Genomic DNA, 57671 nt, shown 5'->3' with positions numbered 1-57671 from the left:
CGCTCGTCGCGCACGCTCCCTATACCTACAACCCGTGCTCCGCGAAGGAGGGCGCGCGCACCTTCGCGCTGGGTGCCATGCGCGAGGACCTCGAACGGCTGGAGCTGCTGCCGGGCAACTACTACAACTTCCACCCCGGTGCGCATACCGGTCAAGGTGCGCAACATGGGATGGAGCTCATCGCCGAGACGCTCTGCCAGGTGATGTTTGCCGGCCAGCGCACCTGCGTGCTGCTCGAGACCATGGCGGGCAAGGGCACCGAGGTGGGTCGAACGTTCGAGGAGATCGCTGCCGTGATCGACGCCGTGGAGGCGCGTCGCGGGGAGCTTGCGGGTCGCCTTGGCGTGTGCCTCGACACCTGTCATGTGAGCGATGCGGGCTACGACATCGTCCACGACCTCGACGGCGTGCTCGCCGACCTCGACCGCACGGTGGGGTTGGAGCGCCTGCGCGCCGTGCACCTCAACGACTCCAAGAATCCCTGCGGGGCGCATAAGGACCGCCATGCGCGGATCGGCGAGGGATATCTGGGAGATCCTGCGCTCGGCGGCGGACCGGAGGTCTTCGCTGCGATCGTGCGGCACCCCGCCTTGCGCGGCCTGCCGTTCATCCTGGAAACGCCCAACGAGCTCGATGGCTACGCCCGCGAGATCAGCCTCATGCGCGAGCTCTCGGCGGATTCATAAGGCGCCCCTCGTCGGCGGGCCTGCGCATGCCCGCCGGTCGGCAGGCCAGCGAATGCCACCCCGCTCGGTCCCGCTACGCGATGATCCCGGCGCTCTCCTTGAGCTCGAGCGCGCGCTTGACGCTCTCGTCGATGCGCTCCTCGCTCAGGCGCCCGTCGTTCACGGCGGCGACGACGCCTGCAACGGCAGAGCGAAGATCGGGCGTCATGAGCAGGATGTCGCCGCCCGCCTCGAAGTAGCGCACGGCGGCGTCTGCAGCTGAGAAATTCTGCGTGATGGCGCCCATGCCAAACGAGTCGGAAATGATGACGCCCTCGAAGCCGAGCTCGCCGCGCAGGATGTCTCCCATCATGAAGGGGGAGAGCGACGCCGGCAATCCGTCCGCTGCGAAATTAGGCGTTTCGATATGGCCCACCATCACCATCGGGCAGCCCGCCTCGATGGCGGAGATGAAGGGCTTGAACTCGCAGGATTCGATTTCCTCGCGCGTGCGCTCGGCATAGACGGCGCCCGTGTGCGAATCGCCCGCGGTGTCGCCGTGGCCGGGGAAGTGCTTCACGCACGGCAGCGTACCCGTCTCGAGCATCGCTGCGACCTCGGCGGCGACCATCTGCGCCGCGAGGTCGGCATCGGAGCTGAACGAACGCGCGCCGATGGCGGTGTTGTCGGGGTTGGTGAGCACGTCGGCGATCGGCGCGAAGTCCAGGTTGAAACCGATCTCGCGCAGGTATGTACCGATGGTCTCGCCGACGTGCGCCGCTTGGGCGGGATCGCCGGTCGCGCCGATCTCGGCCATGTTGGGAAAGCGCTCCACATCGAAGAGGCCGCAGTTCGCGACGCGCGCAACGAGCGGGCCGCCTTCCTCGTCGATCGAGAGGAACGGCGCCACGCCCGCGCCCGCGCCGAGGCCGAGCTCGCGCGTGCCCGAGAGGAGGTTGCGCACCTGCTCGGCGCGGACGAGGTTCTTGCGGAAGTAGCAGAGCCCGCCCACGGGGATCTCGGCGAGGGAACGCTTGGTCATGTCGCCGGCGATCGTGGCGGTGGACGCCCCGGTGAGCTGCTCGGGTGTGACGATGAAGAGCTGGGCGACCTTCTGCTCGAGCGTCATGGCGGCGAGCAGGCGCTCGGCTGCCGTGGGCTCCGGTTCTGCCTGCTCGGCCTGCTCGGCGGAGCCATGCTGCGCCGCAGGTCGGTCCCATACGGTGGCGTCGCCGTCATCGGGCAGCAGGCCGCTATCCGCGAGCGCGCTGCAGCCTGCCGTCCCCGCTGCCAGGCCGGCGAGCGTGCCGGCAGCGATGAGGCTGCGTCGTGTGATGGCGGGTCCGTTCGAGTTCAGCATGGATCTCCCAACCGGTTGATGGCGTGCGCCTGATGGCTTGCGCCGTTCGATGGCGGTCAAAGGCATGAGCATGCCATACGGCTGGTCGTCGCACAAGGTTCGCCCGCCCTCATCAGACGGGCCTCAACGGCAGGCTGTAGGAGGCGCCGCCGTGTCCTACAGCGCGCTCGCGTAGATGGCGCGGGCGTCGTCGAGCGTGAGCTGCTTGAAGCTCCCGAAGACCTCGCCGCGGTTGATCTTGAGGCCGGGGAGCATCTTGTCGATGTCCTCCTCATGCACGCCGAGCTCGCCCAGGGTGCGCGGCATGCCCAGCGACACGAAGAATTCCTGCAGCTCGTCGATGGTGGCGGTCACAGCGTCCTCGATCGCCTCGTCGCTCTCGTCGACAGGCTCGATCTCGAAGACCTCGTAGGCGAAGGAGAGGAAGCGCTCGGGGTGCTCGCGCCAGACGTAGCGCATCCACGCCGGGAAGACCACCGCGAGGCCGGCGCCGTGCGTGATGCCCGTGTCGAGGGCCGAAAGCTCGTGCTCCAGGCCATGGCAGGTCCAGTCGCCGTCGCGCTTGCCGGGGATGTTGGTGCCGCAGCCCGCCAGGCCGTTGTGCGCGAGCGTGCCCGCCCACATGAGGTTGGCGCGTGCGTCGTAGTCGCTCGGATCCTCGAGCGCGCGCGGCGCGGTCTCGATGACGCTCCTGATGATGCCGCAGGCGATGTGGTCGGTCACCGGAACCCCCGGCTCGCCGGAGAAGAAGCGCTCCATGACGTGGGACATGATGTCCGTAGCGCCCGCTGCGGTCTGGTAGGGCGGCAAGGTGAAGGTGAGCTCGGGATCGAGGAAGGAGATGACGGGGCGGTTGAGATCGGTGTTGATGCCGCTCTTGAGGTGCTCGGCGTCGTTGCTGATCACCGAGGAGTTGGATGCCTCGGAGCCCGAGGCGGGGATGGTCACCACGGCCGCGACCGGCACGTGCGCGGCGGGCTTGACGCCCCGGACGAAGAAGTCCCATACGTCGCCGTCGTAGGGTACGCCGAGGGCGATCGCCTTGGCGCAGTCCATGGCCGAGCCGCCGCCCACGGGCAGCACGACATCCACCTGCTCGCTGCGTGCGAGCTCGATGCCCTGGCGAACGAGGCCGATCTCGGGGTTGGGGCGCACGCCGCCGAGCTCGACGTGGGAGATGCCCGCTTGGTCGAGCGATGCCTTCACACGGTCGAGCGTGCCGGTGCGCACGACGGAGCCCTGGCCAAAGACGACGAGCGCCTTGGTGTACCCGGCCTCGGCGAGGTGCGCGCCCACCTTATCGGTCACGCCGCGGCCGAACACAATGCGCGTTGGAGAGTAGAAGCTGAAGTCGTTCATGGAGTGCCCCTTACGTTTACGGTCGTATGCGATGCCGCGTTGCCGTTCAGCCGCGAGGCGTGCGGTCGCGGCGCCAGGCGGGTGCTGCCCGTCTTCTGCTAGCGTCATGGTAGCTCAAGAACATTTATACTGCGAAGGGGAAACCTGCAAGACCGCGAAGGGAACCTATAAGGCTCCGAAGGGCGCCTACGAGAGGGGAATGCAATGTCAGAGGCCGCGCCTCAGGTGAAGCTCATCTTGTCCGATATCGACGGGACCATCATGCCCGCCGGCACGCACTGCGTGTCCGAGCGCACGCGGGCGGCGTTTCATGCCGCGATGGAGGCCGGGCTTGCGATCGGGCCGGCGAGCGGGCGCGGCGTGGGTCAGATTCCCGCGTTTTTCTCGGGTGACGCGGCGTGCTGCGCGACCTGCATCGCGACGAACGGCCTCGAGGGGTATCTAGAGGGCGAGCGGATCTTCGAGAAGCTGCTCCCGCACCGCGCCCTCGAGAGGCTCGTGGAGGTGCTCGCCGAGATTCCCGGCTCGGGGCTTGTGGTTTTCGAGGGGACGACGCCGCAGCTGTGCTCGGGCTCCCTCGATGATCTGTACAAGATCGTTCCCGCCTATGGGAAGACCTGCGAGGTCATAGATGGCCTGCCTGACCGAGCGGTTCTCAAGGCGAACGCGTTCCTGCCCACCGACCTCGATGGGTCGCGGGCGTTCTCCGACCGGCTGAACGCCGCGGTGGAGGGCCTCGACTTCGACGTTCCCATGGCGGGCTTCTTGAACATCATGCCCGCCGGGTGGAACAAGGGCGAGGGCGTGCGGGAGCTCGCGCGGCACTTGGGCGTCTCGCTCAACGAGGTCGTGGTTTTCGGCGATGCCGGCAACGACCTCACGATGTTCGCCGTCGCGGGTCATCCGGTCGCCGTGGCGGGGGCGATGCCCGAGGCCGCGGCAGCTGCGCGGTGGCATATCGGCCGCTGCGAGGACGACGCGGTCGCCGCTGCCATCGAGGTGCTCGCCGCGGGTGGTTGGCCGTTTACCGCGTAGCGCCCAACGCGCGCCGGCATGCTGCGTTCAGCCGCCGCTGTGCCGGGTCGCTGCGGTAGAATAAAGTATCTGTGACGAGGCCGCCCTCACCGCGCCGCGCTCGCCAACATCGATAAGGAGGAAGCCATGCCAACTGTTCCCGAACCCATTGACGCCGTCCAGACCGCTGCCTGGAAAGCTTTGCAGGAGCACCACGACGCCCTCGTCAAGGAGGGGATCGACCTCAAGGGTTGGTTCGCCGCCGATCCCGACCGCGTCGAGAAGCTCTCCTTCACGGCAGGCGACCTCTTCTTCGACCTCTCCAAGAACCTCATCACCGATGAGACGGTGAGGCTGTTGGCCGACCTTGGCCGTGCCGTCAAGCTCGAGGAGCGCCGCGACGCTATGTATGCGGGCGCCCATATCAACACCACCGAGGATCGTGCCGTGCTGCACACGGCGCTGCGCCGCCCCAAGGAGCAGGCGGGCTCGCTCATCGTGGACGGCCAGGATGTCGTAGCCGATGTGCACGAGGTGCTCGACCGCATGTACGCCTTCGCCGAGCGCGTGCGCTCCGGCGAGTGGAAGGGTGTTTCGGGCAAGCGCATCGAGCATCTGGTTTCCGTGGGCATCGGCGGCTCCGACCTGGGTCCCGTCATGGCCTACGAGGCGCTCAAGCCCTATGCGGACGCCGGCATCGACTGCCGCTACATCTCCAACATCGACCCCAACGACGCGGCGGAGAAGCTCCGCGGCCTCGACCCCGAGACCACGCTCGTGATCATCGTCTCCAAGACGTTCACCACGCTCGAGACGCTCACCAACGCGCGCGAGGTGCGCACGTGGATGCTCGACGCCCTCAAGGCCGCTGGTGCCATCGACGGTTCCGAGGCCTCCCAGGCTGACGCCGTGAAGAAGCATTTCGTCGCCGTGTCCACCGCGCTGGACCTCGTGGCCGACTTCGGCATCGACCCCGAGAACGCCTTTGGCTTCTGGAGCTGGGTGGGCGGCCGCTACTCCGTCGACTCCGCCGTGGGCCTCTCGCTCATCGTGGTGCTCGGTCCCGAGCGTTTCCAGCAGTTCCTCGCCGGTTTCCGCGCGATCGATGAGTATTTCGAAGAGACCCCGCTCGAGGAGAACGTCGTCGCCCTCATGGGCCTCATGAACGTGTGGTACGTGAACTTCTTCGACTCCAAGACCCATGCGGTCCTGCCCTACACGCAGTACCTGCACCGCTTCCCTGCCTACCTGCAGCAGCTCACCATGGAATCCAACGGTAAGCATGTGCGCTGGGACGGCACGCCGGTCACCTCCGCCACGGGCGAGGTGTTCTGGGGCGAGCCGGGTACGAACGGCCAGCACGCCTTCTACCAGCTCATCCATCAGGGCACGCAGATGATCCCCGCGGACTTCATCGCGTTCGCCAACACGGCGCACCCGGTCGAGGACGGCGGACAGGACGTGCACGAGCTGTTCCTGGGCAACTTCCTCGCGCAGACCAAGGCCCTCGCCTTCGGGAAGACGGCTGACGAGGTTCGTGCCGAGGGCACGGCCGAGTGGATGGTGCCCGCGCGCGTGTTCGCCGGCAACCGGCCCACGACTTCGATCATGGGCGACGAGCTCACGCCGTTCGCGCTGGGCGAGCTCATCGCGCTCTACGAGCACATCACGTTCGTGCAGGGCACGGTCTGGGGCATCGATTCCTACGACCAGTGGGGCGTCGAGCTTGGCAAGCAGCTCGCCAAGCAGATCACCCCTGCCTTCCATGACGACGCCGCGCTCGCCGAGCAGGACGCGAGCACGCGCTCGCTCATCGCGTTCTACCGGGCGCATCGTCGCTAGATGACGCTGCCGGCGCCTCCGTCACCCGGGGGCGCCGCATTCTTCTTGGAGGAGTGACCATGAGAAACGTCCTGTGCTTCGGCGACAGCAACACCTTCGGGTTCGACCCCGCGGCGGCCGCCGCGGGCACGGGCATGCGCTACCCCTTCGAGCAGCGCTGGCCCGGCGTGCTCCAGGGCCTGCTCGGCGAGGGGTGGCACGTGATCGAGGAGGGGCTGTGCGGGCGCACGACCGTTCACACCGACCCCTACGAGCCCTACCGGTGCGGCGCGGCGGCGCTGCCCTACGCGCTCGAGAGCCACCAGCCGCTCGACGCCGTGGTGATCGCGCTCGGAACGAACGACTTCAAGACGCGCTACGGCCTGCCCGCCGCGGACATCGCGCGCGGCTTCGAGTCGCTCGCGGGCATCGTGAAGACGTACCCGTGGGGGCAGGGAAGCCGCGTGCCGCACATCGTGATCGTGGCGCCGCCCCATCTGGGGGAGGGCGTCGAGCAGGTCGTGCTCTCATCGTTCGACGAGCGCTCGGTCGCCGTGTCGCACGAGGCGGGGCGCTGGTGCCGGGTCATCGCCGAGGAGCAGGGGTGCGGCTTCGTCGATGCCGCGCTCGTCTGCGAGCCGAGCGAGATTGACCACATCCACCTCACCCCCGAGGGGCACGCGTCGCTTGCCGCCGCCATCGCCCGCGAGCTGACCGTGGCGTTCCCCGGGTGCTGACACCCGGGGCGTGATGGTTCCGCCGACTCGGCGAAATAGGCTATGATACTCACAGGTTCCGCGCGGCCGCATGCCGTGCGGTTGCCGTGCGCGCCCGCGCAGTCCGTCCGACCGTGAGTTGCCGAGGAGTTGCCATGCCGACCGCCTTCCCGTTTCGCGCCGTGATCTTCGATATGGACGGCGTGATCGTCGATACGGAAGCTGCGTACATCGTCGAGCAGCGCGTCTTCCTCGACGAGCATGGCATCGACGTCCCCACCGAGGAGCTCAACGCCATGGTCGGGACCTCGCACCAGACGTTCGTGAACGCGCTCGTGGACTGGTGGGAGCGCGGCGGCTACGGCACCTTCACCCCCGACGAGGCCTACGCCCGCTTCGAGGAGTGGAGCAGCCGCTACGTCTACCACTACCGCGACCTGCTCAACCCCGGCGTCGTCGAGACCCTCGACGAGCTGGCCCGCCGCGGCGTGCGCCTCGCGCTCGCCTCGTCGTCACGCATGGACAACATCCTCGACGTGCTCGGCCAGTGCGGCATCACCGACCGCTTCGAGGTGATCGTGAGCGGCGAGCAGTTCCGCGAGAGCAAGCCCGACCCCGAGATCTACCTGCACGCCATGGAGCGCCTGGGCCTCACGGCAGACGAGTGCTGCTGCATCGAGGACTCCGAGGTGGGCATCACGGCGGGCAAGCGCGCCGGGCTCACGGTCTTCGCCAAGCGCGAGGAGCGCTTCGGGTTCTCCCAGGCGGCGGCAGACCAGATCATAGATTCCGTTCCCGACCTTCTGAATGTGACCCGAAACCATGAATGAGAAGATGACCAAGGGGGCTGCGGTCCCGCTGTACCAGCAGGTGATGGACAACATCCGCGGCGAGATCGAGGCGGGCACCTACGCGCCCGGCTCGCAGATTCCCACCGAGCTCGAGCTCGCCGAGGCCTACCAGGTCGGCCGCGTCACCGTGCGCCGCGCCATCGAGGAGCTCGTCTACGAGGGCTACCTCACCAAGCAGCAGGGTAGGGGAACCTTCGTGAACGCGCCCAAGCTCGTGCGCAAGGTGCGCCAGGAGGCCGATGTCCAGAGCTTCAGCGAGGCGTGCCGCGTGAACGGGATGAGGCCCACGTCGCGCCTCGTCTCGCGCCACGTGGTCCCCGCGAGCAAGGAGATGGCTGCGTTCCTCGGCCTCGAGGAGGGCGCCGATCTGCTCGCCGTCGTGCGCCTGCGCATGGCGGACGGCGTGCCCGTCATGTTCGAGAACAACTACTTCCCCTATGAGGAGTTCAAGTTCCTCGAGCAGGAGAACCTGGGCGGTTCGTCGTCGATCTTCGAGGTCGTCCGGGCGCATACCGGCCGCTACCCCGAGAACTCCGGCGACTGCACGGTCGAGATCGCGCGCGCCGACCAGGAGACCGCGTCCTACCTCGCGGTTCCCGCTGGCGAGCCGCTCTTCTTCATGAAGGTCGACTTCCTCGACGGCGCGGGCCAGCCGTTCTTCATCGGCCGTCAGTACATCGTGGGGTCGCGGTTTATCTTCAGCATCTGATCGACGCCGAATCCTTGATCAGCTGCAACTCGATCCGTGGGGGTCGCCTACGCCGTATGCACACGGCTGTTTGGTCCATCGTTCGATAAAGAATACTGTGTCCTTTTTCGCATTTCCGGTCCCCACGGTCACATCTAGCATTGTTTATCAGGCATTTTGATTTAGATAATGCTGGTCTTTCGGACATCGTTGATTTGACCCACAGTATTCCTACCTGAAATGGGGAGCTCGCTTGACGGAATAGCTCCCGAGAGTCCACCAATCGATGAGCACGGAGGCGCGTAGCTCGAGTTCTTTCTTTTTAAGCGATGCGCTCTTCGCCTTCTGGGGCTTGTTGAGCAGTTTCGCAAGGAACGCCGCAACATATTCCAAACGTTTCGCGTCGTAAATCTGGTCGCCGCGCAACCTGATCAATGTGATGCCCATGCTTTGAAGCGCCAGCGCCCTGTTGTCGTCATGCGCTGCTCGATCGTTTCCATCATGAAACGGTCCGCCCTGGCACTCTATGGCAATAGGCCCATGATATTCACTGCCCTCGAGGTACAGGTCTATAGTGCAGACATTTTGCCGGGCAATGGTGCGGGCCCGCCTGCTCAACACGATGCGCTTGTTGTGCTCGAACGGGCCCATGCCCCAGCCGCCTTTGCGTCGCGACATACCGAGCAGCATGCTGCTTTGCACCTCCAACGGTGACGACGCGATGCCATGGACGTCTTTCAGCGCCTGATTCAATTTGTGCACGCCCGTGCAGTTTTGCATCTCAAGCGCGAGATCGCGAAGTTCATCGATGGTTAGCAGCGGTGGGCGCTGCCAAAGATCGGTGAGCTTCCCCTCGGTGTCCAACGATGGCCGCCATCCGTCCACGATAGGGAGACGGCTCGCATCGACCAGCCTTTGGAGCTCCTCGCGTATCTCCCTAGGAGGACGATAGACGCTGAACGTACCGACGAGTTCATGGATGAGCATCGTAAGCTCTACGGTGGGTATGACTGAGGCTAAGCAGATCGTCGTGAACAGGGGAGACGTGACGGAAAGCGAGTAATCGGTCTCTTCGATCGCGCCGGGTGGGAGGCGCTGCGTCCAGGAATGGTATACGCATAGGCTGCTTGCATGGACCAGCCTTTTCTCGGGGACCAACAGATGCAGCGGTTTCTCGATGGCCCCGAACGGATGCTCCATGCGAACCAGCCTTCTCTTGTCGTTGCCGGTAAGAAGGCTGGGATAGTTCTCAACGAGCTCGTGCACTATCGGCGGAGTCCGGTGGAATTGCAGCGCGGACGTATGTGAAAGAATCGGTTCCATGAGGTTAGCGTATCCGATGCCGCCATCTGAACGCATCGGCTTCGGCCCAAAGGGCAAACAGAATACGCGCAGGTTCTCGCACAAAGCTACCCGAAATCCAACACAGTTGTTTCCTCAATCTTGCCTGTGCTGTTCCCGGCTTCGCTGCGATTCCGACGGTGAACACGTGCGCCTCGGTGCATCACCGATTTCCGCAGAATGTGCACAGACGAATCAAGGACAAATCGTGAACGACTGCGCGCCGTAAGGGGCCGATGATCGTTCGAACAAGAATACTGTGGCTTTTGGGCTACAGCGCGTCGACACGCGACGGTTCCCTGGAAAAAGGCCAGGAAACGGAGGCGTCAAAGTCCGCTGCAGCGCCTCGGAACGAAATGACCCACAGTATTCTTGTCCGAACGACACCTTTGCGCGGTCTGAGTGCCGTTCCGAGTGCGATGACGGAAATCAATGCGTTGTCCGAGCGCGTCACGATGCCTCGAGACCGTTCGGCGGCGATTCGATACCGTTCGTGCAATTGGCGGAAGCGCCGGAGCCAAGCGCCTTGACGCATAAGAAAACTGCTGGTAAAAAATAGAACATCTTAGAACGTTTGTCCTAAGCCGGACGGGGGTGCGGGGCATGCGTGATAGGGGCAAGCCATACGGCATCGAGGAAATAGGAGGGAACTATGTCCGAGACAACGTCCGTAGAGCCCAAGAAGAAGTTCCAGTTCAGACTACCGCATGTGTACACGATCGCGTTTCTGCTGATCGTGCTTTTTGCTATTCTGACGTGGATCGTCCCTTCGGGCCAGTTCGACCGTGAGGTCATCGAGGTCGCCGGTTCCGAGCGCGAGGTCGCCGTCGCCGGTACCTACCAGGAAGTGCCCAAGGTCTACACCGACGAGGTGACCGGCGAGACGGTCGACCTGCGCCAGGGTGTCCCGCAGGTGCTGCAGGCCTTCACGCTCGGCATCCAGGGCGCTGCCGACGTCGTGGCCTTCGTGCTGCTCATCGGTGGTGCATTCGCCATCATCAACAAGACCGACGCCATCAACGCCGGCCTCTCCCGTGTCGCTCGTAAGCTCAAGGACAAGGACGTGCTCATCATCCCCGTCACGATGACGCTCCTGTCCATCTGCGGCACCACGTTCGGCATGTCCGAGGAGGCGCTGCCGTTCTATGCCATCTTCATCCCCGTCATGATGGGCATCGGCTACGACTCCATGACCGCGTTCCTCATCTGCTTCATGGGTCCGCAGATCGGCTACATCGCCTCGACCCTGAACCCGTTCAACGTCCTGATCTCCCAAGGCATCATCGGCATCGAGGGCAACCCGCAGCTCGGCCTGCGCTTCGTCGTGTGGATCGTCTTCACCGCGGCCGCCATCTTCTGGGTCATGCGCTACGCCCGCCGCGTGAAGAAGAACCCCGAGTCCTCCATCACCTATGAGGACGACAAGCAGAAGCGCGTCGAGTTCGCCGTCGACGACAATGACGACGACGCGCCGTTCACCCTGCGCCAGAAGCTCGTGCTCGTGATCTTCGCCGCTGGCATGGGCCTCATCGTCTGGGGCCTCGTGACCCAGGGCTGGTACATGAACGAGATTTCCATGGTCTTCATGGGCATGGGCATCCTTTCCGGTATCGTCGGCGGTCTTGACGAGAAGACCATGGCCGAGGAGTTCGTCGCGGGTCTCGCCGACTTCTCCTATGCCGCCTGCATCATCGGTATCGCCCGCGGCATCCTGGTCATCGCCGAGGCCGGCATGATCATCGACACCATCCTGAACGGTCTCGCCACCGCGCTGGCCGGCGCCCCCGCGCCCGTCTACACGACGCTCATGTACCTGGTGCTCGGCTTCCTGTCGATCCTGGTGCCCTCGAGCTCCGGCCTCGCCGCGCTCACCATGCCCATCATCGGCCCCCTGACCGAGCTCATGGGCGTCAACCCCGAGGCTGCCGTAACCGCGCTCGTGATGGCCAACCAGACCATCAACACCATCAGCCCGACCGCCGGCATGACCGTCGCAGGCCTCTCCGTGTCGAAGATCTCCTTCGGTCAGTGGTGGAAGACCTGCTGGAAGTTCATGATCTTCCTGGTCGTCGGCGGCCTCGTGGTCACCGCTATCTCCGGCATGCTGGCCTAAGGAGCATCTGATGTCCGATTCCAAGATCGTTCTCACCTCGCGGTGCGTGTTCACCGCGACCGATGGCGAGCCCTTCGACGGCTTCGTGGCCATCGAGGGCGAGCGGATCGCCGCCGTGGGCAAGGCCGCTGACGCCGCGCCCTACATCGAGGCGGCCGACGAGGTCTTCGACCTCGGCGAGGGCACGATCATGCCCGGTCTGGTGGATGTGCACACGTTCTTCACCGGTTGGGCCCTGCGCACGCTCGGCGCCGATCTCTCGGGTGCCGCCGACGGCGCCGCCGTGGCCGCCGCGATGCGCGCCTGGAAGGACGCGCACGAGGCCTGTCCGGGCGCCTTCGGGCACGACCTGCCCGAGAACCTGCTCGACGCCGCGACCGAGGCCCTCGAGGCCGAGTTCGGCGCCGTGCCCGCCGTGGCCTTCACGGAGGGCGCCGGGACCTGCGCGCTCAACGCGGCTGCCCGCGAGCACTACGGGTTCACGCCCGAGGCGTGCTACTCCGAGATGGTCTGGCGCATGATGCCCGAGTTCCTGGCGCTGCCCGAGGTGCGCGCCCAGTACACGGATTACATGGCCATGCTCAACGCCCGCGGCGTCACCGCCATCAAGGAGATGGCCTTCGACGACTACTACGGCTTCGCCGACGAGATGGAGCGCCGCGAGCAGGCAGGCGAGCTCACCGTCCGCGTCTCGATGATGAGCCAGCCGGTGGGCGAGGGCGCGAACCTCGACTACGCCCGCGCCGCCCGCGATCGCTTCACCGGACCGTTCGTCCGCTTCTCGGGCTTCAACCGCATGACCGACCGCGGCGTGTGGGCGGGCCTGGCCGAGATGATCGAGCCGTACGAGGATACCGCGGAGGAGGGCGCCGCCGGCAAGACCGTCGTGGAGCCCCCCGAGTGGGACCTCATCGAGGGCGAGCTCAAGGCCATCGACGCCGAGGGCTTCCGCTACTCCCTGCACTGCCAGGGCGACGGCGCCGTGCGCCACACGGTCGCGCTCTACGACGCGCTGCCCAAGGGCGCCGACGGCAAGCTGGCCCATCGCCACGCCATCACCGACCTCGAGAACTCCGACCCCGCCGACCTCGAGCGCTTCGGCGCCATGGGCGGCATCTGCGAGGTCTACCCGCAGATCCTCACGCTCGACAAGCGCGAGGACTGCCTGTCGATGATGCGCACCCAGATCGGCGAGAAGCGCCTCGAGCACAGCTGGAACCGTCGCGGCATGGAGGATGCCGGCTGCACGGTGTGCTGCGGCACGGACCTGCCCCTGCTCATCCCGAGCATCGGTGAGTCCATCTACAGCGCCTGCGGCGGCTACTTCGACGACGGCCTGCCCGTGAACCAGGGCAACACCCTCACGGTGGCCGAGCTCCTGCGCGCCTGGACCTACGGCGGCGCCTATGACTGCCTGCGCGAGGACGACTTCGGCACGCTCGAGGCCGGCAAGTACGCCGACATCTGCGTGCTCGACCGCAACGCCTTTACGGTCGATCCGAAGGACGCCCGCGACATCCAGGTGGCGCTCACCGTCTCCAACGGCAAGGTGGTCTATCGCGCCTAGCCGCACGCGCTCGGATCGAAACGACGTGCCCGGCGCCCCGGCGCCGGGCACCCAGGGAAGGGAGTATCAATGGCAGACACCGAGAAGAAGCCCTATCTGCGCCGTGAGCAGGTAGCGGGCATGAACATCCACTACATCATGTGGTCGCTCGATTACTTCCTCGACACCCAGCAGCGCCTGGGCTTCAAGTCCCTCGAGCTGTGGTGCGCAGAGCCCCACGTCACGCTCGACCACACGGGCTACTTCGAGGCCGAGGTCATCGCCAAGAAGGCGGCCGACCGCGGGCTCAAGATCCGCACCCTCTGCCCGGAGAACGTCGTCTATCCCTACCAGTACGCCGCGCGCAAGCCGCTCCATGCCGAGCGCAGCGTGAGCTATTTCAAGCACGGCATCGAGCTCGCCGAGGTCCTCGGCGCCGAGCGCATGTCCATCAACTCCGGCTGGGGCGATTGGGACGAGGACCGCGAGGAGGCGTGGAAGCGCAGCCGCGAGCACCTCTCCATCCTGGCCGAGTACGCCGGCGAGCACAACATCATGCTCACCATGGAGAGCCTGCGTCCCGAGGAGAGCAACCTCGTGACCACCGTCGCGGACGCCAAGCGCATGATCGACGAGGTGGGAAGCCCCTACCTCGAGCCGATGATCGACACCACGGCCATGGGTGTCGCGGGCGAGACGCTCGAGGACTGGTTCGAGGCCTTCGGCGACGACGCCTTCCATGAGATGCACTTCATCGACGGCGACCCCTACGGCCACCTGGTCTGGGGCGACGGCAAGCACGACCTGGAGGCGTGGATCCGCACGCTCAACGAGCACCACTTCGAGGGCGTGCTCGGCCAGGAGATCACCGACGGCAAGTACTACGACGACCCCGCCGCCGCCGACGAGCGCAACATGAAGGCATTCGAGCCCTTCTTCATCGACTAGCGCACGCGCCCGCGCGAGCGCGCCATAGTTTTACGTGAACAGGGGGGGCGCACCCCGCCCCCTTGGAGAAAGCTGTACAGAAAGGCGGTATCCCTATGAACGCACATGACCTTATCAAGGAGACCATCGAGAAGCACGGCGGCATCGACACCGTGTACTTCCTCGCCTGCGGCGGCTCGCTCATCGACCTCATCCCGGCCAACGCGCTGCTCCAGCGCGAGGCCAAGAACATCGTGAGCTGCGCCTACACCGCCCGCGAGTTCGACATCATGCGCCCGGCGCGCCTCGGCGACAAGACCCTCGTCATCGCCTGCAGCCACAGCGGCAACACCCCCGAGGTCGTCGACGCCTGCAACATCGCGCTCGAGGCCGGCGCCTCCATCATCGCGCTGACCGACAACGCCGGCTCCAAGATCGACACCGGCAAGTGGACCACCTGGGTCTACCCGTGGGGCGAGGGCGTGCCGCAGGCCGAGGTGCCCGCGGGCATCTCCCTCTCGCTTGCGGCCGAGCTGCTCGACCAGCAGGAGGGCTTCGCCGACCTGGCCGACCTCTACGCCGGCATCGCCAAGATGGACGAGATCCTGCCGCCCGCGCGCGAGAAGGTCAACGCCGAGCTCGGCGAGCGCTTCGCGGCGCTCTGCCAGGACCACAAGTTCCTCTACATCCTGGGCTCGGGCCCCAACTACAGCCAGACCTACGGCTTCGCGATCTGCTCGCTCATGGAGATGCAGTGGCAGAGCTGCGCCTACATCAACTCCGCCGAGTACTTCCACGGCCCCTTCGAGGTGACCGAGCCGGGCGTGTTCTACTTCCTGCAGATGGGCTCCTCCGAGTGCCGTCCCATGGACGAGCGCGCGCTGGCGTTCCTTGAGACCCACACCGACACCCTCATGGTGCTCGACGCCAAGGAGTACGGCATGGAGCAGGTGCCCGCGAGCGTGCGCGCCTATCTCGACCCGATCCTGTTCTACGCCATGAACTGCGAGCTCCGCGCCGCCCGCGGCAAGGTCTTCGACCATGACCCGGATGTCCGCCGCTACATGGGTATCGAGAAGTACTAACCCCTCCTCCTCACGGCGCGGCCGCCAAGGTGGCCTCGTGCGGCCGCGCCCCCTCATTCGCCGCGGCAGGGTCCTGTTCCAGCCAGGGTTCCCGCCGTCGACGGACCTACTGATTGGAGCAAACCATGGCAACCTATCCCATCAGCGTGCTCGGCTTCGGCGATAACGTCGTCGACAAGTACGAGCACATCAAGACCATGTACCCCGGCGGCAACGCGGTGAACTTCGCCGTGTTCGCCAAGAAGCTCGGGGTCGAGCGCAGCGCCTACATGGGCATCTTCGGCTCTGATGCCGAGGCCGAGCACGTCATCACCTCCCTTGAGGAGGAGGGCGTCGAGCTCATGCGCTGCCAGCAGGTCGTGGGTGTCAACGGCGCCGCCCGCGTGACCGTCGACGAGACCGGCGACCGCATCTTCCTGGGTTCCAACGAGGGCGGCATTCGCGGCGACATGCGCTACGTGATCGATCGCTTCGCGGCCGAGTACGTGCGCGGGTTCGACCTCGTGCACAGCGGCAACTACTGCTTCACCGAGCGCGAGCTCCCCAAGATCAAGGAAGCCGGCGTGCCGATCAGCTTCGACTTCTCCGATGACTCGACGGACGAGTACTTCGAGCAGATCGCGCCCTTCGTGACCTACTCCTTCATGTCCATGGGCGACGCTCCCATCGAGGACATCAAGGCCAAGCTCGAGTGGATCAAGGGGCTCGGCCCCGAGATCGTGTGCGCCTCGCGCGGCAGCAAGGGCTCCGTCGCCTATGACGGCGAGAACTTCTACGAGCAGGGCATCAAGCCCGTCGCGCCCGAGGAGCTCAAGGACGCCATGGCGGCAGGCGACTCGCTGCTCACGGCGTTCTTGGTGACCTACCTCGCCAAGAAGAAGGCCGGCGAGGCCGGTCCCGACGCGATTCGCGCCTGCCTCGACTTCGCAGCCGGCTTCGCCGCCGACACATGCAAGATCGAGGGCAGCTGGGGCCACGCCAAGGTCTACGCGTAAAGCCATCTGCCATGCGGCGGGGTCCCAAGGGGCCCCGCTGCCCTTATCGGGAGGAACCATCATGACCGTCAAGGTTTGCGCGGCGGGCTTCTGCTGCGCCGACGTCTACAAGAAGCTCGACATCTTCTATCCCACCGGCAACGGCATCGACTGGGGCGTGCACCTCGCGCGCGCGGGCGTGCCCGTGTCGGTCGTCTCGGTCGTGGGTACCGACGAGTACGGCACCGCCATGCGCGAGGCGCTCTCCGCCGAGGGCATCGACATCTCGCACCTGCGCACCGAGGAGGGCCAGACCTGCGTCATGCTCATGGACCTCAAGAACGGCACGGACCGCGTGCACCTCGAGGCCATCGACGGCGTCATGGAGCACTACGCCCTCACCGACGAGGACGAGGCCTTCGTGCTCACGCACGACGTCATCCACACGGACCTCTTCGGTAACTGCCTGAGGCTCTTGCCCGAGTGGCACGAGGCGGGCAAGACCGTCGTCATGGACTTCTCCGTCTTCAGCCAGGACCCGGAGTACGAGTGCGAGAAGCACTTCCCCTATGTGGACTACGCTTTCATGTCCTTCGAGGAGGACACGCCGGAGCTGCGCGCGTGGGTCAAGCACGTGCAGGAGCTGGGACCTAAGGTGGCCGTTGCCACGCTCGGCGACAAGGGCTCTGTCGCCTACGACGGCGAGCGCTTCCACGAGTGCGGCATCGTCGAGTGCCCTGAGCTCGTGAACACCGTGGGCGCCGGCGACTCCTACATCGCGGGCTTCACCAAGGCCATGCTCGACGGCAAGGACGTCGACGCCTGCATGCAGGCGGGCGCCGAGCTTTCATCCAAGGTCATCGGCCTGTTCAAGCCGTACTAGCGGTGAGGCGGCGAGCGGCCCGTGCACGGCGGGCCGCTTGCCCGGGCGCCGCGCGCGCGGCGGGTTCGCCGCCGATCCGGCCCGTGCATCCGTGAGATATCTGTAAGGAGGCCCCATGGTCATCGATATGCTGGTCCACCCGTTGCTCTACGGGGATATCTACAAGCCGGGCGACGGCCCGGAAGGCTTCGCGTTCTGGGAGCGCGAGTACGGTATGGGGCACATGGGCCCCATGGATTGGGAGGAGATCGAGGTCGAGCTCAACGCCGGCGACGTCCAGCTGAGCGCGCTCATGCCCATCGACGCGACGACCGCCTCGGGCGGGTGCTTCGCCACCAACGAGCAGATCGCCCAGATCGTCGCGGCGCACCCCGACCGCTTCATCGGCTTCGCGAGCGTCGACCCGCACTGTCCGGACGCCGCCGAGAAGCTCGAGCGGGCCTTCCGCGACCTGGGTGCCCGCGGCCTGTCGCTGCACCCGGCCAAGCAGGGCTTCGCGCCCGACGACCCGCTCGCCGAGCCGCTCTACGAGCTCTGCGAGACTTACAACCGCCCCGTGGTGTTCCACGCCGGCATGTCCTGGGAGCCCAAGGCGCCGCTCGCCCAGAGCCACCCGCTCGCGTTCGAGCGCACCATCATGGACCATCCGAACGTGCGCTTCAGCCTCACGCACTTCGGCTGGCCCTGGGTGCGCGAGACCGTGGCGATGCTGCTCAAGTACCCCAACTGCTACGCCGACACCTCGATCACCTACCTCGACTCCCCCGAGGAGATGATGAGCCGGCTCTTCACCGTCGACATGGGCGAGCACTGGTTCGAGCGGAGCTTCTCGCACCAGGTGATGTTCGCGAGCAACACGCCGCGCTTCCGCGCGTTCAAGCTCAAGCGCGCACTCGACGCGGTGCCCATGCCCGACGACGTCCGCGAGCTTCTGTACAGCGGCAACGCGCTCAGGTTCCTGAACGGGGAGGAGTAGGCCATGGTTACGCTGAAAGAGCTGAGCTACCTCAGCACCGAGCCCGATCAATTCATCGACATCACCGAGGACGTCCACGCGGCGGTGGAGTCGAGCGGGGTCACCGACGGCCTGGCCGCGGTCATCCTCTCGCACACCACCTGCGGCATCGTGGTGAACGAGGGCCTGCCCTGCGTGGAGAAGGACCTCGGCGCGGCGCTCGACCGCATCGCGCCGCTCGACGCGCCCTACGCGCACGCGCACTTCCTGCCGAGCTACGGCGCCACGGGCAACAACTCGCAGGGGCACATCAAGAGCATGATCACCGGCAACAGCTGCTTCTTCCCCGTGAAGGACGGCAAGCTCGTGTGCGGTGGCGCGCAGAACATCTACCTCGCCGAGTTCGACGGCCCGCAGCGCCGCCGGATCTACGTCGAGGTGCTCGGCGAGTAGCCGGGCGGGTATATATCGCGTAAGGGCCCGGAGTCCCCGTGCCGTGCGAGGGAGCGCGGTTCGCGGCCTGCCGGGACCGGATACGGATTCCCCCGTCGGGTGGTCCCGCCCGACGGGGTCGTCGTGGAAGGAGAAGGGATGTCGTTCCTCACTGGACTCTTCGGTACCGAGAAGCCGATCATCGGCCTTCTGCACCTGAGGCCGCTGCCCGGTGACCCGCTCTACTACCCGGGCGGGAGCGTCGCCAAGGTGGCCGATGCCGCCAAACGCGACCTTGAGGCCCTGCAGGCGGGCGGGGTCGACGGCATCCTCATCACCAACGAGTTCTCGCTGCCCTACGAGCAGCACGTCTCGGCATCCACGCTCGCCGCCATGGGCTACGTCATCGGATCCATCGCCGGCGACATCTCGTGCCCCTGGGGAGCCGAGGCGATCTATGACGGCGACGCCACGATCGAGCTGTGCGCCGCCACGGGCGCGCAGTTCACGCGCTGCATGTTCTGCGGCGCTTGGGCGGGCGACCTCGGCCTCATCAACCGCGACTTCGCCCGGACCATGCGGCTGAAGAGCGCGCTGCGCTTGGATGACCTCAAGCTCTTCCATTTCGTCACGAGCGAGGGCGAGGTCTACCTCAACGACCGCAGCACGGCGCAGATCGCCGACTCGCTGATCTTCAACTGCCGTCCCGATGCGCTCGTGGTGGGCGGCGACGCTGCCGGCCGCGGGCCCGACGCCGAGGTCATCGCCGGGGTCCGCAAGGTTTCGGGCGACGTGCCCGTGGTCTGCGGCACCGGTTGCAAGACCGAGACCGTCGCCGACGTGTTCACGCGCTGCGATGGCGCCTTCGTGGGGACGTGCCTCAAGGAGGGCGGGCAGTTCACAGCGCCCGTCGACGCCGAGCGCGTCGCGACGTTCATGGCGGCGGCCCGCGCCGCCCGCGGGGAATAGGAGCGCGTCATGGCGTACTATCTGGGCATCGACATCGGGACCGATTCGTCCAAGGGCATCCTCATCGACGAGGCCTGCTCGATCGTCGCGCAGGCGACCCGCGCGCACGCGACCGAGAACCCGAAGCCGGGCTGGTACCAGCACGACGCCGAGGCCGTGTGGTGGGGCGACTTCTGCGCGCTCTCGCACGAGCTGATCGATGCCGCCGGCATCTCCGGCGACGAGATCGGCTGCGTGGGGCTCTCCGCGCTCGGATGCGATTGCGTGCCGGTTGATGAGGAGGGCACGGCGCTCGCGCCGGCGATCCTCTACGGCATCGACGCGCGCAGTCAGCCGCAGATCGAGCGGCTCATCGCCGAGTTCGGAGAGGATAGGGCTCGCGAGCTCATCGGCCACGACCCGTGCTCGTCGGACATCGCACCCAAGGTGCTGTGGTTCAAGGACAACATGCCCGAGGTGCACGAGCGCGCAGCCAAGTTCCTCACCGGCTCGTCGTATCTTTCGGCGAAGCTCACCGGCCGCTTCACGATCGACCGTTACCTCGCCGAGGACTTCCTGCCCATGTACGACCGCGATACATGGGAGGTCGACGAGGAGCACTGCGGGTACTTCTGCCGCCCCGACCAGATGGCCGAGGTCCTCGCTGCGACCGACATCGCCGGCGGCGTGTGCGAGCGCGCGGCTGCCGAGACCGGCATCGCCGCGGGCACGCCGGTGCTCGTGGGCACGGGCGACTCCGGGGCCGAGGCCATCTCGACCGGCGTGTTCCGTCCGGGCGACATGATGGTGCAGCTCGGGAGCACCTGCTACTTCATCTGCCTCGCCGACCGCATGATCGACGACGCGCGCCTGTGGCCGGGCACCTTCATCATCCCCGGCACCTACGGCATCTGCGCCGGCACCAACACCGCGGGCACGCTCACGCGCTGGCTACGCGACGAGCTCTACCGCGACGCCCTTGCCGCCGAGCGGGCGGGCGGGCGCAACGCCTACGAGGTCATGGCCGAAGAGGCGGCCGCCGTCGCCCCCGGTGCTGACGGCCTCATCTGCCTGCCGTACTTCGCCGGCGAACGCACCCCGCTCAACGACCCCGCCGCGCGCGGGACGTTCTTCGGCCTCACGATGGGGCACACGCGCGGGCACGTGGTGCGCGCGGCGCTCGAGGGCATCGCCTATACCGTCGCGGCGCACGTGGACATCCTGGAGCGGGAGCACGGCCTGCCCGTGAACCGCATCCTCGCGGTGGGCGGCGGCACCAAGAACCCCGTGTGGATGCAGGCGATCGCCGACGTCTGCGGGCGCGAGATCCTCACCGCCAAGGTCACGGTCGGCGCGAGCTACGGCGACGCCCTCATGGCGGCGCTCGCGGGCGGCGCATGCGCCTCGTGGGACGAGCTCGCCGAGCGCGTGGGCCAGGGCTCCATCATCAAGCCCGATGCCTCTGCGCACGAGCTCTATGCCAGCCGACGCCACATCTTCGACGAGCTCTACCAGCGCAACCGCGACCTCATGCACGAGCTCGGGGAGTAGGCGCCACGACACCGCGTGCTTTGCCGGACAGCTCCGCGGCTTTCATCTGATCGCACCTTGAAGGGGCGGGTCCGATGGACCCGCCCCGCTTCTTTGGGGACAGCGTGGCCTATCGATGGTCGGAGAGCCTCAGGAGGGCCGCCGATCTGCGTGCGATGGACGTCCCCAGCGCCTCGGGATCGCACCCGCGCAGCTCGGCGACGCGTTCCAGGGTCGACTCGAGGGAGCGCTCGATCCTATCGAGCTCGTACGGCGCGCCGAGCTCGGGCGGGGCGTCGGTCTCGATGAGCAGGCGGTCCTCGGGGAGGATGCGCACGTACTCGCGGCCGCGCTTGGTGGCGAGCATGTGCTCGTTCACGGAGAAGAGAAACCCTGCCCGGACCGCGCGCCAGAGCTCATCGCTCGTGCCCGAGAACCAGTGGAGGATGCAGGCGGCGTCTTCGGCGAGGCCGGTCTCCTCGACGAGGCCGATCACGGCGTCGGCGCTCCTGACGGCATGAAACGAAGCCACGCGGCCCGCGAGCGGGTGCGCTGCCGCGGAGCGCAGGATGCGCCTCAGCGCGCCGGCCTGCGCCTCCTGCGTGCCTGCGCCGCGCTTGCCCCCGTCGAGCCCCAGCTCGCCGAGGTACGGGATCTCGGCGGCGAGCTCGCAGGCGCGTTCCACATCTGGCTCCCCGCAGGTGCCGTCGGCGAGCCACCAGGGGTGGAGCCCCGCGCCCACGCGGACGTTGGGGCAGGGTGCGAAGCGGCGGCGCGCCTCCTGCGTGCCGTCCGGTGTCACCGTCGTGCAGAAGAAGCCGACCCCGCGTCCCTCGGCCTCCCGGGCGATCTCAAGCCCGTTGGCCATGAGGTCCAGGTGGCAGTGCATGTCGACCAGGCGCATCGTCGGCCTCCTTTCGCGGGTCGGTTCAGATACCGCGTCTGACGAGCTTGCGGATCACGAACCCGGCGAGCATCTGGCCCATGATGGGTGGGAAGTACGAGGCGGTGCCGAGCGGCGGGCGCGAACCCTCGCGCGGGGCGGGGGAGTCCGGCCGCGCGACCGGCTCCTCGTCTGAGTAGAGCACGTCGAGACGGCCGATGCCGCGCTTCCGGCATTCCTTGCGCATCACGCGCGAGAGCGCGTCGCCGCTCGTCTCGTAGATGTCGGTGATGCGCAGGCGCTCGGGCGCGAGCTTCATCGCGCCGCCCATGCTGCTCACCAGGGGTATCCCTGTGCGCTCGGCGAGGTCGGCGACCGCGAGCTTGGTCGAGACCGTGTCGATGGCGTCGACGAGGTAGTCGATGCGCCCGCCCGCCTCCGCCCGACAGCCCTCGATGAGCGCCTCGACGTCCTCGGCGCGCACGAACGCATCGCGGGCGAGCACGCGGGTGCCGGGGTTGATGCGGCCGATCATCTCGCGCATGACATCGACCTTGCGCCGGCCGACGGTGTCCGTGAAGGCGATGGCCTGGCGGTTGATGTTGCTTGCGGCGACAGCGTCGCCGTCTACGATGATAAGCGTGCCCACGCCGCCGCGCGCGAGCGCCTCGATGCAGTTGGAGCCCACGCCTCCCACGCCGAGCACCATCACCGTCGAGCGCTGGATGCGCTCGAGCCCCTCCGCTCCCCACATGACCTCGAGCCGCGACAGCGCGGTTTCGGGGGGTTCGGTGGCGGTCGTCTCGCGTTCGGCCATGATGGCTCCCGGTTCTCGAATCGGTGGCAGGGAAGGCGGAGCGCCTTCTGGGAACAGTGTAGCCCAGCCGCGCGCGCCGGGGGAGGGCGGGCGCCGCGCTCGCCGGGACCGGCGCACGGGGCAATGCGCCATGGCGGATCCGGAGACGGGCGATGGCCGCCCGGAGGCGTCCTGCCATGGTTTGCCGATGGAAACCTGCGGTCTCGCCGAAATGCGCGCGGCAATCTGAGACGATAGCTCGCGAACACCGCGCAACGGGCGCAGACGGCGCCCGGACGACCTGCAAGCACACCGTTCATAGGGGGAACGCATGGCAGAGTTCATCTACCAGATGTACCAGGCGCGCAAGGCGCATGGCGACAAGGTCATCCTCGACGACGTGACCTTGAGCTTCTACCCGGGCGCGAAGATTGGCGTCGTGGGACCCAACGGCATGGGCAAGTCGACCCTGCTCAAGATCATGGCGGGCATCGAGGAGGTCTCCAACGGCGACGCGCGCCTCACGCCCGGCTACACCGTGGGCATCCTCGAGCAGGAGCCGCCGCTCGATGACGACAAGACCGTCATCGAGAACGTGCGCCAAGCTTTCGGCGACCTCCTCGCCAAGGTGGACCGCTTCAACAAGATCGGCGAGGAGATGGCCGAGCCCGACGCGGACTTCGACGCCCTCATGGCCGAGATGGGCCGCCTCCAGGACGAGATCGACGCTGCCGACGCATGGGACATCGACTCCAAGCTCGGCCAGGCGATGGACGCCCTGCAGCTGCCCGATTCCGACATGCCGGTGAACGTGCTCTCGGGCGGCGAGCGCCGCCGCGTAGCCCTCTGCAAGCTGCTGCTCGAGGCTCCTGACCTGCTGCTTCTGGACGAGCCCACGAACCACCTCGACGCGGAGTCGGTGCTCTGGCTCGAGCACTTCCTCAAGAACTACCCCGGTGCCGTGCTCGCCGTCACGCACGACCGCTACTTCCTCGACAACGTGGCCGAGTGGATCTGCGAGGTCGACCGCGGCCACCTCTACCCCTACAAGGGCAACTATTCCACCTACCTCGAGACCAAGGCGGCGCGCATCGCCGCGCAGGGCCAGCGCGACGCCAAGCTCGCCAAGCGCATGGCCGCCGAGGTCGAGTGGGTGCGCTCCTCGCCAAAGGCCCGCCAGGCCAAGAACAAGGCGCGTCTGGCGCGCTACGAGGAGATGGAGGCCGAGGCCCGCGCAAGCCAGAAGCTCGACTATACCGATATACGCATCCCGGTGGGTCCGCGCCTGGGCGCGAAGGTCCTCGAGGTCGAGCACCTGCATAAGGAGTTCGACGGCCGTGTGCTCATCGACGACCTTTCGTTCACGTTGCCGCGCAACGGCATCGTGGGCGTGATCGGCCCCAATGGCGTGGGCAAGTCGACGCTCTTCAAGATGATCATGGGGATCGAGGAGCCCACCTCGGGCACGATCTCGCTTGGCGAGACGGTGAAGCTCTCCTACGTCGACCAAGGGCGCGAGGGGATCGACCCCGACAAGACGCTCTGGGAGGTCGTCTCGGACGGCAACGACATCATGATCGTTGGTGAGTCCGAGATTCCGAGCCGCGCATACGTGGCGAGCTTCGGTTTCAAGGGACAGGACCAGCAGAAGCGGGCAGGCGTGCTCTCTGGCGGCGAGCGCAACCGCTTGAACCTTGCGCTCACGCTCAAGCAGGGCGGCAACCTGCTGCTCCTCGACGAGCCCACGAACGACCTCGATGTGGAGACCCTTTCCTCGCTCGAGGCGGCGCTCTTGGAGTTTCCCGGCTGCTCCGTGGTCATCAGCCACGATCGTATGTTCCTCGATCGTGTGGCCACGCACATCCTGGCGTGGGAGGGTACGGACGAGAACCCCGGCAACTGGTATTGGTTCGAGGGCAACTTCGAGTCCTACCAGGAGAACCGCGTCGCGCGCTTGGGCGAGGACGCCGCGCGCCCACACCGCATCCGCCGCAAGCTCACCAGAGACTAGCGGAGCCAAGCAATGGTACGGCCGAGCGCCCGACCGCTCGGCACGTAGCGTTTCGCCGGCGAGTGCATCGTCCCGTTGCCCGTTGACCGTCCCGAGAAACGTGCTTTGGTCATTGGCGGTTCGCTTCGCTCGAAGATCGTCAAGGGCAACGGTCTTTAGCAGGACAACAAGCCTCCCCATACCACGGTCAAGCGGGTAGGGGAGGCTTTTCTGTTGGAACAGTCCATCGACGTTCCGTGCGCTGTGTAGCGTTTGGCAGACCGGGCCTGCTTGAATCGGCATGTTTGCGATTCGGCTTACCGATGTGGAGTTTTTCTAAGCTAGTGGCTGTCTTCGGCTCCATCAACGGGTTAAGGCATCAGCAAGATCGATTGAGAGCCATGTCGATCGCATGCGGGCTCGCGTGCTGATATCTGCTCATCGTACGAATCATGCAAAAACGCTCATGGATATCGTAAAGAATCTGCAAAAACTAACTTGCTATCGTATGAATAATGCAAAAGTATTAGAAATAATACGGAAATCATACGATAACATTGAAAGAACTGCATAATATCTACGATAGCCTTACGTCATCTGCAATAAGTCTACGATACCAGTGGTTCATTTGTTGAAACAGCACGATCGCGCCGCGCGCTCTGAACAAACCGTTCGATACCAGTGGTTCATATGCAGAAAACGCATGATAGCCCACCATCATGCGGTTAGCTAGCGGGTTCGGAGTCCTCGATCGCCGTGATCTCCCAAGGCGCACCTGGTGTGCCCGCCGTGCGGCGACGGATGCACACGGTCGCGCTCGTTCGCAGGCCGTCTTGGGTGTAGCGCAGGGGGAACGCCGCCTGGCCGCGTCCGTGTTCGAGTTCGCCGCGCAGGTGCGCGATGTAGTAGTACTCGTTGAGGATCCCGAGCACATCGGCTCCATAGGGGAGCAGGTAGCCGAGTTCGCGCAGTAGCGGGGCAGGGCAGTAGACATCCGTGGTGAAGTCGCGCGGGAAGCCTTCTGGCAGATCGCCGTCGTTGCGGGGAATCATGTTCTTCGGTACGCGCGAATCGCTCGTGCATGCCGCGGCGCCGTGTTCTGCAGATGCTATCGAGGGCACCTGGTTGGCATCTGATGCAGAATCTGCATTTGCGCGGGCGTCCTCGGTCTCACCCACATCAAGGTCCTCAGGGACGTAGGTGATGGTGAGCGAGATGGACGGCGATGAGGGGGCTTGTGCAGCTTCCGGTTCAGCGTCTTCCGGTACGGGTTGGGTCAGCTCCTTCGCAGCTACCGCGGCTTCGTAGCTCTCTGCGGCGATTGCGTCCGACGCAGGCATGGATGATTCAATGCAACTGATTGCCGGCTCGGATGCAGGCTCTGCTTCGGTTTTGGACCCCGAGGCGAATTGGGTTTCGGTTTCTACCTCTGGGGCGGGCTGAGGCACGGCTACGGGTTCCTGTGTGGCCGCGGGCTCCTGTGCGGTCGCGGGCTGCAGTGAGATCGCGGGTTCCTGCGCGGTCAGGGGATCGGGTTCCAATTCGGGCTTAGGCTCAGGTTCGGTTTCCGGGGCGGGCTCGGCAGCTCGCATGGCCTCCGGAGCTGATTCTGGCTCAGGTTCCGGCTCAACGACGGTGGGCACGTGGCGCGGTCGCACCGCCTTAACGGTCTTGTTGCCGCGCTTGCGCTTCCATGGTTTGCCTTGGCCGGCGGCCTGCTTGCCGGATGCTGGCTCCTCGGTGTCGAGCGCCTCGTCCCAGGTGGGCTGCGCGACGACCGTTACGTAGACGCGACCCCCTTTGAACACGGTAAGCTGCACAAAGTCAGAGAGCTCCTCCATGAGCTCGCGCGCGTCCGCAAAGCCCATGCTCGCTGGCTCCAGGTCGTCTGCGGCGAGCGCCTCCTCCACGCGCGTCATAAAGGTCTGCTTGCCGCAACCAATGGTCTGGCGCAGAAGGTTATACAGGTAGATTCGATTGCCGGCAGTGAGCGCCGGTCGCTGCTCGTTAGACATGCTTCCTCTTTCCCGTTGGCTGTACAGCATCTTACCATCGCAGGGGATGGCCGCAGGGGTTTGCCGCAGGGGTTGGAGGGTTGCCGCGGTGCAGCGGATGAGGGGGTTAACGGGGGTGCCGTCTAGATGGCGCTAGCGTACGGCGGCAGCGCTTGGGGCGGGGGATGTCGCACCGGCGCCGGCTCCGCTGGAGGAATCCGTTCCGGTGCCTTCACCTGTGGAGGGCGAGCTGGGGTTCCCGGTGCTGTCCTGCTCCCCGTTGCCGGTGCCGCTTCCGGTGCCTTCCGAGCTATCGGCATCCGTGCCAGCGCCGGCGGAGCCTGCTGCGCCTCCATCTCCTGCAGTTGACGCGGGGCCATCCGTGCTCGCGGGCTCGTCAGTAGCATCGGCATCGGTGGAGCCGTCTGCGGTGCTTGGGGCAACCTGTGTCGCGCCCTCGTCCTCGGTCTCAGATTCCACGCTGCCGGTGCTTGAGGAGAAGAGCGATTCGGGTCTGGTGCCGATGCCCTCGCCCGCGGTGCTGAGCAGGATCGTCACCACGCAGGCGATGACGGCCACAACGGCGATGAGGACCGAGAATCCCACTACCTTGCGCTGCGTTGCTGCGCGCTCGGCCATGGCGCGCGCCTGCAGGCTCGCGGGTGCCACGCGGGCGTGCCACGCGCCGTTTGCAGCGCTTGCTCCGCTGTCGATTCCGTATGCGCGACCAACCTCGGCGGCGTTGTCGATCCTGTTCCCGCTGCTCGCTCCGGCACCGCTGTGCGATGTGCCCAACAGGTCCTTCCCCTGTTTGAGCTTGCGCGCGCCCGCCGTGAGGAACTTGCGGTAGAGCTGCGAGGAGACCACCGTTACCACAGAGCTCGCCGCGGCGCCGATCACCGATCCACCGATGCCGATTTTCGATGCGAGGAGCACCGATGTCGCGGCAGCCGCGGCACCGGCGATGACCTGGGGGAGGGTGATGCCGTCGAACAGGCCTTCCTCTTTTTGCATGATCTGCGTGTTGCCTATCGAGGCGGGTTCGCTGGGCGCGGCGCGGCGGTAGACGCGCGTCCGTTGCCGGTCGGTGAACCCGTCATCGGGGTCGGGGCGGTATGCGGTCATATGTGAGGCCTCCTTCGCGAGGGGTGCGGTAGTCCTATCGTTGGCCGCGGTGAATCGACGATGCACCGCGTTCGCGTTCCGCACGCGAGCGTCTGGAATGAGAACCAGTCCAGAAGACATGTACGCGCAGCGCTCTGTATGGACGCAGCCAACTATAGGCCTCGTACCCGCCTGCCGCATCCACGCTCCCAGATTGCTCCAGACAACAAAAAGTCGGGACACACGAGGAGACGTTGTGGAGATTGGGGCACATGAGAGGAGCAGCCGCGAGAAGGCGACCGTTCGCATACGAAGTGCGAGAGGTTATGGGGGTAGCACGGGGCTGTATCCAACTATGCCGAGCGGCTCGATCGGTTACGCCACGGGCGGCATGGGCGTCCAGCTCGAGTCGCGGTAGATCTCGCGCGCCGCGCGCATGCCGCGCACAAGTTGGCGCACGCCGGTCTTGAACGTGCGGTCCACCACGGCGAGGCGGATGAGTTCCTTGGCGAGTGTCGCGGCGGTGCCCACGCCAAACAGAATGCGGTGGTAGTCGCCATGCTCGCGCAGATAACGGGCAAAGAAGCCGCGATTGCGCATGATGTAGAACCGGTTGGTATCGCTCGTGCTGCTAAGCTGGCGCACGCCGGAGACCTCCCAGTTGGCGATGACGCGGCTGCGCTGCAAGATCACGTCTGAAACCACGACGGTCTCGGTCACCTTCGAGGCGAGGTAGCCGTAGCAGGCGTCATCGCCGTAGATGAAGAAACGCGGGTCGGGGAAACCGATGCGCCGCACGACCTCGCGAGAGAAGAGCCCGCCCTCGAAGCATAGCGAGTTCATGCGCTTGGCCCCCGTAGGGCCAAGATCCGCCTTGGCGAGGGGATTGGGTATGCCGAGCGTGGTGAATTGCTGGTACTGCCAGAAGAAAGGGCCGCCGTCGTAGTCGAGGCGCGAGCCCTGCACCACCTGGTAGCGGTCGGTCCAGCGGGCGAGCCGCTCGATGGCCTCGGGCATGACGAGCACGTCGTCGTCCATAACCCAGAACCACTCGGCACCCAGCTCGAAAGCGCGCCGCACGCCGGCGGAGAAGCCGCCCGCGCCACCGAGGTTGTCGGTCTGCGGGGCGTAGACCATCCTCGAGCGCCCGCCTTCAGCATCGGGCTCGGTTGCGCCCCAGAGCTCATCGAGCCGCGCCGCGGTTTGCTCCACCAGCTCGCGCGTCTCGGGTGCATTCTCGTTGTCGACCACGACGATGCGCCAAGGTGCGCAGGTGAGGGCGGCATACGAGTCAAAGAGATGGCTGAGGAGCTCCTGGCGCTTGTAGGTGACCACCACGATCGCAAGGCGCTCGATGGGCTCGCGAGTCTTGCGCGAGGTCGCTGCAGGCGCTGCTTGGTCGGTCCCGGTCGGGTCCTGCATGGAATCTGCCTGCGCTAGCTGATTATTGTTCTCGGTTGCGGTGCTCACGGAGCCGGCCTTCCGGTTCTCGACGACGGGTGCGCGCGGTTTCGCGCAGCCCCATTATAGGGCAGGCGCCCGCGCGCGGGCGCTTCGCGTGCCAGACCGGCGCTCGCGAAGAAAAATCTGCCAAACCGGGTGCAGCGCGCGCGGCGGGCCAACGTGGTGGGCCGCAGGGCGCTTGGAGCGGTATCATGGTTGCCAAACGCCGCGATAAGGAGGGACCCGTGGAGAGCCCCAACGAAATAAGCGCCCCGGCGGGCACGGTCGCGCCTGAGGAGCCGAACGGTACCGCAGCCGTCTCGGTGCCCCCGGTTGCAGATGCCCTGCCTGCAGACGCCCCGGCCGTTGGCGGTCCGAAGGCCCCGATGGCTGCCGCACCGGAGGCAGCCCCCCGCGTCTCCCTGCTCATGCCCGTCATGAACGTCGGGCGCTACCTGCCCGAGAGCCTCGCTTCCGCGCGGGCGCAGACGCTTGCGGACATCGAGATCATCTGTATCGACGACGGCTCGACGGACGGATCTCTCGCCATCATGCGCGCTGCCGCGGAGGAGGACGAGCGCATCCGCGTGATCGAGAAGGCCAACTCCGGCTACGGCGACTCCATGAACCGTGCGCTCGACCTCGCACGGGGCACCTACATCGGCATCCTGGAGCCGGATGACATCATGTACCCCGAGAGCCTCGAGCGCCTGGTTGCCGCAGCCGAGGCGGCGCAGGCGGAGGTCGCAAAGGGCAATTTCGAGCTCTACTGGACGAGCCCGAGCGAGCGCGTCGAGTTCTTCGAGGTCGCGGATAACGCCCGCTGCGCCGCGCCCTCGCGCCCCCTTGAGGATCCGTTCATCTTCTACCAGAAGCCCTCGATCTGGTCGGCCGTGTACCGGCGCGATTTCCTCGAGCGCCATGGCATTCGCTTTTTGCCCACGCCGGGCGCTTCGTTTCAGGACTGCTCGTTCTCGTTCAAGGTCTTCGCGAGCGCTGCGCGCGTGGTCTACGTGCATGACTCCATGCTCCGCTACCGTCAGGACAACGAGGGCTCCTCGGTCAACGCGCGCAACAAGGTGTTCTGCACCTGCGACGAGTACGCCGAGATCGAGCGCTGGATCGCAGGCGAGTTCGCATCCGAGCACGGCGAGGCGGCTGCTCGCGACCTCATGCGCGTGGAGCAGGTGGCGAAGTACGACTCCTACATGTGGAGCTACGTGCGGTTGGCTCCAGAGTTTCGCGTGATGTTCCTCGAACGTATGGCTGGCGAGTTCACTGCCGCGCTCGATGCGGGCTGGTTCGAGCTCGATGACCTCAAGCCCTGGAAGCGGGCGAACCTCGCGGCGATCATGCGCGACCCTACCGGCTGGGTGCGCGGCAACGCCTCGTATGCCGCGGCGGGACCCTTCGGTCGCATGATGCACTATCTCAAGCTTGGCGGCCCGGGGCTGTTGGTGTCCTACGCGCTGAATCGGGTGCGTCATGAGTAGGGGGGCGAAGGCCGAGCGGTTCGCGGCCGACGTCGCGGCGCCTCTTTCGACCGGGGTACCCGTGGTTTCCGGGCGGGTTGTAGACGGTGGAACCGCGTGCTCCACCGTCCCCGAGGGCCCTGCCGCCGCGTCAACGCATGTTCCGCGCATGACCTTCATCGTGCCGGTGTACAACACCGAGCAGACCCTGCCCGCCTGCCTCGACTCGGCGCTCGCTCAGACCGTGCGCGACATCGAGGTCGTCTGCGTGGACGACGGCTCGCCCGATGGTGCCGCGGCGGTTCTCGCGTCCTATGCCGATCGCGACGCGCGCGTGCGCATCATCCACCAGGCCAACGCCGGCCTCTCCGCCGCGCGGAATACCGGGATCGCTGCTGCGCGCGGCGAGCTCATCGCTTTCCTGGATTCCGATGACATCGTCGAACCCAACCTCTGCGCGCGGGTGCTTGCCGCCTTCTCATCCGCGGAGGGCGTGGACGCGGTGACCTTCGGCGCGGTCTGCGAGCCGGAGGAGGCGGCATCTGCGCGCATCAAGCGCTTGCTGAGTCCCGAGGACCGCATCTTCCACGGCTTCGATCCGGCGCTCCTCTTCTCGGCGAACGCCCAGCCCTATGCATGGCGCACCGTGCTCACGCGCGCGTTCGTCGAGCGTGGCGGCATCCGTTTCGATGAGTCGCTGCGCTTCGCGGAGGACGTGCCGTTCCACTTCACGGTATACCCCCTCGCACGCACGACGGTCCTCATCGCGGACAAGCTCTACCGCTACCGCATGACGGAGGGTTCGCTCACCCACGTGTTCAACGCTCGCTCATCGCGCGAGCGCAAGCTCGAGCAGCACCTCGAGGTGTTCGCGAGCATCTTCTCCGCGTGGGAGGATCATAGCCTCGGTGCGCTCTGCCCGACGGAGATGGTCACTTGGTGCCTCGACTTCACGCTCTTCGACCTCTTGGGCGTGAGCGATCGCTGCGCGCAGCGATCGGCGCGGCGCCTGGCGGAGCTTTTGGAGCGCGCGTACGGACCCCGTTGGGCGGACCTTCCGCAACAGGGTGCTGTGCGGCATGCGGCGCACGCTGTGAAGCGCGCGGATGCATCCGGCGTGCATCTGGGCAAGGCGGGCCTCATGCGCTTCTTCGTTGCGACGCGCGGTCTCGCCCAGTGCGTGGAGCGCGCGCTCCGCCGTGGATGAGGCGGGCGACATCGGCCGCTCCTGCGGCGCGATCGATGCGAACGAACCCGGCCGGCCTTCTCGGTGCGGCCGATGTAGACGAACCCGGTCGGCCTTCTCGGCGCGGCCAAAACGGAAGGGAATGAGATGGACGAGCAGAAGGCACCGCTTGCAGAGGGCATGGTGGACGAGACGGCGCGCCCGGATGCCACCCAGGACACCGCCCCGAACACTCCGGACGTAGCGAGCGCTGGCGTGTCGGGCACTATGCCAGCTGGGCCGTCGACCGATGGCTTCTTCCGCATCGCGGCGAGCACGCCAAGGATCCGCGTCGCAGACGTCGATGCCAACGCCGAGGCTATTCTCTCATGTGTGCGCGATGCGGCTGCGCGGGGTGCAGGAGCTCTCGTGCTGCCCGAGCTCTGCCTTACGGGCTACACCTGTGCCGACCTGTTCTTCGACCGGGCTTTGCTCCGCGCCGCCGAAGCCGCTCTCGCGCGTATTCTCGATGCGACCGCTGATGTACCCATGTTCTTCACGGTGGGCCTGCCCGTTGCGGTCGGGAGCGCGCTCTACAACTGCACGGCAGCCTGCTGCCGCGGGGAGCTGCTGGGGCTCACCGCCAAGGAGAGCCTGCCCAATTATGGCGAGTTCTACGAGCGCCGCTGGTTCACCCCCGCGCCCAGGCCCGGAGACCCCCTTGCCGTCGAGGTCGCCGGACGGCTGGCACCGCTCGCGTCGCGCATCGTCTACCGCTGCGCCGATGAGGGCATGGCCGACCTCGCAATGGGCGTCGAGGTGTGCGAGGACCTATGGATCGCCGCTCCGCCGAGCGTTGACATGGTGCGCGCAGGTGCGACCGTGATCCTCAACAGCTCCGCATCGAGCGAAGTCATCGGCAAGGCCGAGTACCGCCGCAGCCTCGTTGCCGGTCAGAGTGCGCGGTTGTTCTGCGCGTACGCCTATGCGGATGCGGGTGAGGGCGAGTCCACCACGGACCTGGTTTTCGCGGGCGAGAACCTCATCGCGGAGAACGGTTCGCTGCTCGCTAGAACGCCGCTTTTCAGCTGCGAGATGGCCATCGCCGATGTTGATCTCGACCGCTTGGCTGCCGAGCGCCGGCGCTGCACCACCTGGGTCGAGCCCGCTGCTGCCGAGCCGGGCGTGCTCGACGTCGGGTTCTCGTTCTCCCTGGATGCCGACATCTGCACCGCGGTGGATGCTGAGCCCCCCGCCGTCTCCGGCGCGCCGCGCCTTATGTACTCCGCCCTCGACACGCTGCGCATCTTCCCGCGCACGCCGTTCGTGCCGGCTGCTCGCGAGGACATCGCCGAGCGTTGCGAGACCATCTTTGGCCTGCAGGCCGCGGGACTCAAGACGCGCCTTGCGCACACGGGCACCAAGCATGCGGTCATCGGCCTCTCGGGCGGGTTGGACTCGACGCTCGCCCTGCTCGTGACCGTACGCGCCTTCGATGCGCTCGATCTGCCGCGTACGGGCATCACAGCGGTGTCGATGCCGGGGTTCGGTACCACCAAGCGCACCAAGGGCAACGCCGAGACCCTCGCCGAGGCGCTTGGGGTGAGCTTCCGCGAGGTACCCATCGGGCCCGCGGTGGAGCGGCACTTCGCGGACATCGGGCACGACCCGGCTGTCCAAGACGTCACCTACGAGAACAGCCAGGCCCGCGAGCGCACGCAGATTCTCATGGATATCGCCAACCAAGTCGGTGGATTCGTGATCGGCACGGGTGACCTTTCCGAGCTCGCGCTCGGCTGGGCGACCTACAACGGGGACCATATGAGCATGTACGGCGTGAACGCGAGCGTGCCCAAGACGCTCGTGCGTCATCTCGTCCGCTACGCAGCTGATGCATTCGGCGGCCAGATCGCTCAGACGCTGCTCGATATCCTGGACACTCCTGTCTCGCCGGAGCTGTTGCCACCGACGGGCGCCGGTGAGATTGCACAGCGCACCGAAGACCTCGTCGGTCCCTACGAGCTGCATGACTTCTTCCTCTATCATCTGCTTCGCTTTGGGTTCGCGCCGGGAAAGATCTACCGCATGGCATGCCGGGCGTTCTCGGGCGTCTACGATAGCGAGACGGTTCGCTCGTGGCTGCGGGTGTTCTACCGGCGGTTCTTCGCCCAGCAGTTCAAACGCAGCTGTCTGCCGGACGGACCCAAGGTGGGATCGGTCACGCTCTCGCCGCGCGGCGACTGGCGCATGCCTTCCGATGCTGCGATGCGGCTCTGGCTCGCGGAGATCGATGCGCTGTAGGCTTGCTGGGAGTTTTTCGTTGTGTACCGGATAACGTGCTCGCACGATTCGCCGGCAAGCTTTGCCGGCTTCGGCTCCATGACAAGCTGATTGGATGAAGATATAAAAATATAAATATAATTATATATTTATACAAAATCATGTATTCTGCTATCTCTCGCAGAAACGTTCGCTTCGAGTTACGGTGGTCAATAGCGGATCGGCCCGCTATAGCGCGTCTTAGTGATGAGTTCACCTGCAATTTTCCCCGTCCATATCGGGGTATACCAACCATCTCCGCGAACGACCACCGTAACCCGTCATGAATACTGTTGTGCCGTTGATGGGAGGGCGGGGTTCTGCCATAGGACGCGCTAGTCGCTCCAAGAATAGCCGTCGTCTCATCCATTGGAAGCGCTGGCGTGCTACATTGTTGACGTTTGCATTGGGATCGCGCGGGCACCGCGGTGTTCGCGCATGGGATAAGGCGGTTACCATGGAATGTTCGCATCGTCTCGATCGGTTCGGCGCGGAGGTGTTTTCCTCGCTCAACGCGAAGCGTCTCAAGCTCGAGGCGGAGGGCCGTAAGATCTACAACCTCTCCGTGGGCACGCCTGACTTCGCGCCCTACGACCATGTGGTCGAGGCGTTGCGCAATGCGGCTGCAGACCCTGCGCAGTGGAAGTACAGCCTAGGCGACCTGCCCGAGCTCAAGCAGGCCGTTTGCGACTACTACGAGCGCCGCTTCGGCGTGGAGGGCATTACGCCCGACATGGTGGCCTCCTGCAACGGCACGCAGGAGGGCGTGGGGCATCTGGGTCTCGCCCTGCTTGATCCCGGCGATACCGTGCTCGTGCCCGATCCGTGCTACCCCGTGTTCGAGGCGGGCGTGAAGATTGCCGATGGCGAGCTCGCTTACTATCCGCTCAACGCCGAGCACGACTTCCTGCCCCATGTGCAGGGCATCGACCCCGCGGTTGCCGACCGCGCCAAATACATGATCGTGTCGCTGCCGGCCAATCCCGTGGGCAGCGTCGGCACGCCAGAGCTTTACGAGGAGATCATTGCGTTCGCGCGCGAGCATGATCTGTTGATCGTGCATGATAACGCCTATTCCGATATCGTCTACGACGGCCCGCGCGGCGGGAGCTTCCTGTCCTACCCCGGCGCGCTCGAGGTGGGCGTGGAGTTCTTCTCGCTCTCCAAGTCGTTCAACGTCACGGGTGCGCGGATCGGCTTCATCGTCGGCCGGCAGGATGTGGTCGCCGCCTTCGCGAAGCTGCGCAGCCAGATCGACTTCGGCATGTTCTTTCCCATCCAGAAGGCGGCCATCGCCGCGCTCACGGGTCCGCTCGACGAGGTCGAGCACCAGCGCATGATGTACCAGGAGCGCCGCGACGCGCTTTGCGACGGTCTCGAGTCGATCGGTTGGGAGCGCCCCAACGCGCACGGCTCCATGTTCGTGTGGGTCAAGCTGCCGGGCGGCCGTACGGATTCCATGGCGTTTTGCGAGGAGCTCATGGAGCGAGCGGGCGTCGTGGTCACACCGGGCGCGAGCTTCGGGCCGTCGGGCGAGGGCTACGTGCGCATGGCGCTCGTGCTGCCGCCGGATGGCCTGCGCGCCACCGTCGCCGCGATCGAGGCGGCGGGCATCAGGTAGCCGTTCCGAGAGAAGACGCGATCGGGGCCGCATCCGATAGCTCGGATGCGGCCCTTGCTGTGGGCGTGCCCCGCTCGCGTGCGCCGCGCGTCGACAGACCGGCGCCCACGCGGCTCCCGACCCCCGTTTCGCGTCGCCTACACGTCCGGAAGCCGCCCGGTTAGGCACATATTTCGATTTTGTACGATTGAGGCTCCAAACCCCACATTCGGAAAGTCTTTCAACTGGGCTTTTGTTAGTCGATATCCACCGGGTGGAGAAAACGCACCGGTAAACGCCGAGAATCAATCGTTCAAAATCGAAAAAAGTGTTTAGACACGACGCGCATTGCCGTTCTTCCCGCGACGGGGGAGGCGGGAAGCGGGTTATTCAGGACGTCGTCCTATCTATGTCCTTATTCCGCGCGGTTACCACTTGATCTCGATGTGGAGCCGTTCGACCACGAAGCGATAGAGTGCCAGGAACGGGCGCATGAGATGCCATTTGTAGAACCGCGAGGCGATGAAGAGCTTGATGAAGGCGCCGCGGTGCTTGAGGGCATAGCCGGCTTTCATGTACCGTGAGGTCTTCCAGAGCGGGAACCAACGGTCGAGGTACTCCGTCGTGAGTGCCAGCTCGCGTCCGAGGTCCATCTGGTCGCTCGCCGAGACGCGGAAGGGGATGGCGATCCCCATGTGGAGGAAGACCGTGGTCTCAAAGGCCTCAAGCAGCTTCGATTCCGGGACCTCGGCGAGGAAATGCTCCCGGATCTCCAGGAGCGCGCGGCGGATGCTCTCGATCTGCGGGGAGGTGATGGTGTTGATCATCGAGTCGGCGTGGATCATGTAGCGGTAGGGCGCGCTGCCGGTGAAGGCGACGGTCCCCTTCGTCGCGAGGTAGGCGAGCTGGCTGAGCGTCACATCCTCCAAGATCTGCGGCGGGTTGTCGAGCCGGTGCATGGATAGCAGCAACGAGCGCTTGAACATCTTGTTCCACGCCGCCGAGTTGATCGAGATGAGCTCGCCCGGGTCGTCTAGCGGGCGAAACGGCGGCCGGGCGTCATCCATCTCCACGGAGAGGACCTCCTGGGTCTCCTCGTCGATGCGCTTGAACCCACAGACCACGATATCGGCGTCGGCTTCCCGAGCGGTGTCGAGGAACGCCTGCACGAAGGTCTCATCGACGTAGTCGTCGCTGTCGAGGTATGCCACGTACTCCCCGCGGGCGACATCGGTCCCGCTCCAGCGGGCGTTCCAGAGGCCCGCGTTCTTCTGGTCGACGTAACGGATGAGCTCGGGGTGCGTCTCGGCAGCGGCGCGGATCAGCTCCAGCGTGGAGTCTTTGGACCCATCGTTCACGCAGATGACCTCGAAGGAGTCGGCCGTCTGCGCAAGCAACGAGTCGATGCAGCGCGGGAGCGTGCGCTCCGCGTTGTAACAAGGCACCACGACGCTGACGTTGATCGATTCCATGACCCTCACGTTCCGGGTTAGCTTGCCTCTCGTGCCGCCCATGATGCGAGGCGGCGTCGACCACACAGCAGTATGGTAACCCACGATCGCGCGCCGCGGCAAAACAGCGGTCGTGCGTTTCCTGTCGCGATGCATAGCCCTGATTAGCCGTCTGAAAATGGGGGAGAATCAGTAGCGTATAGACGGCCCCGCCGGCACCTGCCGGACGGGAGATGGGAGACAGCTATGATCAACGATCGTAAGGTGGCTATCGTCGGCTGCGGATTCGTGGGTTCCTCGTCAGCGTTCGCCCTCATGCAGAGCGGGCTCTTCTCGGAGATCGTCCTCATCGACGTCGACCGCGCCCGCGCGGAGGGCGAGGCGCTCGACATCGCGCACGGCGTGCCCTTCGCGAGCCCGTGCAAGGTCTACGCGGGCGACTACGCCGACGCCGCGGACGCCGCGATCATCGTGGTCACGGCCGGCGCCGCCCAGAAGCCCGGAGAGACGCGCCTCGACCTCGTGACCAAGAACGTGCGGATCTTCAGGTCCATCATCCCCAAGATCCGCGAAAGCGGCTTCGAGGGCGTTCTGCTTGTCGTCTCCAACCCGGTCGACGTCCTCACCTACGCCGCCATCCGCATGTCCGGCCTCCCCGAGGGCCAGGTCATCGGCTCGGGCACCGTGCTCGACACGGCGCGCCTCAAGTACATGCTAGGCGAGCACCTCGAGGTCGACCCGCGCGCCGTCCACGCCTACATCATGGGCGAGCACGGCGACTCCGAGTTCGCCGCGTGGTCGAGCGCCATGGTAGCGGGCGTGCCGCTCGACACGTTCTGTGAGATGCTCGGCCATCACGACCACGAGGCCGCCGAGCGCCGCATCGCGGAGAACGTCAAGATGAGCGCGTACGAGATCATCGAGAGGAAGCACGCCACCTACTACGGCATCGCCATGACCGTGAAGCGCATCTGCACCGCGATCATGCATGACGAGGACTCCGTGCTGCCGGTGTCGAGCCTCATGGTGGGCGAGTACGGCTTGAACGAGATCGCCATCTCCATGCCGACGGTCATCGGCCGCAAGGGCGTGGTGTGCCGCGTGCCCGTCGCGCTCTCCGATGACGAGATGACCAAGCTCCACAGCTCCGCGCAGGCGCTCAAGGAGATCATCGACCAGGTGGACTTCGAGGCGTAGCTCCGCGCTAGAATCGATTAGGTAGGGGAGTGCCGCCGGCCGGGCGGCTCGGCGCATGCGGACGGGGGAGTATGGCTGCAGAGCGGGATGAGGAGGCGCGGCGCGCGCACGGCGCCGACGCGCGCGAAGGCGGCACGATCGTCACCTATGCGCGCACCTGCCTCGACACGTTTCGGGAGCGCCCCTTGGGCGCGGTGGACAGCCTCATCCTCTCGTGGTTCGCCTACTTCCGCCTGCCCTCGGCCCTGCTGCGCGACGTGCCCGCGCTCACCGGGCCTGAGGGCGCGCCGCTTCCCGCCCTCATGCGCGCGGAGTTCTTCGACGAGATGATGGGCACGAGCTGGGACCCCGAGGGCAGCCGCGAGCTTCTGTGCGCCGCCTGCGCGAGCCCGCGCTTCCGCACCGTCCGCGTGGCACTCTACCGCGCCCTTTCCAACGAGGAGCGCGAGGAGCAGTTCGCAGCCGTCACCTTCATCCTGCCGGGTGGCGCGGTCTACGTGGCCTTCCGCGGCACGGACTCGACGATCGTGGGCTGGAAGGAAGACTTCAACATGGCCTTCCAGAGCCCCGTGCCGGCGCAGGTGTCCGCCGCGGCCTACCTCGAGCGCGTGGCGGGGGAGTACGCGGGCCCGCTCTACGTGGGCGGTCATTCCAAAGGCGGCAACCTTGCCGTCTACGCAGCCATCATGCTGCCCCACGCGCAGCAGGATCGCATCGTGCGCGCGTTCTCGCACGACGGCCCTGGCTTCAACGAGAACTTCCTGCGGGGCCGCGGGTTCGCCCGCATGCGCGACCGCATCGATAAGACCCTGCCACGCTCGTCGGTCTTTGGGATGATCTTCGAAGACCAGGAGGACTACTCCATCGTGGACAGCACGAGCTTCGCCCTGCTCCAGCACAACCCCTTCTCGTGGGTGGTCGACGGTGCGGAATTCCGCTGCGTGGAGCGCATCTCCGCCGGCGCGCGCTACGTGGATTCCACGCTTGCGAGCTGGATGCGCAGCGTCACGCCCGAGGAGCGCGGCCGCTTCATCGATACGGTCTTCGACGTCATCGGCGCGGCAGACAGCGAGCGCTTCGCCCAGATACGCGACAACTGGCAGGTCACCTTGCCAAAGATGCTCGCTGCGGCGGGAGACATCGACCCCGAGACGCGCCAGCTCATCATGCGCACGATCCGCGCTCTCGTGAAGTGCGCAACGCTCGGCCAGGCGGCAGATGCCGCTGCGCGCATGGCAGCCGCCGCGAGCGACGCCGCCGCCAAAATGGCCGAGCATCTCCCAACGACGCGTCCCCGGCTCTAGCGGTTCTCGATCGAGCCGATGTTGCGGAGCTCGATGGAGATGAGGCCGTTCGGCTCGTTGCGGAATGCGATGTAGTCGGAGTTCGAGCCCATCTCCGCGGGAAAGGTGATCTCGATGCCGGTATCCGTGCGGATCTTATGGTTGCGCACGGTGGCGCGCTCTACCTGGGAGCGCTCGGCCCGCACGCGCTGGGGCACCTGCTCGCGCTCGAGCGCCTGCTTGACCTCGTCGCGCACCTGGGGCTCGTCCTCGAAGATGTCGTCCACGATGTCCCACGGCGGCAGTTCCTCGTCCTCCTCCACGCGCTCGACCATCGCGGCTTTGGTCATGGCGAGCGCTACGGCGGTGTTCGCGCCGTGCTCCTCGGCGACCGCGGCGACCACGCGCGTCACCGTGTCGATGACCTCCTTGGTGGAGATGCCGGTCTCGCATTGGAGGAGCCCGTCGGGGATGAGCATGGTCTCGGTGCCGGCGATGGTGCGCGGTTTGTCCTGGTAGAGCACCGCGAGCGAGCTCGCGCGGACGAGCGCGTATGAGGTCACCTTCTGCGATGGGTTGGGAAGGATCGCGTAGTGGCGGGCGATTTCCGCCTCGACGGTACCGTTCACGTTGGCGACCTCGTGCATGAAGGCCATGCGGCTCGCCATGAGGAGGACGGCGAACCAGCGCGCGTCCTCGTCGTCGGTGAAATCGGCGATGAGGATGTCCGTGGACTCGGGTTTCTCCGCGCGGGCGAGCTCCTGGGCCAGGAACTCGGCGATTTGGTGCGAGAGGTCGATGAACTCCCGCTCGCCGAAGAAGTAGCGGCGGAGCTCCCCGGCGAAGGCGGAGCCCTCGGCGAAGGTGCCGGGGCGGTTGTCCGCCGCGGTGCGGGCGCGGCGCAGGTGCTTCGCGACGAACCCCTTCACGGCCCGCGTGTCGAGCGCGAGCTCGCGCGCGGAGAATACGTTCACAGCCGACTCGGCGTCGAGCACGTGCAGGATGGCGTGGTTGATGTTCATGGCGGGCCTTTCAAGGTTGGGCGAGCGGTGCCATTGTCCAGAGATTCAGATTGTAGGGGATATTACCCCTGCAAGCGCTGATATGTTCAAAGGTGGTTCATCGTGGTGAAGAGCGCGCCTAGGAAAAGAAACCGGGCGTTTCGTTTCCTATCGAATCTGCTTGCCGTGTCAGGGCGCGGACGCGCCTAGACCTCTGTGTATAATCGAATATGCTTTGTGCCGCTGATGTGCGGCTTGTGTTTTTATGAAAGGTTCTACTGTATGCGTAGCGATAAACATGCTTTGGTTTCGGTAATCGTCCCGATTTTCAACGTCGAGAAGTACCTTGATCAGTGCTTGGATAGTATTTCAGCCCAGACGCACAAGAATCTTGAGATCATTTGCATCAATGACGGAAGTACCGACGGCTCGCTCGAGATCATCAAGAGACACGCACAGCAAGACGACCGAATTCACATAATCGATAAGGAGAACGGAGGTTACGGCGTAGGCTGCAATCTCGGAATCCAGGAAGCTCACGGCGAGTGGATTTCTATCGTCGAGCCTGATGACTGGATCGATGCATCGATGTACGAGGACATGCTTACCTTCGCCTCGAGTTTCGAAGAGACGATCGATGTCATCAAAACACCGTGGTGGAGTGTGGAGAAGTGGGATAGTCCAAAAACACAGCGCATCAAGCACTGCAAGCTTCACAAGCGTATCAAAACTTCCAAGAAGCCGTTCACGCTCGAGGAACATCCGCTTCTCATCGAGATCCATCCTGGGATTTGGTCGGCAATCTATCGCAAAGGCTTCCTTGGGGAGAAGCGCATCCGATTCCCTGAGTATCCGGGAGCTGGTTGGGCTGATAACCCGTTTTTGGTTGAAACGCTCTGCCAAGCGAAGGCGATTATCTATCTCGATAAACCCTATTACTACTATCGAGCGGACTTGCCCGACTCGACGTTAAACCATAAAAGCGAGGACGCTATCGCTCGCCCGTTTGACCGGTGGATTGATATGACGGAAGTAATGGAGCGCATCGGCGTAAAGGATCTTGGCGTATGGCAATCCCATTACCTCAGGGGATTCAACTACATCGATGGTGCCCGTTATGACGATGGGGAAGATAATCCCATCGTGGTGAAGAAGACCAATGAAGTTTTCCAACACATGAAAAAGGAGTACGTGCTGAATAATCCCAAGCTCAACAAAACTCGCAAACGCCGGTATCTTGAGGCGATGGGCTTGGACACATCGAATATTCCGATGAATGGGAGGTTCAGCCACTTTATTCATGAGACGGCAGAGACCGTTCGAATCGATGGGCCGTTTATTTTCCTAAAGAGGGTATGGATTTTAGTGCACGGGGCGAAGAAGCATCCCAAGGATTAGGGAACGCCAATCGCTGATCATTTTGAAAAACTGTGTATAGATACTCAATGGCGTACACTTCGAATTGATAGAAATGTTTGCTCGCAGTGATAATTGTGCCAGCAAGGCAACGCCGGGCGGGGCAGCCCGGCGCGTCGAAAGGAACATCCGCCCATGAAGGCCATCATCCCCGCAGCGGGCCTCGGCACCCGCTTCCTCCCCTCCACGAAGTGCACTCCCAAGGAGATGCTGCCGGTGCTGGACAAGCCGGTCATCCAGTATGTGGTGGAGGAGGCGCTCGAACCCGAGGGCGTCGACGATGTCATCATCGTCACCTCGCCCGGCAAGCCCGAGCTCCTGAGCTACTTCCAGCCCGATCGCTCGCTCGAGGGTCTGCTGCGCGAGCGCGGCAAGGCGGCTTACGCCGACGCTGTCGCTGCCACCGGCTCCATGCCCGTTGATTTCCGCTATCAGTACGAGCCGCGCGGCCTCGGCCATGCGATCCGCTCTGCCGCCGATGCCGTGGCGGGCGAGAGCTTCCTCGTGCTGCTCGGCGACTACGTCGTCCCTGGGCGCGACATCTGCACGAAGATGCTCGATGTCTCGCAGGCGCACGGCGGCGCGAGCGTGATCGCGGTGGCGCCCTGCGCGCCCGAGGGGGTCTCTCGCTACGGTGTCATCGCTGGCGAGCGCGCCGGTTCGCTGCCGGGTTCCGAGGACGCCGCCGACTGCGAGCCGGGCGCGGTGTGGCGCGTCTCCGGTCTGGTGGAGAAGCCCGCAGCCGAGGAGGCGCCCTCCAACCTCTACATCGTCGGCCGCTATCTGCTGAGCCCGCTGGTCATGGATCTGCTCGCCGACCAGGAGCCCGGTGCCGGCGGCGAGGTGCAGCTCACCGATGCCATGGCTCGCTCGCTTGACCGCGAGAACATGTACGCCGTCGTCATCGACCCGCTCAGCGGCTACGACACCGGTACCCCTTCCGGCTGGATGGCCACCAACGCCCTCATGGCCGCCGAGGATCCACGCTTCAGCGGCGCCTTCTGGGATGCCATCGAGGAGCGCGGCGGCCTCAAGCGCTGATAGTTAGTTTCCCTGCAAACGATTGCTGTATCGAAGGAGTAGTTAGTGATGAAGTCTCGTTGGTTCAAGCTGCTAACTCGGTTCTTCTTGGTTGGAGTAATCGCTCTTATCAGCTTCAGTTCACAAGTTTTGTATGCCGATACAACTGATGCAGATGCTCACGCAGAGACTGATTCAAATGGGGGCAGCAATCCCGATATTCCTCTTGATGCCTCCTACGAAGAGTTCATAGACTATGCTGACACCTATTTGCAGGATATGCCTGATCCTGAGCATATGTGGAGCGGTGATAGCGGTATTTCCCTATTCAGCGATGTCCCCTCATTGCTAAGCACTTCTCCCTATTGGGGGTCCGTTGACGGGCACAAAGTGTTCTACGATGCAAATGGTGCTGTGTATGCGAATCCTGCGATCAAGGTGATCGATGTCTCGGTCCATCAGGGAATTATTGATTGGGAAGAGGTCAAGAATTCTGATGTCGATGCGGTGATTCTCCGCATCGGATATGGCGTCGGTAACGAGGACGGTCAATTTGAGCGAAATCTCGCTGAGGTTCGACGCCTGGGTATTCCATACGGAATATATCTGTATAGCTATGCATATGATTCCAATTTTGCAGCAAGGGAGGCCGCTTGGACTGCTACGCTGCTCGACCGCTACGGCACGGAAGGTATGGAGCTTCCGATCTATTACGATCTCGAGGAATTCGTGTGGACTGGATACTATCCGCCCACTGATCCCGATGAGTATGAGGCGATTGTCAATGCGTATTGTGACACCATGGCCTCGCGTGGGTATTCGAACGTCCACGTTTATAGCTATCGCGCCTATCTGCAAACAGCGCTGAATAAGCCGAGCATCTGGGAGCGGACCTCATGGATTGCCGCTTATACACGGACGATCGGTATTGATAATCCATATTACGTTGGACAGCGGGGATGGCAGTACACCGCATCCGGTTCTGTTCCCGGCATTAACGGTAATGCCGATATTAGCGCTTTCACCAACTGGGATTTCGTAAATGTTGAAGAAATGCCTCTTGTCGATTTGGATGATGGCACCTATTACATCAACGCTCATCTTAAAGATTCGTCGGGCGTGACAATACCGGGCGGGAGCCTGGAGGCGGGGACACAAACTCAGCTGTGGTCTTATGATCATTCTGCATCGCAGCGCTTCCTGTTCACTCGTCAAGATGATGGTAGTTACGTAATAACCAACGAGGCTTCTGGCTTAGCCCTCGACGTGCAATCTGCCATTGCACAGGACGGCGCTGTTGTTCAACAATATGAGCCCAACGGAACCCCCGCTCAACGTTGGTTTATACGTGATAGCGGAAATGGATACTACCTGCAATCCGAGCTGGGAAATTGGGTGCTCGATATCGAGGCGGGCATGTCTTCAGATGGCACGTCTATACGTCTTTATTCACCTAACGGATCAGCTGCACAGAGATTCATGCTTGCGGCACCCTCCTCGGTCCCCACTGACACCGCTTTGCGCATTTCGAGTTCGCTGGACAATGCAAAGGTTATTGATATCGATGGAGCATCTCGCAACGACGGGGCTAGAGCTCAGCTGTATTCATGGAATCAGACCGACGCACAACTTTTCATATTTCGCGAGGTCGGCAATGCGATTTATGAGATAGAGAGTGTTGAAACTGGTAAAGTCATCGAAGTGGGAGGCGGCCAAACCGGTGACGGTGCAAAGGTCAATCAGTACTCAAGAAACGGAACTCTATCTCAGCATTGGAGCATACTCGATACCGGGGATGGTTTGCTGACGTTCATCAATTGCAATACAGGCAAAGCGCTCGATGTTCCTGCAGGAGTAGCCGCTGATTTTACGCAGTTACAGATTTTTAGCAGGAACAATTCAAGCGCTCAAAGCTGGATGATCGAAGAATATCCAACCTCGCGAGAGCGTATCGATCAATTTGCTCAGGAAAACCGTGGTACCGTGGTTGAGGGAACTTATGCAATTGCATCGGTAATGGATCAGACGCGAGTTATCGACGTGAGTGCAGGTTCACAATCTAATGGCGCAAATGTGCAGCTCTATCTCTCTAATGGGAGCGGAGCTCAGCTTTGGCATTTTTCCGAGGATGAAGACGGGTATCTGACGATTACGAACGTTGGCTCCCAGAAGGCACTGGATGTTAATGCCGGCGCAAAGACCAACGGCACTAACATTCAGCAGTTCGAATCTAATGGTTCATACGCTCAGAAATGGATCGCCGTGAGGGACTCCAATGGGGCGATTACGCTGTATTCCGCCCTCGCCGAGAACATGGTGCTTGATCTTTCATGCGGTTCGACAAGCGATGGCACAAATGTGAACCTGTTCGAGAATAATGGTTCAGACGCTCAACGGTTCCGTCTTTTCTCTGCACTAGATGTTCCGGAAAGCGATGATTCTTTGGAGAACGGTACTTACGAGATCGTAGCCCCTTCAGGCAAAGTCTTCGACATTCCTGGGGGGTCAACAGCAGATGGAGTTCAGCTGCAAGTATATGAAGCGAATGGGACTAGTGCCCAGAGCTTTGTCGTTACATATGATGACTCGCTAGGCAGCTATACCTTCAGTTCGTTATCTTCAGATAAGGTCCTTGAGGTCGCTAACGGCTCCTTTGTTCCCGGCGCTGGTGTGCAGCAAACGGGCGCATCGGCTGTTAATGCGTTGCAAGGTCATTGGGCTATCGAGAGCATAGATGATGAAACCTATCTCATCTACAACACTTCCAATGGACTCGTGATTGGCCTGTCGGACCACGACCAGTTGATTATGGTTGCGCCTGACGATAGTCGCGCGGTGGCATGGAAATTCAATCACTCGAGCACTCCTGGGACGACAGAAGAGCTTGAAGCGATTGCTTCTGATCAGGGTGTAGTGGTTGAGGACGGTGTTTATCGAATCCTTTCATCGCACGATGACGATTACGCCCTTGATGTCTCTGCAGGCGGCAAGGACAACGGTTCGAATGTGCAGATTTACACAGCGAACGGTACGCGTGCTCAAGAATGGCAGATCACGAACCTACCCAATGGATTTGTCACGATAACCAACGTGAATTCTGGAAAATGCCTCGACGTTGCAAACGGTGCGACGGTCAGTGGGTCAAACGTTTGGCAGTATGAGAGCAATGGCACGATAGCGCAGGAGTGGCTGCCCGTTCGTCAGGATGATGGATCAATCGTCTTGTTCTCGGCAATTGGCAATGGTCTTGTTCTCGATGTCCAGGGCGGCGTTATTCAAGATTATGCTAACGCCTGGATCTACACGGTGAATTACAGCGACGCACAGCGGTTTTCCATTGTTGAATAAACTGATGGGTGTTGCCATTGTCTAGTATGGCGGGAGTTAGGAGTCGTCGCATGAAGGGAATCGTTTTGGCAGGAGGGTCTGGCACGAGGCTGTACCCGCTCACACTTGTTACATCCAAACAACTACTGCCTGTGTATGATAAGCCCATGATCTACTACCCGCTCTCAGTGCTCATGATGGCGGGCATCCGAGATATTCTTATCATCTCGACGCCAACGGATTTGCCGAATTTCGAACGCTTGCTGCGTGACGGATCTGACTTTGGAATCAACCTGTCTTACGCAGAGCAGCCATCGCCTGACGGTTTGGCGCAGGCGTTTATTATTGGCGAAGATTTCATTGGCGGTGAGCCTTGCGCGCTTGTGCTGGGCGACAACATCTTTTACGGGAATGGTCTCTCTAGGCATTTGCGCCGCGCTGTTCAAAATGCCGAGCAGAACGGTGGCGCAACAGTGTTCGGATACCACGTGAACGATCCGGAGCGCTTCGGTGTTGTCGAATTCGATCGTGATTTCAACGTTGTTTCCATAGAAGAGAAGCCAGAGCACCCCAAGAGTTCATATGCGGTTACCGGCCTATATTTCTATGACGGCAGAGTTTGTGATTTTGCTAAGCGGGTAACTCCATCAGCCCGCGGTGAGCTGGAGATAACGGATCTCAATAGGATGTATTTGGAGGACGGTTCGCTTTCGGTGGTGACTCTCGGTCGCGGCTATGCGTGGCTCGACACGGGCACCATGGAGAGTCTATACGAGGCTGGGGAGTTCGTTCGCGCTGTTGAGCGGGCTCAGGATACGCCGGTTTCCGTCCTTGAGGAGATAGCTTTTGAGAATGGTTGGATCAAGCGGGAGCAGTTGCTAGTATGTGCCGAGCGCTACGGAAAGAGCGTCTACGGCCAGCACCTGAAGAAGGTTGCCGACGGCATGTTCATCAAGCGGCCGGTGGATTAGAAAGCCTTTGTCCCGACGATTGTCCTGCTCCACGCATGAACAACCAGAAGTCTAGGAGAACCATGTCAGAAGAGATCTTCGAGCCCACGAACATCATCGTCACGGGAGGCTGCGGCTTCATCGGCAGCAACTTCGTGCACTACGTGGTGAACAACTGCCCCGGCGTGCACGTGACGGTGCTCGACAAGCTCACCTACGCCGGCAACCCCGAGAACATCGCGGGGCTGCCCGCCGAGCGCGTCGAGCTCGTGGTGGGCGACGTCTGCGACGCCGAGCTCCTGGATCGCCTCGTCCCCGGGCACGATGCCATCGTGCACTACGCGGCCGAGAGCCACAACGACAACTCCATCGCCAACCCCGAGCCGTTCCTGCGCACCAATGTGGAGGGCACGTACTGCCTCCTCGAGGCCGCGCGTAAGTACGGCGTGCGTTACCACCATATCTCGACCGACGAGGTCTACGGCGACCTGGCGCTCGACGACCCGGCGCGCTTCACGGAGGAGACCCCGTACCACCCTTCGAGCCCGTACAGCTCCACGAAGGCGAGCTCGGACCTTCTGGTGCGCGCGTGGCACCGTACCTTCGGCGTGCGCGCCACGATCTCCAATTGCTCGAACAACTACGGTCCCTACCAGCACATCGAGAAGTTCATCCCGCGCCAGATCACCAACATCCTGGAGGGGATCCGGCCTAAGCTCTACGGCGACGGCAAGAACGTCCGCGACTGGATCCACACCGACGACCACTCGAGCGCCGTGTGGACCATCCTCACCAAGGGCAAGATCGGCGAGACCTACCTCATCGGCGCCGACGGCGAGAAGTCGAACATCGAGGTGCTCCGCGCCATCTTGGAGCGCATGGGCAAGGATGCCGACGACTTCGACTGGGTGCGCGACCGCCCCGGTCACGACCGCCGCTACGCCATCGATTCGACCAAGCTCCGCCGCGAGCTGGGTTGGCAGCCGCGCCACACCGATTTCTCCGAGGGCCTGGACCAGACCATCGCGTGGTACACCGCCAACCGCGCCTGGTGGGAGGGCGCCAAGGCCGCCACGGAGGCCAAGTACGCCGCACAAGGACAGTAGGGAAGCGGGAGGCCGAGCATGCGCATTTTGGTTACGGGCAGCAAGGGGCAGCTGGGCAACGAGCTCAGGCGCCTCCTCGCGACCGGCACGGCCGAGATCGGCCCCGTGCCGGACGTCTATGCGGGGGTCAAGGCCCACTTCGTCGACGTCGACGAGCTCGATATCACCGACCGCGATGCCGTCGATGCGTTCTTCGTCGACGACTCGTTCGATGCGGTGGTCAACTGCGCGGCAATGACGAACGTCGACGGATGCGAGACGGCGGAGGATGCTGCCTACCGCGTGAACGCACTTGGCCCTGAGAATCTCGCCCGGGCCTCCGCCCGTCAGGGTGCCAAGTTTGTTCAAGTTTCAACCGACTACGTGTTTCCCGGCGATGAACCCGGCGAGCGCATCGAGTCCGATGTGACTGGTCCTATCAGCGCCTATGGTCGAACCAAGCTTGCCGGTGAAGAGCTTTCACTCGCCGCGAACACCAGGACTTTTGTGGTGCGTACCGCTTGGCTCTACGGTTATGTGGGGAAGAACTTCGTGAAGACGATGTTGCGCCTCGCACATGAGCTCGGAGCTATGGAGGTTGTCGACGACCAGATGGGTAATCCCACTTCGGCAAATGATCTCGCCTATGAGATCCTGCAGCTCCTCACTACTGAGGAGTACGGTATCTACCACTGCACGAATAAGGGCATCTGCTCGTGGGCAGAGTTCGCCAAAGCCATTGTCGAGCGCGCAGGGTTTGACCCCGCCATTGTCACGCCCTGCACATCGGATGAATATGCCGCCGCCCATCCTTTGGCCGCCCGCCGTCCAAGATATTCGGCACTAAAAAACAAGCACTTGGAAGAGACTGTTGGCGATAAAATGAGACCATGGAATTTGGCGCTTGACAGTTATTTTGCCAACTTGAAGCTTGGCCAGTAAGATGCTCGACAGTCAGGCTGTGTTCAAACGGCTTGGCCCGTTCTACTGAAAACGCTACAATATACGATAGTCTATGAGTTGAGTTCTATAGGGGGCCTGCTTCAATATGACGAAATATCTTAATTGTTGGCGTGCGTTCCTGAAGCTTTTGGTTCCAGCAACGGCATTCATCGCGTTGGCTCTTCCCTCTCCTGCGTTTGCCGTCAGCGTGACCCCTAACGATGATAACGGGTCTAGTGTTGTCCAAGGACTCCCCGCTTATCCTGAACACAGTGGTTCTGATAGCGATTATCTTGGATGGAATGACGCCTCAGACGTCGACACGAGCGGCGATTCGATATACGAACGCAATAACTTTACGAATGTAGGTGGCTCTCAGTCCGATTATTCCGATCTGAATGCGGATGATAATAATGCAGAGTCAGTTCATAAGGATGACGAGGACGCTTCCGGTAATAGCGGAGATAGCGACAATATGACGTCGGAGTCTGAGTTCGGGAACGTGTCAAATAATGAGGATTCTTCAGCAGAAGAGGGAGATTACTCAAAGGAGGAGCAGGGCACTGAGGAATCATTTGATGCGAGTGATGATCTAACCACCGGCGATGGCTCTGAAACAATCGAGAAACCCGAAGAAGGGGATAGCGCCACTGGTGATCAGGGCGATGTTGAACCGGATGAGAAGCCGGAAGTTGCTCCACCAGTTGAGGGGATTGATAGCAACAAGACTTACATCATTCAGTCCGGCGTGAATGGAAACCAAGTTTTGGATGTTGCGGGTGGTTCAACCTCAGATGGCTCCAATGTCCAGATTTATGAGAGCAACATGAGCGCTGCCCAGAAGTGGCAGTTTGTATACGAAAACGGATTCTATACGATTCATCTTGCTGGCACTGATAAGGTTCTGGATGTAGCTGGAGCTCTTGCAGCCGATGGCGCTAATGTTCAGATTTGGACCGCCAACGGTACCGATGCGCAGCTGTGGCATATCATCAAACAGGGCAACGCATACATTTTCGTTTCGAAGCTTAATCCGAATCTTGTTCTTGATCTCTTTGGTGGCGGTACTGGGAACGGAACCAATGTACAGATTTGGACTGCGAATCAATCTAATGCCCAATTGTTCCATCTCGTTCTAGCTGAACTCAGTGAGCCGGTCGCTCCCGGTGAGGAGCTTCCTGAAGACGGTTCTTACATTATCGTTGCCGGAAGCGAGAACGGTAACACGGTTGTTGATGTTTCCGCCGGCTCTACGCAGAACGGTGCGAATATTCAGCTTTGGGAAAACAATGGATCGAATGCCCAGAAATTCTACTTCAAGTATGACGGACAAGGGTATTACACGATTTACTCCATCTCTTCTGGAAAAGCCCTGGACGTCTCTAATGGAAATATGATTCCAGGTGCTAACGTTCAGCAATGGGATGCTTATGCTACTCTTCAGCAGAAATGGGCTTTGCATAAGAACGATGACGGCTCCTATTCATTTATCAATGCCGCAAACGGCCAGGCTCTCGATATCTTCGGTGGATTACTCGCTAATGGATCGAATATTCAGACCTATACAGCCAATGGGAGTCTTGCTCAGAAGTTTTGGCTGAGACTTTGCGATAACCCTGCGGCAGGCTCCGGCACAATCATCGAAGACGGAGAGTACGTCATTGAGTCGTCTTCAAATTTGGTGATGGTTGTTGAGGTTGCCAATGGATTGAAAAACGACGGTGCAAACGTCCAGATTTATCAGAGCAACATGACCGGTTCTCAACGATGGACTTTTACACGATACGGTAATTCCGAGTACTACACGATTGGTTTGAGCGGGACGGATAAGGTTCTGGATGTCGATTCCGCGAGTGTCCGAGATGGCGCTAATGTTCATATCTTTACTGCCAATGGTTCTGATGCTCAACTCTGGAAACTGGTGGAGAAGGACGGCACTTACATGCTCGTCTCTAAAATTCGCCCTGATCTCGTTATCGACCTTTTTGCGGGGGGAGTGACTAATGGGACGAATGTCCAGGTTTACTCCGCGAACGGAAGCGTTGCTCAGAGGTTTTACCTGCGTCCCTTTGTTTCCGATTTACCGCAAGGCGTTACAGATGTTGAGGGTTCATTTTTGATTGTTGCCGGGTCGGCGCCTGGCGGTAACTACGTGGCGGATATCGCCGCGGGTTCACTTGGCAACGGAGCGAATGCACAGATTTTCGAGAAGAATGAATCGGGAGCGCAGAGGTATTACTTCAATAAGAATGCTGATGGAACTTACAGCATTACGGTTGTAGGAACGGGAAAAGTGCTCGATGTCAAAGATGGCAATATCGTTGCTACAACCAATGTCCAACAATGGGAAAACAATGGTTCTGATGCCCAGAAGTGGATTCTTATCGAGAATGAGGATGGATCCTACACCATCATTAATAAGGCGAACGGGCTTGCACTTGATGTTGCGAACGGGCAGTTTGCGAATGGCTCGAATCTTCAGGTCTTCTTCCCAAATGGGAGCGCTTCACAGAAGTTCTGGCTTAAGGAAATTGCAGCATTCAGCGATGGAATCTATACGATTAACCCTGTTACCGATCCGAATAAAGTTTTTGATGTTGCTGCCGGGTCGAGCGCAAGTGGGGCGGTCATACAGATTTACGACTCGAATAATACCTTGGCACAGAGATTCAAGCTTATCTACAATCGTGAGACCGATTCATATTGGATTCGGACTGCGGCCTCTGGTGGTGTAATTGCCACTGACGGCAGCTCCGTTATCCAAGTGGGCAGTTCGATGTCTGATGCAGATACTTCGAATGGATGGAAGCTTGTTTGGAACGGAACGTTTTTCTCGCTCGCCAATCGGGATGGCCTTGTCATTTCTCTTGGTGCAGCCGGGACCGCAAACGGAGCGGGGCTCACAATCGCTGATATGAACGGTTCCTCGTCACAGCATTTCCTGTTCCTCTCTACACGACTTATCGCGGATGGCCTTTATGAGATCCATTCTGGATAAGATTCTTCTTTAAAATTTGATATTGTAGCTGGATCAAGTGCTTCTGGCGCAAATGTGCAAGTGTATACCGACAACAATTCTGTAGCTCAGAAGTTTTACATTATTTCTTACGGCAACAGCTATATTATTAAGAGTTTTGTATCCCAGAAAGTGCTTGACGTGGATAGCGGATCCCAAATAGCCGGTGCAAACGTTCATCAATGGGAGATGAATCACTCTAATGCGCAACTTTGGAATGCGGATATTGCCGATGGCGGAGGGATTGCGTTCCTCAATGTTGGATCCGGTCTCGCGCTTACGGTAGCTCAAAACAATAACGTATACCAAGATGAATTTGAGGAGGGCTTCTCTCGTTCTCAAGCATGGACTATTGAAGTCACGCAGGGATACGGCTGGGTTTCTCGTGATGGTGTCTGGTTCTTCTATTATAAAGATGGGACGTCGCAGTCTTTCTCGAATGCTGCGTATAGTGCGTATCAAGCGATTCAGAATTGGACAAGTAAAACGAATTATCTGATTTGCGTTGATAACGATAATTTCCGCACGATTGTCTTTAAGGGATCCGCAGGCAACTGGGAGCCAATTAAAGACTGGATTTGCAGTGTCGGTACAACTAACAAGCATGATCCAACTTATGGAATAACTGCTCGTGGCGTTTTTGAGGTCTTGGGCAAAGGCTATATCATGGGTAATGATCCAGATTATTATTACTGGACTGAATTTTTCATTCCCAGCGGTAGTCCTGACGGTGAAGGTCAGCGCTTCCATTCGACTGGATATTATCGCGGAACGGGATATCCCGGCGTTCCGTATGATACGACGATCGGACATGCAGAAACTCATGGCTGTGTCCGCTTGGAGCTCGACAATGCAAAGTGGATTTATGATTTTATTCCTTTAGGCACGTTGGTTTATATATATCCGAGTGCATAGGTTAGCGTTTTAACGAATAGTGTGAGGGAAGGAACTACTCCTTCCCTCTTTTCTTAAACCAGTTTAATAGACGGGTAGTCGGGCAACTATAGTGAGTAGTCGAATCGCATAACGATTATGAACGGATGGAAGTAGATCACTCTTTTTGGATGAAGGGTGCGTACGGTAAGGTACCGTCAAGTTTCTTGCGCACTTTCCGACAGCCCCATAGGCCCGCCGCCCGGTGCGGCTACTCGTCCAGTAGCGTCACGTCCAGGTAGCGCCTCGAGCCCCACTCGCTCTCGGCCACGTACTTGAGCCTGGCGGTGACGAGCATGAGCGCGGACCTCCCGTCGGTACCGTCAAGATTCTTGCGCACTTTCCGACAGCCCCATAGGCCCGCCCTCCGGTGCGGCTACTCGCCCGGCAGCGTCACGTCCAGGTAGCGCCTCGAGCCCCACTCGCTCTCCGCGACGTACTTGAGCCTGGCGGTCACGAGCATGAGGGCGCTCCTCCCGTCGGGGAAGGTGCCCACGACCCTCGTCCTGCGCCGGATCTCGCGGTTCAGCCTCTCGATGGCGTTGTTGGTCCTGATCCTCCTCCAGTGCTCCCTCGGGAAGCGCGTGTAGGCCAGCGTCTCCGCGTAGCCGTCCCTGACGACCTTCGCGGCCTCCCTCAGCCTCATGGAGTCGAGTTCGTCGGCCACCTCGAGGGCCTTGGCCTCGGACGCCTCGCGCGACTCCATGGCGTGGACCGCCTTGAGCATGGCGGCGACCTTCGGCCTCCTCGACTTCGGGACCCTCGCCAGCACGTTCCTGTAGAAGTGCACGGTGCAGCGCCGGTAGGCCGCCCCCGGGAAGACCTCGGCGATGGATCCCACCATGCCGGCGGCCTTGTCCCCGGTGAACATCCTCACGCCGCGCAGCCCGCGCGACTTGAGCCACGAGAGGAACCCCCGCCAGCACTCCGCCGACTCCGTGAACCCCTCGGCGGCGCCGATGACCTCGCGGAAGCCGTCTGTGTTTAGTCAAGTCTTGCTTTCGGAAAGGGACTGCGGTGGGAATCCTGGACCAAATCCATCCTATGCGACTAGTCCCAAATCCCTTCGGTACTGCATGGGGCTCTTGTAATCCAGGTCGCTCTTGATCCTGATGTCACGATACCATCTCAGATACGCGTCGAGCATGGTGATGAACTCCTCGATTGTAACCCCATCCCAGTCGCGTCCGTAAAAAAATTCCACCTTGAGCCTTCCGAAGAAGCCCTCGCACCTCGCGTTGTCGGGGCTGCAGCCCTTCCTCGACATCGATCTGACCAGGCCGTTCTCTTCGCATATCTTTATCCAGCCTGGCCAGCGATAATGACCGCCTCTATCCGAATGCACGGCCGGGTGGTCGCCCTCGTCGAGCCACTCACACGCTCCGAGCAGCGAGGAGTTCGCCATCTCGGCATCGGGAGACGTGGAGATCGACCAGCTCAGCGGCATTCCGTCGAAACAGTCGACGATTGGCGAGAGATAGGCCTTGCCGGCGGGGATGCGGAACTCGGTGACGTCCGTTATCCATGTCTCGTTCGGGCTGTCGGCGCGGAAGTGGTGCTTTCCCCGCTCGTCTAGCAGTAGGTTCGGAGGCGCTGCGGACGTCTCGCCCTCGTAGGAGCTGTAGCGCCGCTTCTTCTTGGCGGCGCATGCGACCAGGTTCTCCTCGGCCATAATGGCACGCACGGTCCACTCGCCGACTCGGCTCTCAGATCCAGACCCGGCGTTGACCTCGGCGACGATGCGCCTGTAGCCGTAGGTGCCGCCGCTGGATTCGAACGCCGCTATTACCGCCTCCCTGGCGGACGCGTGTTCCTCGGTCTCGCCTTTGAGCTGCACGTTCCTCGCGTACTCGTAGCTGCTCTTGGCCATGCCCACCACGGGGAGCAGCTCGCAGAGCTTATACTTGGTCCTCAGCGCCGTCACCATCGCCGCCTTCTCCGCGTTGGCCAGGCGGTCCGGGTCGGCGCCCGGGTCTTTTTTTACTATCTCGAGGGTCGCCTGGCGTACGTCGAGCTCAAGCTGCACCTTTCTGAGCTGCATCTTCGCCTCTCGCAGCATATCTTGAAGCTGCTCGATGTCATCGGGCAGGTCGTCGAACTCCTTGCTCACGGGTTCTCCCTTCTTCTCGGGTCCCCCGTTATTATCGCCCATCATCTCCCTGCGCCAGAAGTAGGGTGCGGTCCTCGACACGCCGTGACGCTCGGCTATCACCGCGGCGGGCCCAGTCCTCGCCTCCAGCTCCGCCACCACCTGCACCTTCTTCTCGATTGGAATCGGCGGCGTCTTTGGGTTCGGGCCCCTATACTTGCGCTGCCCGGGCGCTATCTCGTCGATCCAGTCGCCGAGCACCTCGCGGCTCTTGGGATATCCCAGCGCCCTCATCGTCCTCACCAGGCTCTTTCCATGCTCGAGGTAGTGCTCGACGGCGCGCTGCTTCATCTCTGCGGTGTACCTCGGATCGGTGGCGAACTTGCTCTCGGGCACCTCACCGGTTTTCTTGTACTCGTTCCACCAGTTACGCAGGCAGGCTCTCGTCGGATATCCTAACTCTGCGACGGTGTCGGCGTAGCTATGGTCGAATTTGATGAAGGTCTCTATCGCGCGCTTCCTCTGCCCCTGGCTGTACATGCGGTTCTCCTCCTGTCCCGCCTTGGTCCAGGATTCCCACCGCAGTCCCAAAAGAGCGAGCCTTTCTTTCGGGTTTCGTCACGCAAGTTTTTCGGTTTTCGGCGCGGGCACGCCGCTAGCTTCCTGACTTGCCCAGCATGAGCGACTCCTCGAGACGGTGGCTGGGTCCGCCGAACTCCACGAGCCTGCCGTGGTGGACCACCCGGTCCACGATCGCGGCGGCGAGCTTGTCGTCCGCGAAGACCGTGCCCCAGCGGCTGAACTCCACGTTCGTGGTGAACACGATGCTCCTCCTCTCGTAGCTGTCCGATATGACCTGGTACAGGAGCCTCGCCCCGTCCACGTCGAAGGGCACGTAGCCGAACTCGTCCAGGACGAGCAGGTCGGCCCTCCCGACGTCCGCGAGCAGCCTGTCGAGCGTCCCCTCGCGCTTGGCCTTGCCGAGCTGGAGCACCAGCGTCGCCGTCTGGAAGAACCGCACGGGCATCCCGCGCCGGGTCGCCTCGATGCCGAGCGCGGTGGCGACATGCGTCTTGCCGCGGCCGGTCGGGCCGTGGAAGACGAGGTCCTCGGCGCGCCCCACGAAGTCGAGCGACAGCATCTCCTCGCGCCCCCAGCCCTCGGGGAAGCGCACGTTCGACCAGTCGAAGCCGTCGACGGCCTTGGGCACCGGGAACCTGGCCTGGCGCAGCAGCCTCGCCCGCTTCGACCGCTCGCGGGACTCGAGCTCGCGCGCGAGCATCCCCGAGCACGCGGCGAGCTGCCCCGGGGTCGCGGTCTCGAGGAACCACGCCACCGTCGCCCTCGATATGAACAGCGACCTGGCGCGCGAGGAGAACTCCTCGCGCTCCTCGTCGGTCAGCCTAGGCACTCGCGGCACCTCCCTCCAGCAGCTCGAAGGCCCGGTCGTACCCCGCGAGGTCGACCGGCTCGTCGTAGGAGACCACGGCGTCGCCCGCGGCCGCCCTGGCGGCGGCGAGCTCGAGGGTTGCGGCGTCCACGCCGCCGGTGGCCCCCAGCGAGCGCAGCGCGCCCTCCACGGTCGCGGCCCAGCCCCGGCGGGCGCTCACGTCGCGCAGCGCCCTGAGGTCGGCTCCGAGGTCGGCGGGCGCCTCCGAGTCGAGGAACGCCACGAGCTCCTCGGGCAGCGACCCGCGCACGACGCTGTCGCGCCAGCCGCCCGGGCGGATCGCGAGCAGCCTCAGCTGCAGGGTCGGGTCCGCGGAGTCGGTCGGCGCGTCGCCCCACTCGCGCGGGTACTCGGCGACGACCTCGCCGCCGGCGCCGACGACCGTGACGTCGAAGGCGCCCATCGCGACGGCGACCTCGCGGGAGGCGTTGGCGGGGCCCGCGGAGTAGCGGTGCTCGCCGCCGGCCCTGAACGAGCCCTGCTTGTCGCACTTCCGGGTGATCCACGTGACGCACGCGAACGGCGCCGCGGGCAGCG

45 protein-coding genes and 1 pseudogene (1 of these 46 only partly in view) are annotated in these 57671 nt (G+C 63.1%); 31 read left to right on the top strand and 15 right to left on the bottom strand.

All coding sequences use genetic code 11. The annotated features are described in order from the left end of the window. A protein-coding gene (locus C1717_RS06390) for a deoxyribonuclease IV (RefSeq protein ID WP_102372407.1) crosses the window boundary here: on the top strand, positions 1 to 686 show its 3' portion. It extends 187 nt beyond the left edge of the window; only the last 686 of its 873 coding nucleotides appear in the window; the start codon falls outside the window, past its left edge; it ends in the stop codon at positions 684 to 686. A gap of 73 nt (positions 687 to 759) precedes the next feature. On the opposite strand, the gene C1717_RS06385 is transcribed toward C1717_RS06390, so the two are convergent. Further along, the gene (locus C1717_RS06385) at positions 760 to 2025 is read right to left on the bottom strand and encodes a glycoside hydrolase family 3 protein (protein ID WP_102372406.1); all 1266 of its coding nucleotides are present in this window, start codon (positions 2023 to 2025) and stop codon (positions 760 to 762) included. 156 nt (positions 2026 to 2181) lie between these two features. After that, positions 2182 to 3384 carry an iron-containing alcohol dehydrogenase gene (locus tag C1717_RS06380; protein WP_102372405.1) on the bottom strand — a complete coding sequence of 401 codons (1203 nt, stop codon included), beginning with the start codon at positions 3382 to 3384 and terminating at the stop codon, positions 2182 to 2184. Between the two features lie 204 nt (positions 3385 to 3588). Between C1717_RS06380 and C1717_RS06375 the strand changes: the two genes are divergently transcribed. From C1717_RS06375 to C1717_RS06355, 5 genes are all read left to right on the top strand, one after another. Then, complete coding sequence (locus C1717_RS06375) at positions 3589 to 4419, top strand: HAD family hydrolase (RefSeq protein ID WP_102372404.1); 831 nt, start codon at positions 3589 to 3591, stop codon at positions 4417 to 4419. A gap of 126 nt (positions 4420 to 4545) precedes the next feature. Next, positions 4546 to 6240, top strand: a complete 1695-nt coding sequence (pgi, locus tag C1717_RS06370; RefSeq protein ID WP_102372403.1) for a glucose-6-phosphate isomerase — start codon at positions 4546 to 4548, stop codon at positions 6238 to 6240. A gap of 59 nt (positions 6241 to 6299) precedes the next feature. Next, the gene (locus tag C1717_RS06365; RefSeq protein ID WP_102372402.1) at positions 6300 to 6956 is read left to right on the top strand and encodes an SGNH/GDSL hydrolase family protein; all 657 of its coding nucleotides are present in this window, start codon (positions 6300 to 6302) and stop codon (positions 6954 to 6956) included. A gap of 134 nt (positions 6957 to 7090) precedes the next feature. Further along, positions 7091 to 7765, top strand: a complete 675-nt coding sequence (locus C1717_RS06360) for an HAD family hydrolase (RefSeq protein WP_102372401.1) — start codon at positions 7091 to 7093, stop codon at positions 7763 to 7765. Continuing rightward, positions 7758 to 8495, top strand: coding sequence for a GntR family transcriptional regulator (locus tag C1717_RS06355; RefSeq protein ID WP_102372400.1), 738 nt, complete (start codon positions 7758 to 7760; stop codon positions 8493 to 8495). The genes C1717_RS06360 and C1717_RS06355 overlap by 8 nt, the downstream gene beginning before the upstream one ends. Before the next feature lie 210 nt (positions 8496 to 8705). On the opposite strand, the gene C1717_RS06350 is transcribed toward C1717_RS06355, so the two are convergent. Continuing rightward, complete coding sequence (locus C1717_RS06350; RefSeq protein WP_146003666.1) at positions 8706 to 9674, bottom strand: hypothetical protein; 969 nt, start codon at positions 9672 to 9674, stop codon at positions 8706 to 8708. A 793-nt stretch (positions 9675 to 10467) separates the two neighbouring features. Between C1717_RS06350 and C1717_RS06345 the strand changes: the two genes are divergently transcribed. The 10 genes from C1717_RS06345 (at position 10468) to C1717_RS06300 (ending at position 21229) form a co-directional block, all read left to right on the top strand. Further along, on the top strand, positions 10468 to 11928 hold the full coding sequence (locus C1717_RS06345; RefSeq protein ID WP_102372398.1) for a YfcC family protein: 1461 nt from the start codon (positions 10468 to 10470) through the stop codon (positions 11926 to 11928). A 10-nt stretch (positions 11929 to 11938) separates the two neighbouring features. Then, a complete protein-coding gene (locus tag C1717_RS06340; RefSeq protein WP_102372397.1) occupies positions 11939 to 13495 on the top strand; it encodes an amidohydrolase family protein in 1557 nt (518 codons plus the stop codon). Between the two features lie 69 nt (positions 13496 to 13564). Continuing rightward, positions 13565 to 14422: a sugar phosphate isomerase/epimerase family protein gene (locus tag C1717_RS06335; RefSeq protein WP_102372396.1), complete on the top strand. Its 858-nt coding sequence runs from the start codon at positions 13565 to 13567 to the stop codon at positions 14420 to 14422. Between the two features lie 95 nt (positions 14423 to 14517). Beyond that, positions 14518 to 15486: an SIS domain-containing protein gene (locus C1717_RS06330; protein ID WP_102372395.1), complete on the top strand. Its 969-nt coding sequence runs from the start codon at positions 14518 to 14520 to the stop codon at positions 15484 to 15486. A 125-nt stretch (positions 15487 to 15611) separates the two neighbouring features. Then, the gene (locus C1717_RS06325; RefSeq protein ID WP_102372394.1) at positions 15612 to 16481 is read left to right on the top strand and encodes a PfkB family carbohydrate kinase; all 870 of its coding nucleotides are present in this window, start codon (positions 15612 to 15614) and stop codon (positions 16479 to 16481) included. A 61-nt stretch (positions 16482 to 16542) separates the two neighbouring features. Beyond that, the gene (frlD, locus tag C1717_RS06320; protein WP_102372393.1) at positions 16543 to 17343 is read left to right on the top strand and encodes a fructoselysine 6-kinase; all 801 of its coding nucleotides are present in this window, start codon (positions 16543 to 16545) and stop codon (positions 17341 to 17343) included. Between the two features lie 115 nt (positions 17344 to 17458). Beyond that, a complete protein-coding gene (locus C1717_RS06315; RefSeq protein ID WP_102372392.1) occupies positions 17459 to 18319 on the top strand; it encodes an amidohydrolase family protein in 861 nt (286 codons plus the stop codon). Between the two features lie 3 nt (positions 18320 to 18322). Beyond that, positions 18323 to 18751: a secondary thiamine-phosphate synthase enzyme YjbQ gene (locus C1717_RS06310; RefSeq protein ID WP_102372391.1), complete on the top strand. Its 429-nt coding sequence runs from the start codon at positions 18323 to 18325 to the stop codon at positions 18749 to 18751. A gap of 138 nt (positions 18752 to 18889) precedes the next feature. Next, positions 18890 to 19699, top strand: coding sequence for a BtpA/SgcQ family protein (locus C1717_RS06305; protein WP_102372390.1), 810 nt, complete (start codon positions 18890 to 18892; stop codon positions 19697 to 19699). Between the two features lie 9 nt (positions 19700 to 19708). Beyond that, positions 19709 to 21229: an FGGY-family carbohydrate kinase gene (locus tag C1717_RS06300; protein ID WP_102372389.1), complete on the top strand. Its 1521-nt coding sequence runs from the start codon at positions 19709 to 19711 to the stop codon at positions 21227 to 21229. Positions 21230 to 21338: 109 nt separating this feature from the next. Here the strand turns inward: C1717_RS06300 and C1717_RS06295 are convergent, their stop codons facing one another. Then, positions 21339 to 22112 (bottom strand): TatD family hydrolase, encoded by a 774-nt coding sequence (locus tag C1717_RS06295; RefSeq protein ID WP_102372388.1) that lies wholly within the window; start codon positions 22110 to 22112, stop codon positions 21339 to 21341. 25 nt (positions 22113 to 22137) lie between these two features. Beyond that, positions 22138 to 22908: a tRNA threonylcarbamoyladenosine dehydratase gene (locus C1717_RS06290; RefSeq protein WP_102372387.1), complete on the bottom strand. Its 771-nt coding sequence runs from the start codon at positions 22906 to 22908 to the stop codon at positions 22138 to 22140. Between the two features lie 310 nt (positions 22909 to 23218). Between C1717_RS06290 and ettA the strand changes: the two genes are divergently transcribed. Further along, positions 23219 to 24898: an energy-dependent translational throttle protein EttA gene (gene ettA / locus C1717_RS06285; RefSeq protein WP_102372386.1), complete on the top strand. Its 1680-nt coding sequence runs from the start codon at positions 23219 to 23221 to the stop codon at positions 24896 to 24898. Positions 24899 to 25602: 704 nt separating this feature from the next. Here ettA and C1717_RS06280 read toward each other — a convergent pair. The 3 genes from C1717_RS06280 to C1717_RS06270 all read right to left on the bottom strand — a co-directional run bounded on the left by C1717_RS06280 (position 25603) and on the right by C1717_RS06270 (position 29445). Then, positions 25603 to 26892 carry a prolipoprotein diacylglyceryl transferase gene (locus C1717_RS06280; RefSeq protein ID WP_102372385.1) on the bottom strand — a complete coding sequence of 430 codons (1290 nt, stop codon included), beginning with the start codon at positions 26890 to 26892 and terminating at the stop codon, positions 25603 to 25605. 132 nt (positions 26893 to 27024) lie between these two features. Continuing rightward, complete coding sequence (locus tag C1717_RS06275) at positions 27025 to 27996, bottom strand: hypothetical protein (protein WP_102372384.1); 972 nt, start codon at positions 27994 to 27996, stop codon at positions 27025 to 27027. A 354-nt stretch (positions 27997 to 28350) separates the two neighbouring features. Further along, positions 28351 to 29445: a glycosyltransferase gene (locus C1717_RS06270; protein WP_245859532.1), complete on the bottom strand. Its 1095-nt coding sequence runs from the start codon at positions 29443 to 29445 to the stop codon at positions 28351 to 28353. A 218-nt stretch (positions 29446 to 29663) separates the two neighbouring features. On the opposite strand from C1717_RS06270, the gene C1717_RS06265 reads away from it, so the two are divergent. The 4 genes from C1717_RS06265 to C1717_RS06250 all read left to right on the top strand — a co-directional run bounded on the left by C1717_RS06265 (position 29664) and on the right by C1717_RS06250 (position 35995). Further along, on the top strand, positions 29664 to 30911 hold the full coding sequence (locus C1717_RS06265) for a glycosyltransferase family 2 protein (RefSeq protein ID WP_219722282.1): 1248 nt from the start codon (positions 29664 to 29666) through the stop codon (positions 30909 to 30911). Continuing rightward, positions 30904 to 32097, top strand: a complete 1194-nt coding sequence (locus C1717_RS06260) for a glycosyltransferase family 2 protein (RefSeq protein WP_102372382.1) — start codon at positions 30904 to 30906, stop codon at positions 32095 to 32097. Before C1717_RS06265 ends, C1717_RS06260 begins: the two co-directional genes overlap by 8 nt. A 246-nt stretch (positions 32098 to 32343) precedes the next feature. Continuing rightward, positions 32344 to 34356 carry an NAD(+) synthase gene (locus C1717_RS06255; protein ID WP_102373075.1) on the top strand — a complete coding sequence of 671 codons (2013 nt, stop codon included), beginning with the start codon at positions 32344 to 32346 and terminating at the stop codon, positions 34354 to 34356. Positions 34357 to 34831: 475 nt separating this feature from the next. Further along, on the top strand, positions 34832 to 35995 hold the full coding sequence (locus tag C1717_RS06250) for a pyridoxal phosphate-dependent aminotransferase (RefSeq protein WP_102372381.1): 1164 nt from the start codon (positions 34832 to 34834) through the stop codon (positions 35993 to 35995). Between the two features lie 407 nt (positions 35996 to 36402). On the opposite strand, the gene C1717_RS06245 is transcribed toward C1717_RS06250, so the two are convergent. After that, positions 36403 to 37446 (bottom strand): glycosyltransferase family 2 protein, encoded by a 1044-nt coding sequence (locus tag C1717_RS06245; protein WP_180965864.1) that lies wholly within the window; start codon positions 37444 to 37446, stop codon positions 36403 to 36405. 225 nt (positions 37447 to 37671) lie between these two features. On the opposite strand from C1717_RS06245, the gene C1717_RS06240 reads away from it, so the two are divergent. Next, complete coding sequence (locus C1717_RS06240; protein WP_102372379.1) at positions 37672 to 38622, top strand: L-lactate dehydrogenase; 951 nt, start codon at positions 37672 to 37674, stop codon at positions 38620 to 38622. A 71-nt stretch (positions 38623 to 38693) separates the two neighbouring features. Further along, on the top strand, positions 38694 to 39926 hold the full coding sequence (locus C1717_RS06235; protein WP_102372378.1) for a DUF2974 domain-containing protein: 1233 nt from the start codon (positions 38694 to 38696) through the stop codon (positions 39924 to 39926). Here the strand turns inward: C1717_RS06235 and C1717_RS06230 are convergent. Continuing rightward, complete coding sequence (locus tag C1717_RS06230) at positions 39923 to 40927, bottom strand: nucleoid-associated protein (RefSeq protein ID WP_102372377.1); 1005 nt, start codon at positions 40925 to 40927, stop codon at positions 39923 to 39925. The two genes, C1717_RS06235 and C1717_RS06230, sit on opposite strands and share 4 nt — an antisense overlap. 261 nt (positions 40928 to 41188) lie before the next feature. Between C1717_RS06230 and C1717_RS06225 the strand changes: the two genes are divergently transcribed. The 8 genes from C1717_RS06225 to C1717_RS06190 all read left to right on the top strand — a co-directional run bounded on the left by C1717_RS06225 (position 41189) and on the right by C1717_RS06190 (position 53577). Beyond that, entirely contained in the window at positions 41189 to 42304 is a 1116-nt protein-coding gene (locus tag C1717_RS06225) for a glycosyltransferase (protein ID WP_102372376.1), read from the top strand. A gap of 153 nt (positions 42305 to 42457) precedes the next feature. Continuing rightward, positions 42458 to 43363: a UTP--glucose-1-phosphate uridylyltransferase gene (locus C1717_RS06220; RefSeq protein WP_102372375.1), complete on the top strand. Its 906-nt coding sequence runs from the start codon at positions 42458 to 42460 to the stop codon at positions 43361 to 43363. A 48-nt stretch (positions 43364 to 43411) separates the two neighbouring features. Continuing rightward, entirely contained in the window at positions 43412 to 46690 is a 3279-nt protein-coding gene (locus C1717_RS06215) for an RICIN domain-containing protein (protein ID WP_102372374.1), read from the top strand. Between the two features lie 50 nt (positions 46691 to 46740). Further along, positions 46741 to 47640, top strand: a complete 900-nt coding sequence (gene rfbA / locus C1717_RS06210) for a glucose-1-phosphate thymidylyltransferase RfbA (protein WP_102372373.1) — start codon at positions 46741 to 46743, stop codon at positions 47638 to 47640. A gap of 62 nt (positions 47641 to 47702) precedes the next feature. Next, positions 47703 to 48725 carry a dTDP-glucose 4,6-dehydratase gene (gene rfbB, locus C1717_RS06205; RefSeq protein WP_102372372.1) on the top strand — a complete coding sequence of 341 codons (1023 nt, stop codon included), beginning with the start codon at positions 47703 to 47705 and terminating at the stop codon, positions 48723 to 48725. A gap of 18 nt (positions 48726 to 48743) precedes the next feature. Further along, positions 48744 to 49646, top strand: a complete 903-nt coding sequence (gene rfbD, locus C1717_RS06200) for a dTDP-4-dehydrorhamnose reductase (RefSeq protein ID WP_102372371.1) — start codon at positions 48744 to 48746, stop codon at positions 49644 to 49646. Positions 49647 to 49752: 106 nt separating this feature from the next. Beyond that, complete coding sequence (locus C1717_RS06195; RefSeq protein ID WP_102372370.1) at positions 49753 to 52644, top strand: RICIN domain-containing protein; 2892 nt, start codon at positions 49753 to 49755, stop codon at positions 52642 to 52644. A gap of 21 nt (positions 52645 to 52665) precedes the next feature. Beyond that, positions 52666 to 53577 (top strand): L,D-transpeptidase family protein, encoded by a 912-nt coding sequence (locus C1717_RS06190; protein WP_281255290.1) that lies wholly within the window; start codon positions 52666 to 52668, stop codon positions 53575 to 53577. 229 nt (positions 53578 to 53806) lie between these two features. On the opposite strand, the gene C1717_RS10905 is transcribed toward C1717_RS06190, so the two are convergent. The 5 genes and pseudogenes from C1717_RS10905 to C1717_RS06170 form a co-directional block, all read right to left on the bottom strand. After that, a complete protein-coding gene (locus C1717_RS10905; protein WP_281255275.1) occupies positions 53807 to 53935 on the bottom strand; it encodes a hypothetical protein in 129 nt (42 codons plus the stop codon). A 36-nt stretch (positions 53936 to 53971) separates the two neighbouring features. Beyond that, positions 53972 to 54583 (bottom strand): annotated as a pseudogene (locus C1717_RS06185) (IS256 family transposase); the annotation flags it as partial. A 54-nt stretch (positions 54584 to 54637) separates the two neighbouring features. Beyond that, positions 54638 to 55978 carry an IS3 family transposase gene (locus C1717_RS06180; protein WP_425430938.1) on the bottom strand — a complete coding sequence of 447 codons (1341 nt, stop codon included), beginning with the start codon at positions 55976 to 55978 and terminating at the stop codon, positions 54638 to 54640. 361 nt (positions 55979 to 56339) lie between these two features. Next, a complete protein-coding gene (gene istB / locus C1717_RS06175; RefSeq protein ID WP_102372367.1) occupies positions 56340 to 57095 on the bottom strand; it encodes an IS21-like element helper ATPase IstB in 756 nt (251 codons plus the stop codon). After that, positions 57088 to 57671, bottom strand: a 584-nt coding sequence (locus C1717_RS06170) for a Mu transposase domain-containing protein (protein ID WP_425430940.1), incomplete at its 5' end; no start/stop codon positions are given. The genes istB and C1717_RS06170, both read right to left, overlap by 8 nt.

It is taken from the genome of Enorma phocaeensis, assembly GCF_900186505.1.
GTDB lineage: Bacteria > Actinomycetota > Coriobacteriia > Coriobacteriales > Coriobacteriaceae > Enorma > Enorma phocaeensis.
Note: the sequence above shows the minus strand (reverse complement) of the source record. Positions and strands in the feature narration are given on the sequence as shown.

Excerpts from the sequence above, each read along its gene's own strand:
- C1717_RS06385 (WP_102372406.1), bottom strand. The coding sequence starts at position 2,025 with ATGCTGAACTCGAACGGACCCGCCATCACACGACGCAGCCTCATCGCT.
- C1717_RS06380 (WP_102372405.1), bottom strand. The coding sequence starts at position 3,384 with ATGAACGACTTCAGCTTCTACTCTCCAACGCGCATTGTGTTCGGCCGC.
- C1717_RS06375 (WP_102372404.1), top strand. The coding sequence starts at position 3,589 with ATGTCAGAGGCCGCGCCTCAGGTGAAGCTCATCTTGTCCGATATCGAC.
- pgi (WP_102372403.1), top strand. The coding sequence starts at position 4,546 with ATGCCAACTGTTCCCGAACCCATTGACGCCGTCCAGACCGCTGCCTGG.
- C1717_RS06365 (WP_102372402.1), top strand. The coding sequence starts at position 6,300 with ATGAGAAACGTCCTGTGCTTCGGCGACAGCAACACCTTCGGGTTCGAC.
- C1717_RS06360 (WP_102372401.1), top strand. The coding sequence starts at position 7,091 with ATGCCGACCGCCTTCCCGTTTCGCGCCGTGATCTTCGATATGGACGGC.
- C1717_RS06355 (WP_102372400.1), top strand. The coding sequence starts at position 7,758 with ATGAATGAGAAGATGACCAAGGGGGCTGCGGTCCCGCTGTACCAGCAG.
- C1717_RS06350 (WP_146003666.1), bottom strand. The coding sequence starts at position 9,674 with ATGGAGCATCCGTTCGGGGCCATCGAGAAACCGCTGCATCTGTTGGTC.
- C1717_RS06345 (WP_102372398.1), top strand. The coding sequence starts at position 10,468 with ATGTCCGAGACAACGTCCGTAGAGCCCAAGAAGAAGTTCCAGTTCAGA.
- C1717_RS06340 (WP_102372397.1), top strand. The coding sequence starts at position 11,939 with ATGTCCGATTCCAAGATCGTTCTCACCTCGCGGTGCGTGTTCACCGCG.
- C1717_RS06335 (WP_102372396.1), top strand. The coding sequence starts at position 13,565 with ATGGCAGACACCGAGAAGAAGCCCTATCTGCGCCGTGAGCAGGTAGCG.
- C1717_RS06330 (WP_102372395.1), top strand. The coding sequence starts at position 14,518 with ATGAACGCACATGACCTTATCAAGGAGACCATCGAGAAGCACGGCGGC.
- C1717_RS06325 (WP_102372394.1), top strand. The coding sequence starts at position 15,612 with ATGGCAACCTATCCCATCAGCGTGCTCGGCTTCGGCGATAACGTCGTC.
- frlD (WP_102372393.1), top strand. The coding sequence starts at position 16,543 with ATGACCGTCAAGGTTTGCGCGGCGGGCTTCTGCTGCGCCGACGTCTAC.
- C1717_RS06315 (WP_102372392.1), top strand. The coding sequence starts at position 17,459 with ATGGTCATCGATATGCTGGTCCACCCGTTGCTCTACGGGGATATCTAC.
- C1717_RS06310 (WP_102372391.1), top strand. The coding sequence starts at position 18,323 with ATGGTTACGCTGAAAGAGCTGAGCTACCTCAGCACCGAGCCCGATCAA.
- C1717_RS06305 (WP_102372390.1), top strand. The coding sequence starts at position 18,890 with ATGTCGTTCCTCACTGGACTCTTCGGTACCGAGAAGCCGATCATCGGC.
- C1717_RS06300 (WP_102372389.1), top strand. The coding sequence starts at position 19,709 with ATGGCGTACTATCTGGGCATCGACATCGGGACCGATTCGTCCAAGGGC.
- C1717_RS06295 (WP_102372388.1), bottom strand. The coding sequence starts at position 22,112 with ATGCGCCTGGTCGACATGCACTGCCACCTGGACCTCATGGCCAACGGG.
- C1717_RS06290 (WP_102372387.1), bottom strand. The coding sequence starts at position 22,908 with ATGGCCGAACGCGAGACGACCGCCACCGAACCCCCCGAAACCGCGCTG.
- ettA (WP_102372386.1), top strand. The coding sequence starts at position 23,219 with ATGGCAGAGTTCATCTACCAGATGTACCAGGCGCGCAAGGCGCATGGC.
- C1717_RS06280 (WP_102372385.1), bottom strand. The coding sequence starts at position 26,892 with ATGTCTAACGAGCAGCGACCGGCGCTCACTGCCGGCAATCGAATCTAC.
- C1717_RS06275 (WP_102372384.1), bottom strand. The coding sequence starts at position 27,996 with ATGACCGCATACCGCCCCGACCCCGATGACGGGTTCACCGACCGGCAA.
- C1717_RS06260 (WP_102372382.1), top strand. The coding sequence starts at position 30,904 with ATGAGTAGGGGGGCGAAGGCCGAGCGGTTCGCGGCCGACGTCGCGGCG.
- C1717_RS06255 (WP_102373075.1), top strand. The coding sequence starts at position 32,344 with ATGCCAGCTGGGCCGTCGACCGATGGCTTCTTCCGCATCGCGGCGAGC.
- C1717_RS06250 (WP_102372381.1), top strand. The coding sequence starts at position 34,832 with ATGGAATGTTCGCATCGTCTCGATCGGTTCGGCGCGGAGGTGTTTTCC.
- C1717_RS06245 (WP_180965864.1), bottom strand. The coding sequence starts at position 37,446 with ATGGAATCGATCAACGTCAGCGTCGTGGTGCCTTGTTACAACGCGGAG.
- C1717_RS06240 (WP_102372379.1), top strand. The coding sequence starts at position 37,672 with ATGATCAACGATCGTAAGGTGGCTATCGTCGGCTGCGGATTCGTGGGT.
- C1717_RS06235 (WP_102372378.1), top strand. The coding sequence starts at position 38,694 with ATGGCTGCAGAGCGGGATGAGGAGGCGCGGCGCGCGCACGGCGCCGAC.
- C1717_RS06230 (WP_102372377.1), bottom strand. The coding sequence starts at position 40,927 with ATGAACATCAACCACGCCATCCTGCACGTGCTCGACGCCGAGTCGGCT.
- C1717_RS06225 (WP_102372376.1), top strand. The coding sequence starts at position 41,189 with ATGCGTAGCGATAAACATGCTTTGGTTTCGGTAATCGTCCCGATTTTC.
- C1717_RS06220 (WP_102372375.1), top strand. The coding sequence starts at position 42,458 with ATGAAGGCCATCATCCCCGCAGCGGGCCTCGGCACCCGCTTCCTCCCC.
- C1717_RS06215 (WP_102372374.1), top strand. The coding sequence starts at position 43,412 with ATGAAGTCTCGTTGGTTCAAGCTGCTAACTCGGTTCTTCTTGGTTGGA.
- rfbA (WP_102372373.1), top strand. The coding sequence starts at position 46,741 with ATGAAGGGAATCGTTTTGGCAGGAGGGTCTGGCACGAGGCTGTACCCG.
- rfbB (WP_102372372.1), top strand. The coding sequence starts at position 47,703 with ATGTCAGAAGAGATCTTCGAGCCCACGAACATCATCGTCACGGGAGGC.
- rfbD (WP_102372371.1), top strand. The coding sequence starts at position 48,744 with ATGCGCATTTTGGTTACGGGCAGCAAGGGGCAGCTGGGCAACGAGCTC.
- C1717_RS06195 (WP_102372370.1), top strand. The coding sequence starts at position 49,753 with ATGACGAAATATCTTAATTGTTGGCGTGCGTTCCTGAAGCTTTTGGTT.
- C1717_RS06180 (WP_425430938.1), bottom strand. The coding sequence starts at position 55,978 with ATGAGGGCGCTGGGATATCCCAAGAGCCGCGAGGTGCTCGGCGACTGG.